Origin of the sequence: Mucilaginibacter sp. dw_454 (genome assembly GCF_018449775.1) — a bacterium.
Lineage (GTDB): Bacteria > Bacteroidota > Bacteroidia > Sphingobacteriales > Sphingobacteriaceae > Mucilaginibacter.
Genome location: NZ_JAAVVB010000005.1, coordinates 288,358 through 346,028 on the forward strand (window position 1 = coordinate 288,358; position 57,671 = coordinate 346,028).

The 57,671-nt window shown below is 45.4% G+C and carries 48 protein-coding genes (2 of these 48 only partly in view); 23 read left to right on the forward strand and 25 right to left on the reverse strand.

What is annotated here, in order from left to right:
• Nucleotides 1-204, reverse strand: the start of a protein-coding gene (locus HB679_RS16320) for a radical SAM protein (RefSeq protein ID WP_214073075.1). The gene continues 1,299 nt to the left of window position 1, outside the view; 204 of the gene's 1,503 nt are visible here — the first part of the coding sequence; the start codon lies at nt 202-204; the stop codon falls past the left edge of the window.
• A gap of 207 nt (nt 205-411) precedes the next feature.
• Here HB679_RS16320 and HB679_RS16325 point away from each other — a divergent pair, with 207 nt between their 5' ends.
• From HB679_RS16325 to HB679_RS16345, 5 genes are read left to right on the forward strand one after another with little or no spacing between them, the layout of a single operon-like run.
• Nucleotides 412-1,197, forward strand: a complete 786-nt coding sequence (locus tag HB679_RS16325) for a class I SAM-dependent methyltransferase (protein ID WP_214073076.1) — start codon at nt 412-414, stop codon at nt 1,195-1,197.
• Entirely contained in the window at nt 1,184-2,308 is a 1,125-nt protein-coding gene (locus HB679_RS16330; protein ID WP_214073077.1) for a hypothetical protein, read from the forward strand. Before HB679_RS16325 ends, HB679_RS16330 begins: the two co-directional genes overlap by 14 nt.
• A gap of 6 nt (nt 2,309-2,314) precedes the next feature.
• A complete protein-coding gene (locus HB679_RS16335; RefSeq protein WP_214073078.1) occupies nt 2,315-3,322 on the forward strand; it encodes a polysaccharide deacetylase family protein in 1,008 nt (335 codons plus the stop codon).
• Nucleotides 3,315-4,262 carry a GNAT family N-acetyltransferase gene (locus HB679_RS16340; protein ID WP_214073079.1) on the forward strand — a complete coding sequence of 316 codons (948 nt, stop codon included), beginning with the start codon at nt 3,315-3,317 and terminating at the stop codon, nt 4,260-4,262. Before HB679_RS16335 ends, HB679_RS16340 begins: the two co-directional genes overlap by 8 nt.
• 12 nt (nt 4,263-4,274) lie before the next feature.
• A complete protein-coding gene (locus HB679_RS16345; protein ID WP_214073080.1) occupies nt 4,275-5,372 on the forward strand; it encodes a glycosyltransferase family 4 protein in 1,098 nt (365 codons plus the stop codon).
• Here the strand turns inward: HB679_RS16345 and HB679_RS16350 are convergent.
• Together HB679_RS16350 and HB679_RS16355 are read right to left on the reverse strand one after the other, a co-directional pair.
• Nucleotides 5,348-6,424, reverse strand: coding sequence for a glycosyltransferase family 4 protein (locus HB679_RS16350; protein WP_214073081.1), 1,077 nt, complete (start codon nt 6,422-6,424; stop codon nt 5,348-5,350). The genes HB679_RS16345 and HB679_RS16350 overlap by 25 nt on opposite strands.
• On the reverse strand, nt 6,417-8,093 hold the full coding sequence (locus HB679_RS16355; RefSeq protein WP_214073082.1) for an ABC transporter ATP-binding protein: 1,677 nt from the start codon (nt 8,091-8,093) through the stop codon (nt 6,417-6,419). Before HB679_RS16355 ends, HB679_RS16350 begins: the two co-directional genes overlap by 8 nt.
• Nucleotides 8,094-8,801: 708 nt before the next feature.
• Between HB679_RS16355 and HB679_RS16360 the strand changes: the two genes are divergently transcribed.
• A complete protein-coding gene (locus tag HB679_RS16360) occupies nt 8,802-10,307 on the forward strand; it encodes a hypothetical protein (protein ID WP_214073083.1) in 1,506 nt (501 codons plus the stop codon).
• Nucleotides 10,304-11,137 (forward strand): alpha/beta hydrolase, encoded by an 834-nt coding sequence (locus tag HB679_RS16365; RefSeq protein ID WP_214073084.1) that lies wholly within the window; start codon nt 10,304-10,306, stop codon nt 11,135-11,137. The genes HB679_RS16360 and HB679_RS16365 overlap by 4 nt, the downstream gene beginning before the upstream one ends.
• Before the next feature lie 806 nt (nt 11,138-11,943).
• Here HB679_RS16365 and HB679_RS16370 read toward each other — a convergent pair.
• The 3 genes from HB679_RS16370 to HB679_RS16380 all read right to left on the reverse strand — a co-directional run bounded on the left by HB679_RS16370 (nt 11,944) and on the right by HB679_RS16380 (nt 15,830).
• Entirely contained in the window at nt 11,944-12,657 is a 714-nt protein-coding gene (locus HB679_RS16370) for a DUF1080 domain-containing protein (RefSeq protein WP_214073085.1), read from the reverse strand.
• Between the two features lie 30 nt (nt 12,658-12,687).
• Nucleotides 12,688-14,004, reverse strand: a complete 1,317-nt coding sequence (locus HB679_RS16375; RefSeq protein WP_214073086.1) for a gluconate:H+ symporter — start codon at nt 14,002-14,004, stop codon at nt 12,688-12,690.
• Nucleotides 14,005-14,114: 110 nt separating this feature from the next.
• Nucleotides 14,115-15,830 carry an IlvD/Edd family dehydratase gene (locus HB679_RS16380; protein ID WP_214073087.1) on the reverse strand — a complete coding sequence of 572 codons (1,716 nt, stop codon included), beginning with the start codon at nt 15,828-15,830 and terminating at the stop codon, nt 14,115-14,117.
• A 476-nt stretch (nt 15,831-16,306) separates the two neighbouring features.
• Here HB679_RS16380 and HB679_RS16385 point away from each other — a divergent pair, with 476 nt between their 5' ends.
• Nucleotides 16,307-18,781: a glycoside hydrolase family 95 protein gene (locus HB679_RS16385; protein WP_214073088.1), complete on the forward strand. Its 2,475-nt coding sequence runs from the start codon at nt 16,307-16,309 to the stop codon at nt 18,779-18,781.
• A gap of 202 nt (nt 18,782-18,983) precedes the next feature.
• Here HB679_RS16385 and HB679_RS16390 read toward each other — a convergent pair whose 3' ends face one another.
• A complete protein-coding gene (locus tag HB679_RS16390; RefSeq protein WP_214073089.1) occupies nt 18,984-20,537 on the reverse strand; it encodes a bifunctional response regulator/alkaline phosphatase family protein in 1,554 nt (517 codons plus the stop codon).
• A 196-nt stretch (nt 20,538-20,733) separates the two neighbouring features.
• Here HB679_RS16390 and HB679_RS16395 point away from each other — a divergent pair, with 196 nt between their 5' ends.
• The 5 genes from HB679_RS16395 to HB679_RS16415 all read left to right on the forward strand — a co-directional run bounded on the left by HB679_RS16395 (nt 20,734) and on the right by HB679_RS16415 (nt 26,158).
• Nucleotides 20,734-21,966, forward strand: a complete 1,233-nt coding sequence (locus HB679_RS16395) for an HD domain-containing protein (RefSeq protein WP_214073090.1) — start codon at nt 20,734-20,736, stop codon at nt 21,964-21,966.
• 113 nt (nt 21,967-22,079) lie between these two features.
• Nucleotides 22,080-23,117: a UDP-3-O-(3-hydroxymyristoyl)glucosamine N-acyltransferase gene (gene lpxD / locus HB679_RS16400; protein WP_214073091.1), complete on the forward strand. Its 1,038-nt coding sequence runs from the start codon at nt 22,080-22,082 to the stop codon at nt 23,115-23,117.
• A gap of 84 nt (nt 23,118-23,201) precedes the next feature.
• Entirely contained in the window at nt 23,202-24,617 is a 1,416-nt protein-coding gene (locus HB679_RS16405; RefSeq protein ID WP_214073092.1) for a bifunctional UDP-3-O-[3-hydroxymyristoyl] N-acetylglucosamine deacetylase/3-hydroxyacyl-ACP dehydratase, read from the forward strand.
• A complete protein-coding gene (gene lpxA, locus HB679_RS16410) occupies nt 24,614-25,399 on the forward strand; it encodes an acyl-ACP--UDP-N-acetylglucosamine O-acyltransferase (RefSeq protein WP_214073093.1) in 786 nt (261 codons plus the stop codon). Before HB679_RS16405 ends, lpxA begins: the two co-directional genes overlap by 4 nt.
• Before the next feature lie 111 nt (nt 25,400-25,510).
• Entirely contained in the window at nt 25,511-26,158 is a 648-nt protein-coding gene (locus HB679_RS16415) for an ABC transporter ATP-binding protein (RefSeq protein ID WP_214073094.1), read from the forward strand.
• Nucleotides 26,159-27,150: 992 nt separating this feature from the next.
• Here HB679_RS16415 and HB679_RS16420 read toward each other — a convergent pair.
• Together HB679_RS16420 and HB679_RS16425 are read right to left on the reverse strand one after the other, a co-directional pair.
• Entirely contained in the window at nt 27,151-28,572 is a 1,422-nt protein-coding gene (locus HB679_RS16420; protein WP_214073095.1) for an oligosaccharide flippase family protein, read from the reverse strand.
• Nucleotides 28,550-29,383, reverse strand: a complete 834-nt coding sequence (locus HB679_RS16425; RefSeq protein WP_214073096.1) for a glycosyltransferase family 2 protein — start codon at nt 29,381-29,383, stop codon at nt 28,550-28,552. The genes HB679_RS16420 and HB679_RS16425 overlap by 23 nt, the downstream gene beginning before the upstream one ends.
• A 1,257-nt stretch (nt 29,384-30,640) precedes the next feature.
• On the opposite strand from HB679_RS16425, the gene HB679_RS16430 reads away from it, so the two are divergent.
• Genes HB679_RS16430 through HB679_RS16445 form a run of 4 tightly spaced genes read left to right on the forward strand, consistent with a single transcriptional unit; the run spans nt 30,641 to nt 33,989 of the window.
• A complete protein-coding gene (locus HB679_RS16430) occupies nt 30,641-31,213 on the forward strand; it encodes a sigma-70 family RNA polymerase sigma factor (RefSeq protein WP_255547637.1) in 573 nt (190 codons plus the stop codon).
• Nucleotides 31,210-32,499 carry a hypothetical protein gene (locus tag HB679_RS16435; RefSeq protein ID WP_214073098.1) on the forward strand — a complete coding sequence of 430 codons (1,290 nt, stop codon included), beginning with the start codon at nt 31,210-31,212 and terminating at the stop codon, nt 32,497-32,499. Before HB679_RS16430 ends, HB679_RS16435 begins: the two co-directional genes overlap by 4 nt.
• 4 nt (nt 32,500-32,503) lie before the next feature.
• Nucleotides 32,504-33,046 carry a YceI family protein gene (locus tag HB679_RS16440; RefSeq protein WP_214073099.1) on the forward strand — a complete coding sequence of 181 codons (543 nt, stop codon included), beginning with the start codon at nt 32,504-32,506 and terminating at the stop codon, nt 33,044-33,046.
• A gap of 22 nt (nt 33,047-33,068) precedes the next feature.
• The gene (locus tag HB679_RS16445) at nt 33,069-33,989 is read left to right on the forward strand and encodes a DUF5777 family beta-barrel protein (RefSeq protein WP_214073100.1); all 921 of its coding nucleotides are present in this window, start codon (nt 33,069-33,071) and stop codon (nt 33,987-33,989) included.
• 155 nt (nt 33,990-34,144) lie between these two features.
• Here HB679_RS16445 and HB679_RS16450 read toward each other — a convergent pair whose 3' ends face one another.
• Nucleotides 34,145-34,699, reverse strand: a complete 555-nt coding sequence (locus HB679_RS16450) for an arylesterase (RefSeq protein ID WP_214073101.1) — start codon at nt 34,697-34,699, stop codon at nt 34,145-34,147.
• 159 nt (nt 34,700-34,858) lie between these two features.
• On the opposite strand from HB679_RS16450, the gene HB679_RS16455 reads away from it, so the two are divergent.
• The 3 genes from HB679_RS16455 to HB679_RS16465 all read left to right on the forward strand — a co-directional run bounded on the left by HB679_RS16455 (nt 34,859) and on the right by HB679_RS16465 (nt 38,391).
• On the forward strand, nt 34,859-35,389 hold the full coding sequence (locus tag HB679_RS16455; protein WP_214073102.1) for an OmpA family protein: 531 nt from the start codon (nt 34,859-34,861) through the stop codon (nt 35,387-35,389).
• 138 nt (nt 35,390-35,527) lie between these two features.
• On the forward strand, nt 35,528-36,001 hold the full coding sequence (locus HB679_RS16460) for a ribonuclease H-like YkuK family protein (RefSeq protein ID WP_214073103.1): 474 nt from the start codon (nt 35,528-35,530) through the stop codon (nt 35,999-36,001).
• A gap of 170 nt (nt 36,002-36,171) precedes the next feature.
• Nucleotides 36,172-38,391: a transferrin receptor-like dimerization domain-containing protein gene (locus HB679_RS16465; RefSeq protein ID WP_214073104.1), complete on the forward strand. Its 2,220-nt coding sequence runs from the start codon at nt 36,172-36,174 to the stop codon at nt 38,389-38,391.
• A gap of 998 nt (nt 38,392-39,389) precedes the next feature.
• On the opposite strand, the gene cysM is transcribed toward HB679_RS16465, so the two are convergent.
• The 15 genes from cysM to HB679_RS16540 all read right to left on the reverse strand — a co-directional run bounded on the left by cysM (nt 39,390) and on the right by HB679_RS16540 (nt 53,725).
• Nucleotides 39,390-40,262 carry a cysteine synthase CysM gene (gene cysM / locus HB679_RS16470; protein ID WP_214073105.1) on the reverse strand — a complete coding sequence of 291 codons (873 nt, stop codon included), beginning with the start codon at nt 40,260-40,262 and terminating at the stop codon, nt 39,390-39,392.
• Nucleotide 40,263: 1 nt separating this feature from the next.
• A complete protein-coding gene (epsC, locus tag HB679_RS16475; protein WP_214073106.1) occupies nt 40,264-41,067 on the reverse strand; it encodes a serine O-acetyltransferase EpsC in 804 nt (267 codons plus the stop codon).
• Between the two features lie 100 nt (nt 41,068-41,167).
• The gene (locus tag HB679_RS16480) at nt 41,168-41,776 is read right to left on the reverse strand and encodes a class I SAM-dependent methyltransferase (protein ID WP_214073107.1); all 609 of its coding nucleotides are present in this window, start codon (nt 41,774-41,776) and stop codon (nt 41,168-41,170) included.
• Nucleotides 41,777-42,091: 315 nt separating this feature from the next.
• Nucleotides 42,092-44,068 (reverse strand): alpha-ketoacid dehydrogenase subunit alpha/beta, encoded by a 1,977-nt coding sequence (locus HB679_RS16485; protein ID WP_214073108.1) that lies wholly within the window; start codon nt 44,066-44,068, stop codon nt 42,092-42,094.
• A gap of 53 nt (nt 44,069-44,121) precedes the next feature.
• Nucleotides 44,122-44,682 carry a dihydrofolate reductase family protein gene (locus tag HB679_RS16490; protein WP_214073109.1) on the reverse strand — a complete coding sequence of 187 codons (561 nt, stop codon included), beginning with the start codon at nt 44,680-44,682 and terminating at the stop codon, nt 44,122-44,124.
• Nucleotides 44,683-44,684: 2 nt separating this feature from the next.
• On the reverse strand, nt 44,685-46,067 hold the full coding sequence (locus HB679_RS16495; protein ID WP_214073110.1) for a LutB/LldF family L-lactate oxidation iron-sulfur protein: 1,383 nt from the start codon (nt 46,065-46,067) through the stop codon (nt 44,685-44,687).
• Between the two features lie 117 nt (nt 46,068-46,184).
• Nucleotides 46,185-46,619, reverse strand: coding sequence for a ribose 5-phosphate isomerase B (gene rpiB / locus HB679_RS16500; RefSeq protein ID WP_214073111.1), 435 nt, complete (start codon nt 46,617-46,619; stop codon nt 46,185-46,187).
• 2 nt (nt 46,620-46,621) lie between these two features.
• Entirely contained in the window at nt 46,622-47,479 is an 858-nt protein-coding gene (gene tatC / locus HB679_RS16505) for a twin-arginine translocase subunit TatC (RefSeq protein WP_214073112.1), read from the reverse strand.
• Between the two features lie 66 nt (nt 47,480-47,545).
• Nucleotides 47,546-48,886 carry an acetyl-CoA carboxylase biotin carboxylase subunit gene (gene accC, locus HB679_RS16510; protein WP_214073113.1) on the reverse strand — a complete coding sequence of 447 codons (1,341 nt, stop codon included), beginning with the start codon at nt 48,884-48,886 and terminating at the stop codon, nt 47,546-47,548.
• Nucleotides 48,887-48,986: 100 nt separating this feature from the next.
• A complete protein-coding gene (gene accB / locus HB679_RS16515) occupies nt 48,987-49,457 on the reverse strand; it encodes an acetyl-CoA carboxylase biotin carboxyl carrier protein (protein WP_214073114.1) in 471 nt (156 codons plus the stop codon).
• A gap of 223 nt (nt 49,458-49,680) precedes the next feature.
• A complete protein-coding gene (locus HB679_RS16520) occupies nt 49,681-50,676 on the reverse strand; it encodes a beta-ketoacyl-ACP synthase III (RefSeq protein ID WP_214073115.1) in 996 nt (331 codons plus the stop codon).
• A 12-nt stretch (nt 50,677-50,688) separates the two neighbouring features.
• Nucleotides 50,689-51,624: a phosphate acyltransferase PlsX gene (gene plsX, locus HB679_RS16525; RefSeq protein WP_214073116.1), complete on the reverse strand. Its 936-nt coding sequence runs from the start codon at nt 51,622-51,624 to the stop codon at nt 50,689-50,691.
• A 15-nt stretch (nt 51,625-51,639) separates the two neighbouring features.
• Nucleotides 51,640-51,828 (reverse strand): 50S ribosomal protein L32, encoded by a 189-nt coding sequence (gene rpmF / locus HB679_RS16530; RefSeq protein WP_214073117.1) that lies wholly within the window; start codon nt 51,826-51,828, stop codon nt 51,640-51,642.
• Nucleotides 51,829-51,843: 15 nt separating this feature from the next.
• Nucleotides 51,844-52,365: a DUF177 domain-containing protein gene (locus HB679_RS16535; RefSeq protein WP_214073118.1), complete on the reverse strand. Its 522-nt coding sequence runs from the start codon at nt 52,363-52,365 to the stop codon at nt 51,844-51,846.
• A 175-nt stretch (nt 52,366-52,540) separates the two neighbouring features.
• The gene (locus HB679_RS16540) at nt 52,541-53,725 is read right to left on the reverse strand and encodes a DUF5009 domain-containing protein (RefSeq protein WP_214073119.1); all 1,185 of its coding nucleotides are present in this window, start codon (nt 53,723-53,725) and stop codon (nt 52,541-52,543) included.
• 188 nt (nt 53,726-53,913) lie between these two features.
• Between HB679_RS16540 and HB679_RS16545 the strand changes: the two genes are divergently transcribed.
• The 3 genes from HB679_RS16545 to HB679_RS16555 all read left to right on the forward strand — a co-directional run.
• Nucleotides 53,914-54,633, forward strand: a complete 720-nt coding sequence (locus tag HB679_RS16545; protein ID WP_214073120.1) for a DUF1080 domain-containing protein — start codon at nt 53,914-53,916, stop codon at nt 54,631-54,633.
• 101 nt (nt 54,634-54,734) lie between these two features.
• Nucleotides 54,735-56,093: a sigma-54 dependent transcriptional regulator gene (locus tag HB679_RS16550; protein WP_214073121.1), complete on the forward strand. Its 1,359-nt coding sequence runs from the start codon at nt 54,735-54,737 to the stop codon at nt 56,091-56,093.
• Nucleotides 56,094-56,282: 189 nt separating this feature from the next.
• Nucleotides 56,283-57,671 carry the 5' portion of a KUP/HAK/KT family potassium transporter gene (locus HB679_RS16555; RefSeq protein ID WP_214073122.1) on the forward strand. It continues 618 nt past the right edge of the window, so 1,389 of the gene's 2,007 nt are visible here — the first part of the coding sequence; the start codon lies at nt 56,283-56,285; its stop codon lies off the right edge, out of view.

Consider the following 57,671-nt stretch of genomic DNA (forward strand, 5'->3'; position numbering starts at 1 on the left):
GGGCATTACGGTAAATCCCAGGTATTTGTATTCGCCTGTATCCACGTATGACATGATCTTTGCTATCGGATCGGCCTCGCAATTACCATCAACAATCACCCAATCATACTTGCCCTCTACAGCAGCAGCAATATTCAGGATAGAGTTAGGTATCCGGTATTTGGCATTAGCGCTTTTGGGGTTAAACAATAATATCTTGTTCATCTTTCGGTCTTGATGGTAAAATAATGGCAGCGGGCCCTGCAACCCACCACCATTAAGAGAAACTAATTCTACAATTACACAATTATCACAAGAGTTACGCCCCTCGTAAAACAAAGGTTGCCCCCTATCCTAAATAAAATGACAGGGCAACCTTTAGCTATAGCAGTTCGTAATTGAAGCTATAGGTCATTAATTAATTTGTCAGTCATGAGTACTTCTATAGCGCCCCCTAAAACCGTAAGCAGCCTGGTATCGGCTTTTAAAAAGTTGATGCATTTAGGTGGCAGCCCGGTACAGGAAAAACCATCTGCCGAAGCTTATGACATCTGGGCCGAGAGCTATGACGTACAGCCCGGCAACCTGATGATTGATATGGATGAAGAGGTATTTGGGGAGCTGCTGGCAGAACTAAACCTCAAAGGCAAACAAGTGGCCGATATTGGCTGCGGCACCGGCAGGCACTGGCCAAAGCTTTTTAAAAGCGAGCCGGCTACGCTAACCGGGTTCGATGTATCGGCAGGGATGCTGCGCCGCCTGGAAGAGAAATTCCCCCAGGCTAAAACCTACCAGATCACCGACAATTTTTTTAAAGATATCGCCGATGCCAGTTATGACGCAATTGTGTCGACATTAACTGTGGCTCACATCGAGAACCTGGAAGAAGCATTAGATGCCTGGTGCCGTATGCTGAAGCCTGATAGCGATATCATTATTACCGATTTTCACCCCAATGCTTTGGCCTTTGGCGGCAAGCGTACTTTCAAGCATAACAGCGACAGCATATCCATTCAAAACTTTGTGCATTACGTTTATGATATTGAGCGGATGCTTGCCAAGCACGGTTTCAGAACGGTTAATAAACTGGAGAAGATCATTGACGAATCTGTAAAGCACTATTACGAGGCCAAGAACGCCTTGCCGGTTTATGAGAAATTTAAGGATGCCCGCATTATCTACGGCATTCATTTAACACGAAGCCATGATTCTGCGTAATGTTACTACGATCACCGGTAAGGGTACCACTGACATCCATCTGAAAAATGGCAAAATGATGCCCTTTGGTGAAGTTACGCCCGTTACCCTGCAGCTTGATCTTGACGGAGCGCTGGCCTTTCCTGGCCTGGTGAACTCGCACGACCATTTAGACTTTAACCTTTTCCCGCAGCTGGGCGATAAGATCTATCATAACTATACCGAGTGGGGCGACTATATCCACGCCAAATATAAAAAGGAGATCAATGCTGTTTTGAAAGTTCCGCTACCCTTACGCGTAAGCTGGGGGATTTTCAAAAACCTGCTGTGCGGGGTAACCACGGTAGTGAATCATGGCGAACACCTGGCTATTAAAGATGCTCCCATTAATGTAGAGCAGGGGCATAGCATTCACTCCGTGCAGTTTGAAAAGTTGTGGAAACTAAAGCTAAACAATCCACTTAAACGCGGACTGCCGGCGGTGATTCATGTAGGCGAAGGTGTTGACGAGCTGGCGCATACCGAAATCGATCAGTTAAATAGCTGGAACTTATTGCGTAAAGAGCTGATTGGCATACATGGTATCGCGATGAGCGAGGAGCAGGCGAAGTATTTTAAAGCGCTGATTTGGTGCCCGGAGTCGAACTATTTTATGTTTAATAAAACTGCTAAGATAGATCAGCTAAAAAAACATACCACCATACTTTTTGGTACCGACTCTACGCTTACCGGTAACTGGAACATCTGGGATCATATCCGCCTGGCGCGTAAAACCAATATGCTAACCGATGCCGAGCTGTACAGCGCCGTGCACCTGGGCGGTACCACCAGTTGGACAACCGATGCCGCCAATCAAGACACTATCGTCATTACCAAAAGAAAGCCGGATACCGATGCCTTTGAATCGTTTTACACCAACGATCCGGCTGATGTATTATTGGTAGTTCATCATGATTGTATTCGTTTATTCGACGCTTCGCTGTTAGCGCAATTAGGTCAAATTGATCTTGGAAAATTCAGTAAGGTTTATATCGGTGGCAGCTGTAAATTTATTGAAGGCGACTTGCCGGGCCTGATGCGGCAGATTAAAACCTATTACCCTGAAGCGGTTTTCCCGGTATCTGCTAATTAATCAATTATGGATACCGTTCAAAAAATCAAGTCAAGGCTAAGCCGCGAGTACAAATTATTTCGCCGCGATGTACGCTATGCCTTGGGTTTGGATGAAAATTTTTACCAAAATGCCCGCGGGAGCCGGATCTTGATCTATCACGGTATCTGCCAAAAAGATCATACCCGTTTTAACCCCATTTTTTTAACTGAGCGGACGTTCGAACAGCATTTAAAACTCTATAAAAAGTATTGCAATGTAGTTTCGTTAGATGATTATTATGCGGGTAAATTCAATCCGGATAAATTCAACATCTGCCTGACTTTTGATGACGGTTTTGCCAATAACCACAAATATGTATTGCCGCTGATTGAGCGCTACCAAATGCCTGCTACCTTTTTTATCACCGGTATTGCCAATGATGGTTACGATATTTTGTGGAACGATTTTCTGGGTATTGTGAGCAAGTTCGGTCCGCAGCAAATTAGTTGCGATGGCGAGCAATATTATAAGGGCCAATATGATCATTATACCTCCATTGTAAACCAGGTTACCCTGCGCGATCAATTGCGTGCCACCGGTTTTGGCCCAAAGGCCGGGATGATGAATGAGCTTTATCCGCTGGCGCCATTTAAAGCCGATCCGGAGCAGACAGATTACTGGCTGCAAATAACACCGGCACAAATTAAGGAACTGGCAGCCTCGCCATATGCTACTATTGGCGCGCACGGTTATTACCATAATGACCTGGCGCGGATAAGCTTGGCGGATGCTCTAAATGAGCTAACAAAGGTTAAACAATATCTTGAAAGCCTGCTTGCAAAGCCCGTTAACAGCATTGCTTTTCCTTATGGCAGTTATAATGCCAATGTGATTAACGCGGCCAAAAAAGCTGGCTACAACCAATTGCTGGCCATGGATTTTAATAACAGCACCGATTCGATGGATGATACGCTGCGCGAGCGCCTTACCGTGAACCCGTTTATATCGCCCATTAACCAACTATATGCTACGATAACTTGCAAATATGATTAGCCCAACCGACACGTTATTAATTGAACGATTAAGCCCCGAAAATCTGGCAGACCTGGCCGCGCTGCATCAGGCGGTTTACCAGCGCAGCCCGGCACCCGACTATTTCCCGAAGAAATATGATACCGCCTATACCGGCGCAAAATACATGGGTTATCTGGCCTATAATGAGGCGCTGCAGCCCGTTGCTTTTTATGGGGTGATACCTACCTTGCTTTGGCACGAAGGTAAAAGTTTGCTGGCCGCACAGTCGGCAGATACCATGACGCATCCTGGTTATCGGGGCTTGGGCTTGTTTGTGCGCTTAGCTAATCACACCTATACCTTATGCAAACTGGAAGGCGTACGTTTGGTATTTGGTTTTCCTAATCAAAACTCATTGCCGGGTTTCCTGAATAAATTGAACTGGCACTGTACCGAAATTATGGAGCACTTTGAAGTGCCGGTAAAGCCAATGTTTTCCCTTGAAAAAATTGCCGGTAAGTTTCCATCGCTGCAACCGGCATATCGCCATTACCAGCAACGGGTTTTGAAACCCTATTTACGGGCGGTACCGGGCATCGCTAATTCTGTGGTGGCCGAGGGTTTTAATGGCGTTTTCAGGGACGATCAATATTTGAAGTATAAAGCTTATTCAGACACACAGGTTATTCAAGTAGATCGATCCTTGTTTTGGATTAAATTGAAGAACGGTTTACACATTGGCGACATCAGCAATGTAGAAACTGATTTTGATACGACATTGAAAAAGTTACAACGTTTGGCAGGCAAACTGGGTGTTTCTGTTATACGCTTTCAAACCAGCCCGGGAACCAATTTGCATCGGTTGTTTGCTGCGCGTTTCGAGCCGCTGCCAACTTATCATATTATATTTAAACCGATTGATGACGGCATAGCTACCGACCGGATCAAATTTACTTTTGCCGATATTGATGTATTTTAAATCAGCCAGCATATGCACTACGTTTCACTAAGTTATGGCTATGACCCAACGTTCAACGCGCCGCTGCCCTGGCTGGAGCGGGTGAGAGCGTACGGTGGCGTACTATCTGCACTGGCTAAGCATGGCAAAGTATCCCACATTGTGCAGATTGATTATGAGGGGGTTTATGCACATGAAGGTGTAGATTATCACTTTGTAAATTATGGCGATGATCTGGCGCTGTTTCCAAACCGGCTGCATCAGTTGGTTAAGAGTTTGAAGCCCGATGTAGTGATAGTACACAGTTTTAATTACCCATTGCAGGTAAAACAATTGCGGCTGGCACTGTCTTTCTCGATGCCCATCATCGTACAAAACCACGCCGAGAAACCGGCTTTTGGTGCCAGAAAAATATTACAGCGCATAGCCGATAAATGGATCGACGCTTACTTCTTTGCCTCCAGGAGCATGGGTTTGGATTGGGTGACCAAAGGCAACTTATCATCGCCAAATAAAATACATGAAGTGATGGAGTTATCCTCTATATTTTATCCTATCGACAGGGCCGAGGCGCGGGCCGAAACAGGCATCGACGCCGAGAAAGCCTATTTATGGGCGGGCCGGTTGGATGAAAATAAGGACCCCATCACCGCCATTAAAGCCTTCCTGAAATTTGCGGAAACTACCCCGGGAGCACGGCTTTACATGCTCTATCATGAGCACGAAATATTATCGCAGGTAGAACAGTTATTAAGCCAGGCGCCAAATGCTGACGCCATCAAACTGGTAGGAAAGATCCCTAATGATGATATGCTATACTGGTTTAACAGTGTCGATTTCTTTATCGCCGCATCTTACTATGAAGGCAGCGGCACGGCAGTCTGCGAGGCGATGTCTTGCGGATGTATCCCGGTAATATCTGATATTCACTCTTTCCGGATGATTACTGATAATGGCAACATTGGTCTGCTGTTTCCGCCGGGTAATGATGAAAAATTATTGGCCGCACTGCATCAAACACAAATGCTCGATGTCGCTATCGAACGTGAAAAAGCTTTAGCTTATTTTAAGTCGACTTTATCCTTCGAGGCTATCGCTCAAAAAATTCATGACATTGCCTCTTCGCTGTGAAGCACGGGCCGATACAGCTCCATTATAGCTTCCGCCATTTGGGTTACACTTTGGATCAATACCGGTTCGTGATCGCGGTTCTCATCCATCAAAATATTTAGCGTGGTTTGCGCCATCTCGTTAACATCGGCCACCACATAATGATGATCGAAAGATTTCTTCATCGGCTTTAAAAAAGAGATGAGATGTGCACCGGCATATAATGATTCCAGCAATACTGTACCAAAACCTTCATAGGCCGATGGATGCAGGAACACTTTAGTGCGCTGCATCATGGCCAACGTTTCGGCGTGTGTTATCTCGCCGGTAAATTCTATGTTATCCTCTAAACCATATTGCCTAACCAGGGCCAGCAGGTTATCAAGCTCGGGGCCTTTGCCGCAAAGCACCGCCCTTACGTTGGGATATCGGGTCTTGACCATTTTAACGGTTTCTACCAACAGGTGATATTGTTTTAGCGGGATCAAAAAGCCGGCGCCTAAAATATCAATATCGCGCTTGGCCGGGGGCGTACCATACATTGCCGGATTAATGCCGCTGGCTACCAAATGCTGCGGCGCAAATCCGTAGTTCTTTTCAAACTCATCAATTAAAAACTGTGACAGCGCGATCAGGTTACTGCCATCGGCGCTGATACGGTGCACAAAGCGATTACCCGCGCGTGCGTCCTGCCCCAGTATCCAGGCGTAGTTTGGCAGCTTATATCTTTCGGAGAACATATGAGCAATAAAAGCGCATTCATCCAGCCAAAAACTCAGCAGGCCAATCACTTCGTTCTCCTTATGGAGTTGTTTTAACTTTTTCCAGGCCCTATACCAGATTACGCGTCGCGGAACGCCGCCTTTACCCTTACCACCCAGGGCAATGATCCTGATACCTTCCCAATAGTACTCGCGCGATTGAAACGGGTACTGGAAAGATAGCACCACGATATTCAAATCAGGATAAGTATCGCGCAGCACGCGCAAAAATATCTGCCTGTCGGGCAGGCAGGTGGTATCAGCTTCGTTTTCGGGGAAACCCGGGGTCAATATAATTAAGGTATTACGCATAAACGGCCGCATTAGGGGTTATCACTTTATCACAAAAATCAAGGCTGCCGGTATTATGGGTTATCAATATCACCATTTTACCCTCGCGGCTTAGTTGTTTAAGCTGGCCTAAGATCTCACGTTCAGACTGCTCATCCATTTCCGAGAACGCCTCGTCCAAAATCAGCAAATCAAAATCATGGTAAAGCGCGCGGGCCAGCATCAGGCGCTGCCGTTGCCCGCCGCTTATATTTTTACCGTGTTCGCGGATAAATTCATTCACACCATCGGTATAGCTGTTCACCAATTCATCTAATCCGCAGAAACTGATCACACCTTGTAGTCTTTGCAAATTATAAGGTTCATCGCTCAGCGTTATGTTTCTGGCCAGTGTATCGTTAATAATAAACGATTGCTGCTTAACGTACGACACCCGGCTTAAAAAGCCCTGCCTTTTGATCCAATTGGTTCGGGCATCATTAAACAAAATATTGCCTTTGTGATGCTTTAAAAAGCCAAGCATCAGTTGGATCAGCGTGGTCTTCCCTTTGCCCGACGCTGCAGATAATCCTACAAAGTCGCCCGACTTGATCTTGAACGTCAGGTTGTTTAAAATATACTGGCTATTGTACCTGAACTTTACATGATCGAAGAAAATTGATTGCAATGGGACTAGCTCATCCACAATCGGGATGTGTTTGTCGGCAGGCTGCAGGTCGGTTATGTTGAAACTATAGGTTTTGATCTGGCTGGTGCTGTTCAGTATTTTGATAATGCCGGGGATAATTTTATAACTGGCCGCCATAAATACACCGATGGTGAGCAAGCTGACTGCCGGTGTTCCTGACGAAAATTTATTGATAGCGATGAGCACAAAAAAGCCCATGATGGCAAATACTTCTACTAGCCGCGAGGTTAAGCCCTGCAGCGTTTGTTGGGTAGCGATGTTGTTGTTGAGCTGTAATTGCTGTTGATGATACCTACCCACAAAAAAATCATCCTTGCGGTACACGTTGCTTTCTATATAACCTTCTAAAGATTCCTTTAAATGCTGGATAACTTTCTGACTTACGGCCCGGCTATTATCGCGAATGGCCCTTAATTTATTGCGGATAAAATTAGCCAGTACCACCACCGGGGGTAGCAACAAAACCAACAGCATAAAAAACAAGTCGGGGTGCCAGAGCAGTACGCCTGCCATAGTAACCAATATTAAAATGGCCTGCGATATGACCTGCTGCACATTGGTGAGGATATAATTGCTAAATTCAATAGGTTGATTGCTGATACGGCGAATGAGTACGGACGAGTCGGTATTAACAAAGCGCAGGTAATCGTCTTTTAAATAAGTTTGGATGTTACGCTTAGATAAGCGCGAAGCAACCCCATAAAAAAAGTCTTGCTGCGCGCCCGAGTTGCGATAGCCCAACCAGTTTTTCAAGCCGAACAGTACCAAAAACACGCCGATAAATAAAAGCGAATTGCGATTCAATAAAGCGGCAGGCAAAAACGACAAAGTTGCCGGTTCCTGACTGCGGATGTAGAAGTTGATCACTACCAACATCATCCCTAAAAAAACAACATCAAGCACACCCATAACCAGGTCGGCTATGATGAGCCACGTCAGTTTTGACTTCTCCCCCGGGTCAAGGATTTTCAGGATGCCGTTTATGATCTGTTTTAAGTTCAAGGCGATGTATTGATTTCTTTAAACATTACGGGCATATTACCCCACACGTTGCCTAAAGCTGGATTTATTAGTGGCCACGCCTTGCGCTGACAAGGCCCTCTTTCTGCCGAAGGCAAAGAGAGAGGGCGGTCGAGCTAAGCAATGACCGGGTGAGTCACCGGCGGTTGCTTAGCCTGTCAGCTTAGGACTCACCCCGACTACGCTCCGCTGGTCGGCCCTCTCTTCCGCAAGCGGGAAAGAGGGCTATAGCGGCCAGTAGCCAATTTTAGCTAATAATCAGCCAACTATACCCTCTTTCTGCCGAAGGCAAAGAGAGGGTGGTCGATCGCAGCAATGACCGGGTGAGTCACCGGCGGTTGCTTAGCCTGTCAGCTTAGGACTCACCCCGACTACGCTCCGCTGGTCGGCCCTCTCTTCCGAAAGCGGGAAAGAGGCTAATAGACTGTACGCCAATTTCCGTTAATAATCAGCCAATAAGCAACAATTTTTTGCTGCCGAGATCGGGTAATTTCATAGAACCATTATAGCGATGGGTTTAAACCTAAGAATGTTCCAACTATTTGAAACACCATTTTGTCATCCTGAACGTAGTGAAGGATCTTATAAAAAAGATAGGTAGCGGTATTATTGGTGACCTGTTAGGCGGATAAGATTCTTCACTACGTTCAGAATGACAATAGTATAAACCTTAAAAAACAAACCAACCTAATGAAAAGATTATTTACGCTAGTTGCTGCGCTTTTATTTTTAATAACGGGCATAGCATCTGCACAATCATTCACCCCGTTTGAAGGGCAAAAAACCAGCTGGCACGGGTTCGACCGTTATGATTATGCTATGGATATGCAAACCCTCGTTATTACACCCATGACCGCCGACCCCAAAGAAGGCGCAGGTATCAATGACGCCTATACGCCCAAAGGCAGCATCCGTTGTATTGTAGTGGCACCAAAAACGGCGGCACCCGGTAACCCATGCACCTGGCGCGGCTTTTACTGGGACCATGAGCCGCAGTCGGAAGTGGAGTTATTGAAGCGCGGCTTTTTTGTGGTGTATTGCAATATAGACCCTGATCAGCATTGGGAGGCCTGGTATGATTTCTTTACTAAACACGGTCTGTCAAAAAAACCTGCATTCAGCGGCATGAGTCGCGGTGGTATTAATGAGTACGCCTGGGCCACCACGCATCCTGATAAAGTATCTTGTTTGTATGCTGATAACCCGGCCATCCGCCCCGAAAGCTTTGCTAAGCTGGATGTGCTGGTGAAATATGACATCCCGGTATTGAGTTTAGTGGGTACCGAGGACTTTTTACTGCCTACCAATACCATGCCTATTGAAGATGCTTACCTGCGCCTTGGCGGCCGTATGACCATGATGATCAAAGAAGGTACACCACATCACCCGCACAGCATCCGCGACCCTAAATTTATTGCCGACTGGGTAGAGCAAAACATCAAATCAACGGTAAGCGATCCGCTTTTTGCAGATACCTCGGCTTATACCAAAACCTATTACTACAGTCTTGAAAATCAGTATCAATATTTAAAGCCTGAGAATACTTATGCTACCGTACGTGGCCCGTGGTTCACACCTGTTTACAGCGTTTATTCTCAAAAAACCGATCATCATTACGGCATCAAAGGCTTTACGGTTATCGCACCGGAGAAACCTGCGCCGGGCAATCCCTGGATTTTTCGCGCAGATAGAACTATTGAGCGCAACGCCGGCGTAGAGCAAGCTCTACTGGCCAAAGGCTATTATATTGTGATCCCGTCGATCCCCGATCAATCAGGCCCTGTTCGTAAAAATTGGGACGAGATCTATAGCACCCTTACCGCCAAAGGTTTTTCAAAACACCCGGTGATGATAGGTACCGGTGCCTATGGCGGCGAGGCTTACGAATGGGCCATTTATAACCCGGATAAAGTATCTTGCATTTATGTAGACAATGTGGCCATGCGCAGCCTGATGGAAAAGACCGCGCCGATTGATACGCTCGCCCCTTTGGCCAAAGCAGGCATTAAAACCCTGCACGTAAGCGGTGCGAACGATCCATGGTTAGCGACAGACACCCGAGTTGCCGAACAACGTTACAAAGCACTTGGCGGCAGCATGACGGTGATCACTATCCCCGGCGAGGGACATTTCCCAAAAACACCGCGCGATCCGGAAAAGATCGTTAACTTTATTATTGCCAACACCAAGCCATGAGTTTAAAAAAATTAAGCGCTTTTATCTGTTTTATGCTGCTTTTATCTGCAGTATTTGCACAAAATAAAAGTATTAACTATGGTCATAATGATAGTGTCGGTAAGTTTTACGATGTGCGCGGCATTAAGATGTATACCGAGGTTTATGGCAGCGGCAGGCCCTTATTATTGATCCACGGCAACGGCGGAAACATGGGTGCGTTTGGAAATACTATCCCTTATTTCGCCAAAAAATACAAGGTAATTGCGGTGGATAGCCGCGCGCACGGCCGCACCAGAGACAACCGTGATTCGTTAAGTTTCGAAATGATGGCTGATGATTTTGACGCGCTGCTTACCGCTATGCATATTGATTCTGCCTATGTGCTGGGTTGGAGCGATGGTGGTATAAACGCCCTGGTTTTAGCTATGCGACATCCCAATAAAGTGATTAAACTGGCATCTACCGGCGCCAATCTCTGGCCGGATTCAACCGGGCTTATCCCATCTTACTGGAAAGACGAACAACGCGATTATGCCAACTGGCAAAAACGCATGCCGCTAAAAACTGCCGGCGATAAAAATACCTACAAAGTATTTATGCTGGATATGCTGCAGCCTAATATCCCGCTCATTGCCCTGCGCGCCATCAAAGCGCCCTCGCTCATTATAGGCGGCGATCATGACCTGATCCCGGTTCATCATACGGTTGATATTTACCGCAATATCCCCAATGCGCAGTTATGGATTGTACCCAACTCGGGGCACCCCACGCTCGTCGAGCATCGGGATGAGTTTAACAGGATTGTGGATGATTTTTTTAGCGGGGTGTTTGTGAAGCATGGGTATTGATGTTTGTGCACGTTATTAAACTGCCTCTCCGCCCGTCATCGTGAGCGAGGAACGAGCGTGACGATCTCCGGATCGCTTGGTTAACTTATCGCTCGTATAGCGCTCAATTGCCGCTAAGGCTGTGTCTTTTGTCTTGATACAAAAGTCACCAAATACTAAGCGTAGCGATCTCATTCACGCCAAAAAATAAACAACAGTGAATAAATCAAGTCATACGCAATGCTTCCCGCTCTCAGCCTTTGCCCTGCAAGCGAGTAAAACCAGGGGACCGATACTTTTGCCGCCTGTTGTCACACATGGCCACCGCTTCAGGCAAAACTATAAGGCCCCTGCAGCCGCACAGTCCACCATCGTTTTACCCGCTTTCACCCGAAGCTCTGCGTCTGACGTTTTGCTTCTATTGTAGATTCTGCAAAATTTGGAGAATCAAAAAAAGGGTGTAAAGGCCTGCCAATCCACCGGGCCGGGAGTCTGGCCTAGCGCGCGGAAGCGATTGGATTGGCTTGATGTTTGGTTACTTTGCATCTAAGGTAACGGCGTAGCCCTCTTGAGTTCCTTTAAAAACAAACAACTCACGAAAAACGTAACTGGCCCCCGCGGCCAAGAGCGGTATACGAGCGATAAGTAATAGAGCGATTGTGAAGCAATCATTGAAACAGAATGAAACAAAAAAATACCTAAAAGTCATTTTTACTGTTTCATTCTGTTTCACTAAAAATCGGTAAATCGCTTATTATGAATCACTTAATGAAGTTCGCTGTTTCACTTGTTTCGTCTGTTGCACACACACGTGAAACAAAACAGCACTACAATACCCTTACCTTAATATTCTTAAACGCAACCGGGCCATGATGGTCCTGCAGTTGGATGCGGCCCTTCTCTACCGTACCAAACACCGGCTCTACTTTACTGAACTTGCTCTTAGCTACCCCTGCCAGGTACTCGTCGCTGCCGCGGGTATACTCTAATACTTTAATGCCGTTTACCCAATGCTGTACGTTCTTGCCTTTGGCCACAATGCGGATGGTATTCCACTGACCAGGAGGGTTAACCTTTTTGTTAGCTTCGATAGGTGGCAGCACGTCATATAATGAACCCAGTAAGTGGTTGGCTTGTTTATTATCCTCGCCTAAAACATCGTCAATGATCTGGAACTCGCAGCCCAGGTTGCCGCCTTTATCATACTTATGGCAAAAGTACTTGATGCCGGTATTGGTGGCCGGGTCTATGTTAAAGTCGGCCGTAAACTCGAAATCGCCGTATTCGTCTGTGGTGTAGATGTCGCCACCGTTGGCGCCTTTCTTCAGGGTCAGGGCACCATCAATAATCTCCCATGCACCGGGTGCAGCGGTAGTGGCAGCGCCATCGGCATTTGTCCAGCCGGTAGCGGTTGTGCCGTCAAACAGCAGTTTCCAGTGTTGGGCCGCTTCCTTTTTGGTTAAGGTATTGTCTTTAGCTTTTTGGGCGAAGGCAACGCACACAGCGACGCCCAGCAGTACGGTTAAAATCAGTTTTTTCATGGTTTGATTGGTATGTCTAAAATTAAGCAATTATCGCACAATTATGTTGAGTATCAGCACACCTATCAAACCTATTACAGAAACCAGCGTCTCCATAAGCGACCACGATAGGAACGTTTGCTTCATGCTCAAGCCAAAGTACTCTTTGGTTACCCAAAACGAGGTGTCATTCACATGCGAGCAGAACAAGCTGCCGGCACCTACTGAAAGCACCATCAGGTTAGGGTCGGCGCCGGATTGATGCATTAGCGGGTAGATGATACCTGCAGCAGTTAAGCCCGCCACGGTGGCCGAACCGAGACATAATCTTAAAATAGCAGCGATGATCCAGCCTAATAATAATGGCGGCAGATTTAGGCCTTGCAGGATGGTTGCGATTTGACCATTCGCGCCGCTGTCTAAGAAGATCTGCTTCAAGATGCCGGCGCTGCCAATAATGAGCAATATCATAGACACCTCGCGGATGGCCTCGGCGTAAACGTTCATCACCTCGGTGAGTTTCATCCCTTGACGAACGCCTAAAGTATAAGTTGCTATCGCGATGGTCTCCATCATGGCAATGTTGGCATCGCCCAAAAAGCCAGCGATATGTTTAATGGTGACGTTACCGCCTGCAAACCTGGTAATGATACTGCTCACGCCGATCAATATAACCGGCAGTAGTGATGATAAGATGCTGTTCCATAATCCCGGTAGTTTGTCATCACGGATGTCCTGTACCGACAGGGCAATCACTGAAGTTGTCTTCATATTGCGCAAGGTCCTCGCAAACAACGGACCCGATATCACGATAGCCGGCACAGCCACAATGATGCCATACACAAACACCTTCACAATATCGGCATGAAACTGGATCTGCAAAGCCATGGGCGATGGGTGGGGTGGCAGGAAGCCGTGCATCACCGACAGGGAGGCCAGCATGGGTATCCCCACATAAACTAACGGCAGCTTATATTTGGTTGCTACCGAAAAGATGATGGGTATCAACAGAAAGAAGCCCACATTATAAAACAGTGGGATACCCACAATAAAGCCCGTCAAACACATAGCCCAGGTAATGTACTTCTCGCCAAAGGCATTGCGCATGGAGGTGGCTATCTTTTGAGCCGCCCCGCTCACACCTACCAGTTTGCCCAACATAGAGCCCAAAGCGATCACGATTACCAACGAACCGAGCATATCGCCCAAGCCTTTGTTTACAGAGGGGACAATATGATCCAGCGGCATACCCAACAACAAAGCTGCCATTAATGATATCACCAGGAAACTCAGGAACGTGTTGAGCTTTGCCCAGGTGATGAGCAGGATGAGTGCGACGATGCAGATGAGGAGGATCAGGATTACCATATCTTATTTTTTGTCATTGCGAGCAAAGCGTGGCAATCGCAAGGAGGAAGGTTTAAACGCGTGCGATTGCTTCGTCGTTCCTCCTCGCAATGACAAGCTTTATATTTTATTTAATGCGAATCTCTCAATACCTCACTCCCCGAACCACCTACCAGGAAATCCAGGTCAGCACCTTTGTCGGCTTGCTGCACGTGGTTCACGTATAAGTTCACATAACCCCGTTCCGACGCCAATGGCGGCGCAACCCATTTACTGCGGCGCAAGGCTAGTTCTTCGTCAGACACTTCCAGATCGATAGAACGATTGGCTACGTCCAGCTTGATCATATCGCCGTTTTGTACCAGTCCCAAATTGCCACCAATGGCCGACTCAGGTGATACATGCAGTATTACGGTACCAAAGGCAGTACCACTCATGCGGCCGTCAGAGATGCGTACCATATCGGTAATGCCTTTAGCCAGGATCTTCTTAGGCAGTGTCATATTGCCAACTTCAGGCATACCCGGGTATCCTACCGGACCGACACATTTTAAAACCATCACGCAGGTTTCGTCGATATCCAGGTTAGGGTCGTCGACACGTGCGTGGTAGTCTTCAATATTCTCAAATACCACGGCGCGGCCACGATGCTGCATCAATTCCGGCGTAGCTGCCGATGGTTTGATTACAGCGCCGTTAAGCGCCAGGTTACCTTTTAGCACCGCAATACCGGCTTGTTCTATCAACGGTTTGGTATATGGGTAAATCACGGCTTCATTATAGATGTTGCCGGTATCTGTTATATTTTCTTTATGCGATTTGCCGGTAACCGTCAATGCGTCCATATCCAGCACGTCGCTCATTTGTTTGATCACCGCCGGCAAGCCGCCGGCATAGTAAAAGTCCTCCATCAAGAACTTGCCAGACGGCATAAGGTTTACCAGCAATGGCATCTTACTGCCCACTTTATCAAAATCCTCGATATTCAAAGGCACACCCATGCGCCCGGCAATAGCCGTTAAGTGGATTACGAAGTTGGATGATCCGCCCACCGCGGCGTTTACTTTAATGGCGTTCTCGAAAGCAGCACGAGTCAGGATTTTGGACATCTTCAAGTCTTCTTTTACCATTTCTACAATACGCCTGCCTGATAGCTGGGCGATGCGCTTTCGCCTCGAATCAACCGCAGGTATCGCGGCAGCGCCACTTAATGACATACCCAATGATTCTACCATACAGGCCATAGTTGATGCGGTACCCATGGTCATGCAATGACCGGGACTGCGTGACATGCAGCTTTCGGCCTCGGTAAATTCGGCATAACTCATTTTACCTGTTTTCAGGTCATCGGTAAAGGTCCACACGTTGGTGCCTGAGCCTATGTCGTGGCCTTTGTATTTGCCGTTTAGCATTGGCCCGCCTTGTACTACTATAGTAGGCAGGTCGACGCTGGCGGCACCCATCAGGGTCGACGGCGTAGTCTTATCGCAGCCGGTAAGCAGCACCACACCATCAATAGGGTTACCGCGAATTGATTCTTCGGTATCCATGCTCGCTAAATTTCTGAATAGCATGGCTGTAGGTTTCAATAAAGTCTCGCCTAACGACATGATCGGGAACTCGACGGGAAAACCACCCGCTTCCAGCACACCCCGGCGTACGCTTTCGGCAATATCGCGCAAATGCGCGTTGCAAGGCGTCAACTCAGACCAGGTGTTACAGATACCTATTACCGGCCGCCCGTCAAACATATCCTCGGGCATGCCCTGGTTTTTCATCCAGCTGCGGTATATAAAACCCATCTTGTCTTGCTTACCAAACCAGTCTGCGCTACGAAATTTAGACATATCTTATTTTACGGTGATGTCGCAGTATATAACGCGACGGTGTTAATTGGTGTTATCAATGCAAAGTAGCAAATCTTTAAATAAAAGCCTTAAAAATTATGATCGGGGGATTTTACGCTGAGAATTGCTGAACGATAAAAATTGCATCAATCATATATGGTATATAAATCATTGATTTTCAATGGTAAATAATAAGTTAAAAATGTGAACAAACTGAACAACAAATCGTGTCAATATAATTTTTACCTTCAAATAACCTAAACCACATCATCGTTCAAAAACAACTACTAATGGTAGGCTGATTAGGGGGTTGGCACTACGTTTATTTAGTTTGAGTTGATTATTTAACCGGAGCAGATCATATCTGCCCCGGTTATTTTTTTTAATGATGATTCATTGCAATCGATTGCAAAAATATCGTCCATAATGATAGCTTTGGATAATATTTAATAGTTTTAATCTATTAACCAATTATCATGAACCTGAGAATAACCCTTTTGGCGCTTACGCTAACGTGCGCGGCTACCCGGCTGTTTGCACAAAAAAACGATTTAAAACTTTGGTACGACAAACCATCAGGACCCATTTGGGAGCGCGCCATGCCTATAGGCAATGGCCGGCTGGCCGGTATGGTTTATGGTAACCCGGAAAGAGAAATTATACAATTGAATGAAGCCACTTTGTGGAGCGGGGGGCCAAGCCGTAATGATGACGACCAGGCCTTATCGGTTTTAAAGGATGTGCAGCGCCTTATTTTTGAGAACAAGCGCAAAGAAGCCGCAGCCCTGGCCAGCAAAAAAATGATGACCAATAAAGATAATGGCATGTGCTACCAGCCGGTGGGCAATCTTTATCTAAACTTTCCCGGTCATGGGCAATATCAAAACTATCATCGCGAATTGGATATTTCAAAAGCCATCACTACCACCACTTATACTGTTGACGGTGTTACTTACAAACGCGAGGCCTTTGCATCTAATGCCAACCAGGTTATCGTTATGCATTTATCTGCCAGCAAGCCGGGCAGTTTAAATTTTTCGGCTGCGATGTGGAGTCCGCAGAAATCGACGGTTGTCACTAAGGGTAAAGATGAATTAATATTATCCGGCATATCGGGCAACCGCGACGGTATAAAAGGGCGGGATAAATTCCAGGCATTAGTAAGAGTTAAATTAGACGGTGGCGAAGTCTCAGCTTCAGACACATCGGTTAATATCAGTAAAGCTACATCGGCAACGCTCTTTATATCGATAGCCACCAGCTTTGTTAATTATAATGATATCAGCGCCGATGAAGCAGCGCGCGCCAATAACTATTTAGATAAGGCCTGGCCCGTACCTTATGCTACCTTATTGAGTAACCACATTGCCGCGTATCAGAAATATTTTAATCGGGTTAAGCTTGATCTGGGCAGTACCGATTCCGTAAAAAACACAACCGATAAACGCATCAATGATTTTGCCACAGGGAACGATCCGCAATTGGTAGAACTGTATTTTCAGTTTGGGCGATATTTGCTAATCTCGTCATCGCAGCCTGGTGGCCAGCCGGCTAACCTGCAAGGTATCTGGAACAAAGAGATGAGCCCGCCCTGGGGTAGTAAGTATACCATCAACATCAATACCGAAATGAATTACTGGCCGGCCGAAGAAACCAACCTGCCCGAGATGCATGAACCGTTGGTGCAAATGGTAAAAGATCTGTCGGTTACCGGGCAGCAAACCGCCAAAACCATGTACGGCGTCGGCGGCTGGATGGCGCACCACAATACCGACCTATGGCGCATTACCGGCCCGGTAGATGCTATTTACTCCGGCTTATGGCCGTCGGGGGGTGCGTGGTTAAGTACCCAGTTGTGGGACCGTTATATGTATAGCGGCGATAAAGAATACCTAAAAACGGTCTACCCTTCTTTACACGGCGCTGCTCAATTTTACCTGGAGTATTTGGTAGAAGAGCCCGAACATCATTGGCTGGTGATGGGGCCTTCTGTTTCGCCCGAAAATAACCCGGAAGCCTACGGCGGTGGTATTGCGATAGACATGGGCGTTACTATGGATAATCAATTAGCGTTCGATACTTTTAATGAGGTGATGTCGGCAGCTAAGATCCTGAATGTCGATCAGGAATTTGCGGCTAAACTTAAAGCCGCCCGCGACAGGCTGCCGCCTATGCAGATAGGCCAATACAGCCAATTACAGGAATGGTTGCATGACCTGGACAGCCCGAAGGATCATAACCGGCACGTATCGCACTTATATGGCTTGTATCCAAGTAACCAGATCTCGCCTTACCGTACACCTGAGTTGTTTGATGCCGCACGTACCTCGCTCATCTATCGTACCGACGTGTCAACCGGCTGGTCTATGGGATGGAAGGTTAATTTATGGGCCAGGTTGCTGGATGGTAATCATGCTTTTAAACTCATTCAAAATCAGCTGACTCCAACCGGTAAAAATCATGGCAGCTCGAATAATGGTGGCGGTACCTATCCTAATATGTTTGATGCGCACCCGCCATTTCAGATAGACGGCAACTTTGGCTGCACAGCAGGTATCAGCGAAATGTTGATGCAAAGTGCCGATGGTGCGCTTAACTTATTACCCGCCCTGCCCGATGCCTGGCCAACCGGCAGCATCAGCGGGTTGCGTGCACGCGGCGGCTTCGAGATCGTAAGCATGAAATGGAAAAATGGTAAACTGAGCGAGGTGAAAATCAAATCGACTTTAGGTGGTAATTGCCGATTGCGTGTGCCAAATAGCGTTAAACTATTAGGCGGTATCATAAAAACTGCAAAAGGCGCAAACAATAACTTCTTCTATCAAAATGCAGAAACTGCCAAACCTATCATATCAGAAAAAGCGCAGCTAAAACCTAAGGGTGAAAAGCCAACCTTATTGTATGATTTTAATACGGTGGCGGGTAAAGAATACACGATTGTGGGATTATAGAGATTTTTAGGATTTACCACAGGAGACGCAAAATATTGCGTCTCTACATAAATTCACGAAACGTAGAGACGCAATATTTTGCGTCTCCCGCTGACAGGTAACCGATTTGTTATCCAATAAAAAAGGCGCTCATGAATCACAAGCGTCTTTAAATAATTTCTAAACTCTTTCCGCCCGATAGCTATCGGGACTCTAAAATCGCCTATTTAGGTCCATAGGTAACTATCGGGATGATCACTTCTTCTAATGAGATACCACCGTGCTGGAATGTCTCATTATAAAAATTCACAAAGTGATTGTAATTGTTCGGGTATACAAAGTAGGTATCCTCTTTAGCAAACACAAAGCTTGAGCTAACATGCAGCTTAGGCAGCATAGCATCATGCGGGTTGCGGATATGGAATACATCTTTTGGATTAAAGTTTAAATTACGGCCCTGTTTGTAGCGCAGGTTGGTGTTGGTATTACGGTCGCCAATGATCTTGCTCGGTTTTTTTACGCGGATGGTGCCGTGGTCGGTAGTAATGATCACGCGTGCTTGTTTACTACCTAAAAACTTGATCAGCTCCAATAAAGGAGAGTGCTCAAACCATGATAGTGTTAATGAGCGGTAAGCGGCATCATCACTTGCCAATTCTCGGATCATCTGCATATCTGTACGGGCATGCGATAGCATATCCACAAAGTTATATACCACTACGTTCAGATCGTTTTTCATTAAATTATTCACCGAATCATTCAATGCACGGCCCTCATCGATATTTAATATTTTATGGTAAGAGTGCTTGCAATCTTTACGATAAACACGGCTGATCTGGTCGGTAATAAAATTAGACTCGAAGAGGTTCTTGCCACCTTCGTCTTCGTCGTTCTGCCACATTTCAGGGTAACGCTTCTCCATTTCTGTCGGCATCAGGCCCGAGAAGATGGCGTTACGCGCATATTGCGTCGCGGTAGGCAAAATGCTATAATAAGTATCCTCTTCCTCCAGTTTCAAATATTGAGAGATAATAGGGTTGATGATCTTAAACTGATCGTAACGCAAATTATCAATCAAAATAAAAAATGTAGGCATATTGCCTTCCAGCTTAGGAAAAACCTTCTTTTTAAATAACTGCGGCGAGCTGGTTGGCGCGTCGTCAGGGTTTTTGATCCAGCTCAGGTAATTTCTTTCCACAAACTTGCAGAACTGGGTGTTGGCCTCTGCTTTTTGTAAAGTTAAAATCTCATGCATACCGGCATCTTCTAACTGCTGCAACTCAAGCTCCCAGTAAATCAGTTTTTTGTATACATCAACCCATTCTACATGGCTTAGGTTATCGTTTAACGTAATACCCAAAGTCCTGAAATCCTGCTGATAAGCCATAGTGGTTTTTTCGGTCACCAGGCGCTTGTTTTCAGTCAGCTTTTTTATGGTCGATAAGATCTGTTTCGGGTGAACCGGTTTGATCAGGTAATCGCCGATTTTAGAGCCGATAGCATCCTCCATCAGGTATTCTTCCTCGTTCTTGGTTATCATTACAATCGGCACATCGTTATTGATATTCTTGATCTGCGCCAGTGTTTCAATACCGGTTAAGCCAGGCATATTCTCGTCTAGAAAAACCAGATCGAAGTAGTTATTTTTAAAAGATTCTACAGCGTCGTTGCCGTTGGTTACAGTAGTTACTTTGTAGCCTTTTTCGTTTAAGAAAAGTATATGGGGTTTTAACAGGTCAATTTCATCATCAGCCCACAATATGTTCGTATCCTGCATAGTATTTTTATAATATTCGGTAAATAAATGTCGTTCAGTAATTCAGGCTGTTAAGCTTAAGATAGACCAAACATAGGCATATAACCCTTAAGCCCGATATTTGTTACACTTTATGGCACAGTATTAACAAAAATTAACAATTGGGTAGTGCAACCTATGTCATAATTTATGACTTTTGCAGCGTATACATTCTACATTGAATAAAAAGAAAATTATAAACGACCCGGTTTACGGATTCATCAGCATCCCTACCGAGTTGGTGTTTGATTTGATTGAACACCCTTACTTTCAGCGTTTACGCTACATTAAACAGCTGGGCATGACCCACCTGGTGTATCCCGGTGCGCTGCATACGCGTTTCCATCATGCCTTGGGTGCCATGCACCTGATGAAGATGACCATAGAAACCCTGCGCGCAAAAGATCATGAGATCACCACTGAGGAAGAAGAAGCCGTAACCATAGCTATTTTATTGCACGATATTGGCCATGGCCCATTCTCGCACGCGCTGGAGCATACTATAGTTAAAGGTGTATCGCACGAGGATATTTCTATCCTGCTGATGAATAAGCTGAATGAAGAATTTGGCGGACAGTTAACTACAGCCATCAGTATATTTAAAGGAACATATCATAAAAAATTTCTGCATGAATTAGTATCCAGTCAGCTGGATATGGACCGGTTGGATTATCTTAATCGTGATAGTTTCTTTACCGGCGTATCAGAAGGTGTGGTAAGTTATGACCGCATCATCAAAATGCTGAATGTGAGAAACGATCATATCGTTATAGAGGAAAAAGGCATCTATTCGGTTGAGAAATTTATCATAGCCCGCAGGCTGATGTACTGGCAGGTATATCTGCATAAAACCGTCATTGCGGCCGAGCAGCTACTGGTCAAGATCCTGGAGCGTGCGCGCCAATTGGTTTTAAATGGCGAAAAGCTTTTTGCCACTCCGTCGCTGGGTCATTTTTTAAGCAGGACACTTACACGCGAGGAATTTATTAAAGACGGCCATCTGGAAATATTTACGCATCTGGATGATACTGATATCTTGTCGGCTGTAAAGGTTTGGGCATCAAGCAATGACTTTGTATTAGCCATGCTGTGCAACAATTTTGTACACCGCAAGTTATTTCAGGTAGAGATAACCAATAAGCCGGCCGACGGTAAAGTAGTTGAAGAGCTGGGTAAAAAGGCGATGGCCAAATATGGCATTACTGCCGATAAGATAGGTTATTTTGTATTTACCGATTCGATAAAAAACAATGCTTACCGGGCTGGTAATGGCAATATAGGTGTGCTGATGAAAGACGGCAGTGTGAATGATATAGCTACCGCCAGCGATTACTCAAACCTGGAAGCCTTAACCAAAACCGTTAAGAAACATATACTTTGTTACAGTAAAGAGTTGGGGTTTAGTGATTAGAGGCTGACGGTTAGCTATTAGTTAATCGCCTTATAAACAGCGCCAAACAACTAATCTCTAATTAACTAAGCTCTAATCACTAATAATAATATTTTAACATTAAATTTGCGCCAATGCAATTTACGGCACAGCAAATAGCTTCATTACTAAACGGAACCGTTGAGGGCGACGAGTCGGCAGCGGTTAGTACATTAGCCAAGATCGAGGAAGCGGGCGCAGGTTCGCTGTCTTTTTTAGCTAATCCAAAGTATGAACAGTATTTATATACCACCAATGCTTCGATTGTTATTGTCAATAACAGCCAGGTACTTTCAGGCGCAGTTAAAGCCACTTTAATACGTGTTGAAGACGCGTATGGTGCTTTCTCGGTACTGTTAGAAGCGTACAATACCATTAAGTTAGATAAAAGCGGCATCGAGCAGCCATCGTTTATTCACCCTACCGCCCAAATTGGCGAGGGTGTTTACATTGGCGCCTTTGCTTACATAGGCCCCGGCGTAAAAGTTGGCGACAAAAGCAAGATCTATCCTAACAGTTATATAGGCGACAATGCTGCCCTGGGTAAAAATGTTACCCTGTTTGCGGGGGTAAAAGTATACTTCGATTGTGTTTTGGGCGATAACGTAACGGTGCACTCGGGCGCGGTGATCGGCAGCGATGGCTTCGGCTTTGCGCCAACAGCCGATGGTAGCTACAAAAAGATAGCCCAGATAGGTAATGTTGTTTTAGAGGATGATGTTGAAGTTGGTTCAAATACAACTATCGATCGGGCCACTATGGGGTCGACCATCATTCGCAAAGGTGCTAAGATCGACAACCTGGTGCAGATAGCCCACAACGTTGAAGTAGGCAGCAATACCGTAATTGCCGGACAGGCGGGCGTATCTGGCAGTACCAAAATAGGCGAGCGTGTAATGGTTGGCGGGCAAGTTGGTATTTCGGGGCATTTAACTATTGCTAACGGAACGCAGCTTTCGGCACAAACCGGCATTAACAGCTCTATTAAAGAAGAAGGCAAAGCCTGGGGTGGCAGCCCTTATATGCCATATAAAGATTATTTGCGTTCTTACTCCAAATTAAAGCAATTGCCAGATTTGGATAAGAAGGTTTACGATCTGGAAAAAATCATCAAAGAATTAAAGAATGGCTAATTAGTCACTCGTTATTAGTTAATTAGATTAACGAACTGTTAACTACTAATGATTACTGACCAATGACCAATGACAAAAGAATAAATGAATATTAAACAAAGAACTATCAAGGCGCCCGTATCTGTTTCCGGTTCGGGTTTGCATACCGGCGAGAAGGTTATCATGACCTTTAACCCGGCGCCCGAAAATCATGGTTATAAATTCAGACGGGTTGACGTAGCCGGCATGCCTATTATTGATGCCGACGTAGATAACGTTACCGACACATCCCGCGGTACTACTATTTCGCAAAACGGCGCCAGTGTAAGCACTATTGAGCATGTTTTGGCGGCCCTGGTTGGTTTAGAGATAGACAACGTGCTGATTGACATGGACGGCCCCGAAACACCGATCATGGATGGCAGCTCGATACAATTTGTTGAAGCATTAAGAGAAGCAGGCTTTTTGGAACAGGAAGCCGATCGTGAATATTACCATATCCCTTATAATATCCATTACTCAGAACCCGATCGTAAGGTGGAAATGGTGGCTATGCCATTGGATGACGATTATCGCTTTACCTGTATGGTTGACTACAACTCGCAGGTTTTGGGTAGCCAGCATGCCAGTATCTCATCAATCACAGAGTTTGTAGATAACATAGCCTCTTGCCGTACCTTCTGCTTCCTGCATGAGTTGGAAATGCTGTTAAAGCATGACCTGATTAAAGGCGGCGACTTAAACAACGCCATTGTTGTGGTTGATAAAAATGTAGACGAAGAAGAGCTGAGCCACCTGGCCAAGCTGTTTAATCGTAAGGATATTAAAGTTGCCCCTGCGGGGATTTTAAATAATATTGAGCTGCGCCATCAAAACGAGCCTGCACGTCATAAATTATTAGATATGATTGGCGATTTGGCTTTAGTTGGTGTACCGCTGCGCGGCCATATCATGGCAGCCAGACCGGGCCATGCGGCCAACGTAGCTTTTGCAAAAAAGATAAAAACGCTGATCAAAAAAGAGCGCAGCCGCAAGCATTTTAAGGTGTACGACCCAACCATGAAGCCGGTTTACGATACCGAGCAGATCATGGCAATATTGCCGCACCGCTATCCAATGCTCATGATCGATAAGATCCTGGAACTGACTAAAAGCCATGTTGTTGGGTTAAAGAATGTAACTATGAACGAAGGTATTTTCCAGGGACATTTCCCGGGCACACCTTTATTCCCGGGCGTATTGCAAATAGAGGCTATGGCGCAAACAGGAGGCATATTGGTATTAAATACCGTGCCCGATCCTGAAAATTATATTACCCTGTTCTTAAAAATTGAAAATGCCCGCTTTAAAGATAAAGTTGTACCGGGCGATACTATTATATTCCACTGTAATTTAATTGCACCTATCCGTCGTGGTATAGCGCAGATGAAAGGTGTGGGTATGGTAGGTGAGCGGATTGTTGTTGAGGCCGAGCTGATGGCACAAATTGTTAAAAAACAAACCAAAACCGAAGAAGCATGATCCAGCCTTTAGCATATATACATCCGCAGGCCAAAATAGCCGATAACGTAACGATTGAACCCTTTGTAACCATACACAAAGACGTTGAGATTGGCGAGGGCACCTGGATAGGCTCGAACTCGGTGATCATGGATGGCGCGCGCATTGGCAAAAACTGCCGTATTTTCCCGGGCGCTGTGGTGTCTGCACCACCGCAGGATTTGAAATACAAAGGCGAACCAAGCACCGTAACCATTGGCGATAATACCGTTATCCGCGAATGCGTAACGCTTAACCGCGGTACCGCTTTAGATAAAAATACCACTACTATCGGCAGCAATTGCTTGCTAATGGCCTACGTACACGTAGCGCATGATTGTGTAATAGGCGACAACGTAATTGTTGCTAACTCGGTGCAATTGGCAGGCCACATTAATGTATATGAGTTTGCCTTTATTGGCGGCGGATCATTAGTGCACCAGTTTGTTGAAATTGGCGCGCATAGCATGATCTCGGGTGGATCGCTGGTTCGTAAAGACGTACCGCCATATACCAAGGCTGGCCGTGAGCCGGTTTCTTATATCGGTATCAATTCGGTAGGCTTACGCCGCCGTGGTTTTTCAAACGAAAAAATTGCTGAGATACAGGAAATTTACCGGGTTATTTTCCTGAAAAAATACAATATCACCAAAGCACTCGACATGATTGATGCCGAGTTTAACCCAACTGTGGAACGCGACGAGATCATCAACTTTGTACAGAACTCGCAACGTGGCATCATGAAGGGGTTTGGGAATAGTTAACACCACACAATGTCATGCTGAATTTATTTCAGCATCCCACTTGCTAAGTATCCGCCTGTCCTGTGGGATGCCGAAACAAGTTCGGCATGACGTAACTTTTTAATAATCACCATGCAAATCACCCTCCAAAACGTTGGCCGCCGTTTTAACCGCGACTGGATATTCAGGGGGATTGATTATACATTTAGCCAAGGCGAAACTTACGCTGTACTTGGATCGAATGGGTCCGGAAAATCAACTTTATTGGCTGTTTTAAATGGCAGCCTCGCACCATCTGTCGGTGAGATTAACTTTACTAACGGCGGTTCTGTGGTAGAAATCGGTGAGGTGTTTAATTACCTGAGCCTTGCTGCCCCATACCTTGAACTGATAGAAGAGTTTTCGTTAAGCGAGATGATTGACTTCCATTTCAAGTTTAAAGCTTATAAGCCCGGGGTAGATAAAGCTGCTATTATAGAATTGCTTAATTTGCCGGGTAATACTAATAAACTCATTAAATATTTTTCGTCGGGTATGAAACAGCGGCTTAAGCTGGCGCTGGCTTTTTGTGCCGATACGCCTATCCTGATGTTGGATGAGCCTACCTCAAACCTTGACGCGCAGGGTGTAGAATGGTATTTGAGTTTAGTACAGCAATTTGCTGTCGGGCGTCTGACGATTATCTGTTCCAACCAGGAGCATGAGTATAGCTTTTGCCAGCATCAGCTAGATATTACAGATTATAAAAAGCCCATTTCCACCACGTCATTGCGAGCGTAGCGTGGCAATCTCTACACGATAGGCGGCCGCTTTGCCGGAGATCGTCACGCTCGTTCCTCGCTCACGATGACGTGACGGGTAGTGAACGGGTGCCTCAAGCTCGCCCATTTCCACCACGTCATTGCGAGCGTAGCGTGGCAATCTCTACACGATAGGTAGCCGCTTTGCCGGAGATCGTCACGCTCGTTCCTCGCTCACGATGACGTGACGGGTAGTGAACGGGTGCCTCAAGCTCGCCCATTTCCACCACGTCATTGCGAGCGTAGCGTGGCAATCTCTACACGATAGGTAGCCGCTTTGCCGGAGATCGTCACGCTCGTTCCTCGCTCACGATGACGTGACGGGTAGTGAACGGGTGCCTCAAGCTCGCCCATTTCCACCACGTCATTGCGAGCGTAGCGTGGCAATCTCTACACGATAGGTAGCCGCTTTGCCGGAGATCGTCACGCTCGTTCCTCGCTCACGATGACGTGACGGGTAGTGAACGGGTGCCTCAAGCTCGCCCATTTCCACCACGTCATTGCGAGCGTAGCGTGGCAATCTCTACACGATAGGCATCCGCTTTGCCGGAGATCGTCACGCTCGTTCCTCGCTCACGATGACGTGACGGGTAGTGAACGGGTGCCTCAAGCTCGCCCATTTCCACCACGTCATTGCGAGCGTAGCGTGGCAATCTCTACACGATAGGCATCCGCTTTGCCGGAGATCGTCACGCTCGTTCCTCGCTCACGATGACGTGACGGGTAGTGAACGGGTGCCTCAAGCTCGCCCATTTCCACCACGTCATTGCGAGCGTAGCGTGGCAATCTCTACACGATAGGCATCCGCTTTGCCGGAGATCGTCACGCTCGTTCCTCGCTCACGATGACGTGACGGGTAGTGAACGGGTGCCTCAAGCTCGCCCATTTCCACCACGTCATTGCGAGCGTAGCGTGGCAATCTCTACACGATAGACATCCGCTTTGCCGGAGATCGTCACGCTCGTTCCTCGCTCACGATGACGTGTATGGTGATAATAAATCTCTCAAGGAATCTTGCTTGATCTGGCCGGTGATGAGCAACAACACGCCGTAACATCCTATCGATACCGGTATCGCCAACCAATTGTAATTCAAGAAAATGTGCGTTAGTCCCCCGGCAACAACTGTGCACGTAGTGCAAATTACTGTAGGCAACCATACCCGGCTCAAATCTGCAACCTCATTTTTGGCTAAGTAGTAAATCACTTGCGCGACACACGCCAGCAGAAAAGCAACCGCAGCGCCTTCATTTTGATAAAGCGGAATCAGTATAACATCCCCGGCAACATTCACGGCCAGCGTCAGGATAAAAGCATGGAGGATCATTTTCAATCTGCCCTGCGCGAAAAACATCGTCCACAAAAAATTCTCCAAATACAAAAGCGGTAAGCATAAAGACAGGAAGAAAACCACATGAGCATTTACCGCTCCGTATTTGCCATGGGTTATCCAATCAACCACCGGGCTCCAGCAAATATTAATGAGCAATACTGACAAACCGGCTATGATGGCTTCTGTACCGATCAGTAATTTCAACCCGCCAATATTCAGATCTCCTCCCTTAACCATTTTAGTAAATCGTGGGATAAGTAATGGCGCAATGGCCGACAGCGGCAGCAAAGCAATCTCAAATACTTTATAAGCAAAACTATATTCAGCCAGCTTAGCAGCCGACAGCATAAAGCCAATAAAGATCCAATCAAACCGCGCGAGTGATGAGGTGATGATCACCACGCCAATTTGCGGCAGGGCCTCTTTTACCAGGCTAAAGTAAGCCGGTTTATTCCATTTCAATTTTATGTCGATGCCTGCCGAGCGTTTAAATAAAATCAGCCCGATCAAAAACTCTAATACATCGCCGGCAATAAAAACGATGACAATGGTGGTCAAATCAAATCGATGTAATACAAAACAAATCAGTAATAGTGCACATCGTACAAAATTAGAGATTACCGACAGCCAGGCCATCAGCTTAAACAATTCCAGTCCGTTAGCGGCTTGCTTGTACGGTGTCGAGAAATAGATCATTAACTTGCCGATACCAATCAGTAATAGCAGCTTATAAACCGCAGGCACATCAGGAAACAATGCATAGCCTATCAGTAGCAATCCGTAAAACAGCAAGCCGGTTATAATGGTGTGGATGATATAAAGGGAAAGGGCAGCTTGCCGGTCGTCATCGGCAGCGATTTTTTTGACGATGAGTTGGTCGATCCCGCAGGAAAGAATATTGAAAGCTGCCAGCAGTATGGCCAGCGCCAGGTTTAATTTGCCAAAGCTATCTTTGCTTAAACCGGTTGAAAGCACATAAAAAATAACCAGCCCGAAAACATTGTTAGCCACCAAAGCCGCAGCATTGGCCGAGAAATTTTTAAGATGGCCGGGTTTCGACATGTGCTATCGATGGTTTATATTCTGCCGCTAATTCGGGTTTTACGCTTTTCGTTTTCTTTAGCTCGTTTTCCAGCCGAAGCAGGTAGTGATATTTTAGCCACTTGTTTTTATAAGTAATGCGTGCAATGTCCAGCCCCTCCTTGCCGTCTAAAAAACCACCGTATAAAACGTAAGCCTTAATAAAGCTAAATATAGGCGATAGATACAGATTTACCACATTTGCCTTTTTGCCTGCGTTCAAATACTTTTCGGCACTCAGCCGTGCATAGTATAGTGCTTTAGCATTACACTCGCCGCGATCTTTGACCGAGTAATGGTGCATGTGGCCATCCAGGCGCTGCATCTGGCTGCCATCGGGTATTAATAAAGTTTCGTGAACGTTTGACTCGGACCATTTAACCCGTGTACGGTTAAACAAGCGGATATGATGATCGCGTCCCCAGGCACCATAACGGATCAGCTTTTTGCCGAAGTATGATTTAAAACGAATATCATAAACCATGGTTGGGTCGTCCAGTTTAAGACTATGGAGGGATAGTACCAGTTCTAAATCGGCAATTTCATCAGCATCAACACTTAAAACCCAATCGTATTTAGCCAGCTCAATACCTTTATTTTTATTAGCGCCATAGCCATCCCAGGGGCGCTGATATAGTCGACACCCCTGATTAATCGCAACGCTGCAGGTTTCGTCTGTGCTGTAATTATCTATGATAATTATATCATCGGTAATCAGTTTTGCAGCTGCAATACACTCTGTTATTGCTTCCGCTTCATTTTTGGTTATAATAACTACCGATAATGGGATCATCCTGATTGTAATTTATACGCGTTTAACACGAGTTGATTGATAGAAACACGAGCCCGGTTAACAAAAGGTTGCCTATACCCGTAAAAATTACAAAGTAGGGGGCGTCTCAATTTTCCATCACGTCATCGTGAGCGAGGTACGAGCGTGACGATCCCGGTATCGCTTTGCTAGCTTGGCGCTCGTATAGCGCTCAATTGCCGCTAAGGCTGTTAGTTTTTCGCGAGTCGTTTATTTTTTTAAGGTACTCAAGAAGGCTACGCCGTTTTGGCTTGATCCAAAAGTAACCAAAAGATCAAGTCAGGACAATCGCTTCCACTACACAGGCCAGACTCCCGGCCGCGCGCCCTGACCGGCCATTACCCGCATTTTTGATTTGCATGTTGTTTAGCAGTATTTATAATGTGTGCAGCATCCGTCAGACGCAGAGCTTCGGGTGAAAGCGGGTAAAACAATGGTGGCCTTGTGCGGCAACAGGCCTCTGCCCAGGTTTTACCCGATTTGCAGGGCAAAGGCCCAGAGCGCAAAGAAGCATTGCGGGTGACTTGATTTTTTGTTACTTTTTCATTAAGGAAAAAGTAATGGGCCTTAGCGGCCAAGAGCGCTATGCGAGCGATAAGTAACCAAGCGATCCGGAGATCGTCACGCTCGTACCTCGCTCACGATGACGTGGTGGGGAGGTGGTTAGTAAACAAACCCGCTCAGTTGAGAGATCGTCACGCTCGTACCTCGCTCACGATGACGTGGTGGTGAGTTGGTTAGTAAGCAAACCCGCTCAGTTGAGAGATCGTCACGCTCGTACCTCGCTCACGATGACGTGGTGGGGAGGTGGTTTAGTAAGCAAACCTGCTCAGTTGAGAGATCGTCACGCTCGTACCTCGCTCACGATGACGTAGTGGGGAGGTGGTTTAGTAAACAGACCTGCTCAGTTGAGAGATCGTCACGCTCGTACCTTGCTCACGATGACGTAATGGGGAGTTGCTTTAGTAAACAAACCTGCTCAGTTAAGAGATCGTCGCATTGGTACCTCGCTCACGATGACGCCTGGGTTAAAACATCGATTTCATTTTAATAAGCTGTCATTCTTGTTTTTTTTAATTAAATTTATTTATCAGGGCAACCTTTCACTTATTATTAACGTGATGCTAGTAATTAACGGATGATACACACCACCGCAACGATTTAATAACCCATATGGGCGAAGAAGAGTTACATCAACTGATAAGAGGCTGTTTAAAACAGGATAGGAAATGTCAGAAAATGCTGTACAAAGCATTCTATGGCTTCTCTATGGCTATCTGTTTGCGCTATGCCGGCGATAGGGATGAGGCTGCGGAGGTGATGAATCAGGGATTTCTGAAGGTTTTTACTAAGATAGAATCGTACGACACATCAAGGCCATTTAAAGCCTGGCTGGGTCGTATTATGACCAATGTGTCAATTGACTATTATCGTGCAAACCTGAAGATGGCTTATACCGAAGATTTGGATCAGGCCGAGCACGTATATGATGCCAGTGTAGCTACAGACAATAATTTAAATTATGCCGATCTGTTGGCAATGGTACAAAGGTTGCCGCAAGGCTATCGCACCGTGTTTAACTTGTTTGCGATAGACGGCTACTCGCACGAGGAAATTGCCGAAATGCTGAACATCAACATCGGTACATCAAAATCAAATCTTTTTAAAGCCAGGCAAAAATTAAAGCAAATGATCCTGGATGCTGATTCATCCAGCAATTATTTAAACGGCGTAAGTTTTACACCGGTGGTGGCCATTAATGCGGCCAGCGTTTCACCGGGTTTTTATAATAACAAAGGTATTAGAGAATGAAAAAGGAAAAGGGCATAGATGATATCTTCAAACATGGCCTCGGAGAGCCGGCAGACGAGCCGTCTTTCAGAGAAAGTGATTGGGATAACCTCGATAACATGCTTGACAAGGAAAGGCGGGGTGGAAGGATTTTTTGGCTGCCTATTTTAGGCAGTGTTGCAGCAGTGTTGCTTGCATTTTTTGGCTGGTGGCTGTTTAAGCCGCAAGCCGGCAACACCGTGCAAAACACACAACAGGTCGCTATTAATAAAACAACAAAAATACAAGCGGCTGCAAACGCAGCACAGCAGCAACAAATAGCGGCCACCGGCCAACCTCGCAAAAGCACAGCACAAAATGTTAAATCTGCTAACACAACAGCTATTGAAAAAACTACTACGCAACAAACTAAAGTACAGCCGCAATATTTAGCAGGCATTAGCCACGCAGATAATGCAAATTCAAATAAACAACCTGTTACAGGTAAAAAGCAACTTTTAAACTTGCCTGATTTGGGCAGTTATAAAAACGTTGCTGATACGGTGAGACCTTACGAAGTTTTAGCAGCAGTTAGCAGCAACGCCGTAATTATTGATACTGCCAGGCCAACTACCCCGGCTTTAGCAGATCAGCCTAAAACGGGGATTAATACTTTAGCGGTGGCCTCACCTAAGCAAATTAAGAAGCCTGTGATGAGCAGCGCCTTCAGGCCGCAATACTCGGTAAGTGTGCTGGCAGCTTCTGAGGTTAATGGCGTGGGTTCATTCCAGTCTACCAGTGCAGGTACCAACATAGGTTTGTTGTTTACGGCGGGAGTTAAGAAGTTTAGCCTGAGCAGCGGCGCCACTTACTCTACCAAACCCTATAGTTTGCCTTTTAGCGATTACCATACCGCTTATCAGTTTAAAAACAATCCCCAATATGTAACTGCAGACTGCCGGGTGTTGGATATTCCGATAAATGTGGGTTATCAGTTGTATAACAAATCAAGTAATAAGATTACGGTAGCTACCGGTATATCGTCATACATTATGCTGCACGAAAGCTATACGTATGATTATGGTAATACATCAACCCTGTATGGGCCATCTTATTACGCGGTTAAAGGGAAAGGTAAATATTTCTTCAGCATCGCCAACTTGCAGGCAAGTTATGAACGAAAAGTCAACTCAAGCATGGGCCTGAGTTTGACACCTTACTTAAAATTACCACTGTCAGACATTGGTTACAGCCAGGTCAGGGTGCAAACCTTCGGTGTCGCAGTAGGGCTTAACTGGAACATAAATTCGCTAACAAAACCTAAGTAAAAACATGAAACATTTGAGTATTATTTTACTCGCCTGGATGAGTTTATTCCAGACGGGACAGGGACTTTATGCGTGTAAAAATGCCGAAATCAGCCTCTTTTCGAGCGCACCAATTGAGGATATTGCAGCTAAAACAAGCTCGGGGCAATCAGTTTATAATGCCGCCACCGGCGATTTGGTTTTCAGCGTAGCGATCAACACGTTTAAGTTCCCCAAATCATTAATGCAGGACCATTTTAACAGCGATTACCTGGAAAGCGACAAATATCCGCATGCCACCTTCAAAGGTAAGGTACAAGAACATCCGGATCTGACAAAAGACGGTACTTATCCTATTAACGTTACCGGCGTGCTGGACGTACACAATGTAAAACAAACCCGTACTATTCCGGGCACGCTTATAGTGAGCAACGGCACCGTTACCATGAAATCAGAGTTCATAGTTAAATGTGCCGATCACCACATAGAGATACCGCGACTGGTATTTCACAACATTGCAGAGAGTATAAAAATGAACGTAACTGCCACGTATACGGCAGCCAAATAAATAACACACAATTATCACAACAATGAAAAAACACATCGTATTAGTAGCCGCACTTGCACTTACATTAGGTGCAAAGGCGCAACAAAAATCGGCAGCTGATTCTTTAATGAGCTCGATGGGCAAAGACGAAAAACCGGTACCGGTAGCCATTTTTAAATCAACCAGGCTGGTGTTATCTCAAACTACCGAGATGGTTAAAAAGAATGCGCTTAACTTCGAGATCATCCACCGTTTTGGCGACATTGCCGGCCATAACGGCGGTGGCGAAACCGCATACGGTATAGATAGGGTTAATGATGTTCTGATAGGCTTTGAATACGGTATTACCGATAATTTAAACGTAGACTATGCCCGTAGCACCATTGGCCAATTAATGCAACTGGAGTTGAAATGGGCTGTAATTCATCAAATGTCTGATGATAGCTCGCCAATAGCGATAACTTTATTGGGCGAGGCGGGTGTTAAACCTTACCAAACCGATATTTACACCACCTTTAGCAGCAGGCAGTCATACCTTGCTCAGGCAGTCATTGCCCGTAAATTTGGCTCGGCGCTTTCCTTGCAAGTATCTCCAACATACGTAAGCGAAAATACCCCGTTGCCACTAGATCCGGCTAATGAGAAATCATTCTTTGCTATGCAAGCAGCTGCCCGCATTAAGGTAAGCAATCATTCTGGTTTCATTGTTGATTATGCGCATCCGTTCTCTAGTTTCAGAAGCAACAACTACAGTTTCCAGGACCCGCTGGGCTTTGGTTACGAGGTTGAAACGGGCGGCCACGTGTTTACACTGAACGTTACCAATGCAAACTCTATATCCGAAATGAATATGCTGACTACTTCTCAGCAACGTTACTCAAGAGGGCAATACCGTATTGGCTTCACCATTTCGCGGATGTTTGATTTTAACGGTAAAGGCAAAAAAGAAAAAGAAGATAAGTAAGCTTTAAAAGAAAATAAAAGCAATTACACAGGCTTTAAAAAAATAAAGCTGTTTAAAACTGTTTGAAAAGGAACTGCCATTGCGAACCAAGCGCAACGTCTTTAAATTTGGAGGTGAGGGACCATTTAGGAATTGCGCCGACGTTCGCAATGGCATTACAATAAACTTTCAATAGTTGGCCAAATATTGTCTGCTATAATTTTATAGCCTTCGGCCGATGGGTGCAGGCCATCCTGTAAATTAAGGTGTCGCCTCCCCGCTACACCCTCCAGGTAAAAAGGCACAAAAGCCGACTGATTCTGTTTGGCTACATCGCCAAAAATGTTACTAAAAGTTTCTGCCCTTGCCCCCGCCAAAAACGTTGGCAATTTCATGCCCATTAAAGCTATTTTTACCTGCGGGTATTTTGCTTTAACACGATCAATGATCTGCTGCAGGTTTTGTTTGGTGGTTGCAGCCGGGATACCGCGTATAGCATCGTTGATTCCTAATTCCAACACAAAAACGTCCACCGGGTGGCTCAGCCAATAATCCAACCTGCTTAAGCCGCCACGGGTAGTATCGCCGCTAAGGCCGGCATTTACGGTTTTGTAGTCCAATCCTGATGCCTCGATCTTTTGTTGAATCAAAGCCGGCAGCGATTCATTGTGCACGCTTACCAGGCCGTATCCGGCTGTCAGGCTATCGCCAAAAAATAATATGTTTTTCATCTAATTGTATAGATTAACCCGCAAAATGTTTATTTGTTGAAAACGTTGCCTTTAGGCTGGAACAATATTGAAATATCTTAGCCCGCAATTACCAGCAAGTGTATTATTTACAATATCCGTTCTTAAAACCCGTTTTAAATTAAACAATCCATTACAATTATGAAATTTGTGAAAGTTTTCTCGTTATCCGTATCCGTATTATCAGCCGTTATTTTGTTAGATGCGTGTAAAGCCAAAAAACCTGTTCAAACTCCGGCCGCCCCGGTTGAAGCACCAGCACCGGCACCTGCGCCCGCTGCTCCTGCGCCTGCACCAGTATCATCAGCCCCTGCGCCAGCTCCTGCTCCGACAGCACCAGACTATAACTTTGCCAACATACAATTTGAATTTAACTCAGGCATTTTAAAAACCGAGTCTTATCCAATTATGGACAAGGCCGCCGCTGCGATGAAGCAAGACCCAAGCGTTAAATTTGTGCTAAGAGGCCATGCATCGGCAGAAGGTACAGACGCACACAATATGGCGCTTTCTATTGAAAGAGCTAACTCGGTTAAAGCTTACCTGGTTAACTCGGGCGTAAGCGGTGATAATTTAATTGTTAAAGGTTTTGGCGATAAAAAACCCATTGCCGATAACAGTACTGAGGAAGGCCGTGTGAGAAACCGCAGGGTAGAGATCAAAAAGCAATAAAGGCTATCTTAGATTTGTTGTTAACCTGTTGATATATAGGAGAGTGTTAACAAATAAATCATCATAAGGTAACGCTTTTATGTTGTGTTGTGCTCTATCTTTAAGATATGCATTAACACATCACTAAAAACGTACTTTATGACATGGAGAAAATTTAGCGGAGAGGTCATCCAATCGCCCATTATTGAAGAAGTTGAACAAGCTATTGAGCGTGAATCCCTGCTGGGTAACAAGCTCAAGGTTTGCATTGGTACCGATTCGCAAGTAAAGGGTGCAGTTACAGATTTTGCCACCGTTATTGTTTTTTTACGCGAGGGCCGCGGCGGATTTATGTTTATCCACCAGGAGCGTACCTCGCAAAAAATGAGTATCAAGGAGCGTATGCTTACCGAGGTGCAAAAGTCGATTGACATTTCCTACAAGCTTTGCGATCTGCTTGATCTGTATGATGTTGATCTGGAGGTACACGCCGATATTAATACTAATCCCATGTTTAAATCAAACCAGGCGCTGCACGAAGCAATGGGTTACATTTTAAGCATGGGCTTTGTATTTAAGGCCAAACCCGAAGCATTTGCCAGCTCTTGCTGCGCTAACAAAATGGTACAGTAACCATTCAACTAACACTCTTTATTCCTCATAAAGAGATTGCCCGGCAGGCCTGATTTTGCCGGAGAAGCCGTTGTCACCCCTATCGCCGCCGTTTTCTTTGTTTTATCGGTTTTGCGCTTATTGTAGAAATTGACTATCTTAATTGCGCACATCAAATCGTATCGCAGTCTATGAAGAAGATATTCGCCTTCGGCTTACTTGTCTTTGTTGGCATTTACGCCAATGCTCAGGAAAAGCCGTTCATTGGTTTTACCCCAACTACGTCGCCTAAAGAGCACCAAACCGAGCAGGAATTTGATCAGTCAATTAGCGCCGAACGGATCAGCGCGACATTGAAAGATTTATCTGCTTACCCACATCATTTGGGTTCGCCGGGCGGAAAGGTAGTTGCCGGAAAGATCTTGCAGAAGTTCAAATCATACGGGTTCGATGCGCATTTGCAGCCATATAAAGTGCTGTTCCCAACGCCTAAAATCAGGTTGCTGGAAATGACAGGCCCCACGAAATATACTGCCGGACTAAAAGAAAGTCCATTAGCCGAAGACCCAACCTCTGGCCAGGATGGTCAATTACCCACCTATAACGCCTGGAGTGCAGATGGCGATGTAACCGGCCAACTGGTGTTTGTAAATTATGGACTGCCCGATGATTACGATATACTGGCCAGTATGGGCATTGACGTAAAAGGTAAGATAGTGATTGCGAAATATGGCAAATCATGGCGCGGCATTAAGCCCAAGGTGGCTTATGAGCACGGTGCTATTGGCTGCATCATCTATTCAGATCCTAAAGACGATGGTTATTATGCAGGCGACGTTTACCCGAAAGGCGCCTATAAAAACGAGACTGGCGTACAGCGTGGCTCGGTGATGGACATGGTGATCTACCCCGGCGATCCGTTGACGCCCGGCATTGGCGCTACTGAAAACGCCAAGCGGCTAGACAGGAAAGATGCGCCAACTATATTGAAAATACCGGTATTACCGATAAGCTATAAAGATGCCCAACCACTATTGGCAGCGCTGGAAGGCCCCGTAGCACCTGCCGATTGGCGGGGTGCACTGCCTTTCACTTATCACATCGGTCCCGGCGCAACTACCGTTCATTTGAAGCTGGAATTTAATTGGGATATGGTGACCGCTTATGATGTCATCGCCAAAATAAAGGGTTCTACCTATCCTGATGAATGGGTGTTGCGCGGCAACCATCACGATGGCTGGGTGAATGGCGCTGATGATCCGCTAAGCGGACAGACCGCCATGCTTGACGAAGCTAAAGCACTCGGCGACCTGCTTAAAACCGGCTGGAAACCCAGACGCAGCATTGTTTATTGTGCCTGGGATGGTGAGGAACCTGGCCTGCTAGGATCGACCGAATATGCAGAAGATTACGAGAAGGAGCTACAACAAAAGGCTGTGGTTTATATCAACTCGGATGATATATCGAGAGGGTTCTATCATGCCGGCGGCTCGCATGCGTTGGAAGGCTTTATGAGTGAGGTAGCAGAAAGTGTGATTGACCCTGAAGTTAAGGTGACCGTGGGCGAAAGAAGTAAAGCACACGAGTTGGTAACAGCCGGGTCGGCAAAAGCGCGTAAAGAGATCTGGGAGCGTAAGGTTGAACCTATCGAGGCCCTGGGGTCGGGTTCAGACTTTTCGTCTTTCCTGCAGCATTTAGGCGTACCCGCGTTGGATATTGGTTACGGTGGCGAAGGGCCGGGCGGCGAGTACCATTCTATTTACGACTCCTTTGCCGACTATAACCGCTTTAAGGACCCTGGCTCTATTTACAGTGCTACTTTGGCCAGAACGGTAGGGCATGTCGTTTTGCGCATGGCTAATGCCGATGTGTTGCCGTTCGATTTCAGAACCCTGTCTGCCACCTTAAATGGTTACGCCAAAGAACTGGTTGAGCTGGCTAATGACATGCGCGAAAACACAGCTATGCAAAACAAGCTGCTTAAAACTATCGATTACATGATAGCTGCCGACCCCACCAAACACCTGGACGCGCCCATTGCTAAATCAGAGGTGCCACCTATCGACTTCTCCGCATTAACTGCATCGTTGGATGCGCTGAAGGCCAGTACCAACAAACTGGCTGATAAAGTGGCAGCGGCTCCGGCATCAGCGACAGATCATAAACTACTAAATGAAACGCTTTACAAGGCCGAGCAGCAATTGCTATCGCCGGCCGGTTTGCCGCGCCGCCCATGGTACAGGCATACCATCTACGCACCGGGTTTCTACACAGGTTATGGCGTAAAGACCATGCCCGGCATCCGCGAAGCGATAGAACAGCGTAACTGGGACGAGGTGAAACAGCAGATTGCCGTTGTTGCTGCCAGCATTAACGCCTTAGCGTCTTACCTGGATAAAGCGGCGATGTGATTGAGGTGTTTTGTTTCACTTGTGTGTTAAACAAATGAAACAAGTGAAACAGATATTTATGGCAAACAATTGATTTATAATATTTTAGAAAATTTTAGTGAAACAGAATGAAACAGTATTTATGACTTTTAAGTCTTTTTTTGTTTCACTTTAAACTTACCATCTTATTGGGCGAAACAACGCAAGCAACCGGATTTGGTTAGCGCATTAATGCCTTTAAAACATTTAAAAAGCAATAATTAGCAACGTTGTTCATTTATTTGTCGCTCTTGGCTGCTAAGGCTGTTAGTTTTTCGTAATGAAAAGTAACCAAAAATCAAGTCACACGCAATGCTTCTTGGCTCAGGGCAATTGCGCTGCAAGCCGATAAAACCTGGGCAGGGGCCTGTTGCCGCCATTTGTCGCACATTGGCAATCGCTTCAGGCAACATTCCCGACAGCCCTGCAGCCGCACCGCCCACCATCGTTTTACCGTCTTCACCTGAAGCTCTGCGTCTGACGGATATTGCACACATTCTAGATTTGTCATCCTGTCCAAATAGCTATCGGGATTGTTTTTGGCCTCACACGTTAAGAACGATCGCTTTTAGCATGCAGAACTCATGTTTTGTGCAGACGTCAGCAAACCAGCTTCGGGTGAAAGCCAACAGAATAAGTTGGCTTGCGGATGGGAAAAGGCCTTTCAACTTTTTGCTGAAGCGATGGCCCTGTGCGAGCGTAGCAGGGCAAAAAGATTGCGGCCTTGTGGTTCTGTTGGCTTTGCCGGGCAAAGGCCCAGCGCGCAGGAAGCCTTTTTGCTGACTTGATTTTTGGTTCTTTGTATCAAGACAAAGAACAAAGCCAACCCGCGGCGATTGAGCGGGACGATGTCCAAAGTGTGAATACTCTACAATCAGAGCTATGAGATATTGCAGGTTACGTGGCAATGAGATCGTCACGCTCGTACCTCGCTCACGATGACGTAGTTGAAAAACAGATGATAATAACTCGGAATTTATTTACCCAAACAAATCACTACTCAAATACCTATCCCCTCTATCGCAGCAAATAAAAACGATAACGCCTTCTTTTAGTTCTTTAGCTAATTGGATAGCAGCAGATAATGCGCCCCCGCTGCTCATGCCGGCAAATACGCCTTCTTCTTTGGCAAAGCGGCGGGCCATGGTTGTGGCATCGGCTTCGGAGATGTCCATTACACGATCGACTCTTGACGGGTCAAATATTTTTGGCAGATAGGCTTCCGGCCAGCGGCGGATGCCGGGTATAGAGGAGCCTTCTGTAGGCTGGCAGCCTATAATCTGGATGTCGGGATTTACTTCTTTTAAATATTTTGAGCAACCCATAATAGTTCCGGTAGTACCCATAGCGCTCACAAAATGTGTGATCTTATGCTCGGTATCGCGCCAAATTTCGGGGCCGGTACTTTTGTAATGAGCCATAGAACAATCAGGATTAGCAAATTGATTTAGCAGAAAATATCCCTGGTTTGCAGCTTTATCTTCTGCATAGTCACGGCAGGCTTCTATACCATCCAATAAAGTTACTTTAGCGCCAAACGCCTCCATCGTGAGTACACGCTCTTTGGTTGAGTTTGAAGGCAGCGCCAGTTCAATTTCCAGTCCGTAAAGGCAGGCAATCATAGCTAACGCAATACCGGTATTGCCACTGGTGGCTTCAATTAACTTGCTTCCGGTTTTGATATCGCCACGCTCTAAAGCGCTTCTAACCATGTTTAATGCGGCTCTGTCCTTCACGCTTCCGCCGGGGTTGTTGCCTTCCAGCTTACCGTATATTTTTACGTTAGGATTTGGATTTAGTCGTTGGATTTCAACCAGCGGCGTATTGCCTATTAACTCAATTAATGTTGCCATTTTAGTCTTCACTCTTTTTTAGAACCTTCACCGTTGCCGAATTAAAAACGCGCGAGTGCGGCTCAACGGTCTTGGTCAGCCAAACGTTACCGCCAATAATACTGTTATGTCCTACCACGGTATCGCCACCCAAAATAGTAGCGCCCGAATAAATTACCACATTATCTTCAACCGTCGGATGGCGTTTCGTATCGGCCATATACTTCGCAACGCTTAACGCACCTAAAGTTACGCCCTGGTATAATTTTACATTTTTACCAATACGGGTGGTTTCGCCAATTACAATGCCGGTGCCATGATCGATGTAAAAATATTCATCTATTTCGGCAGCGGGGTGGATATCAATACCGGTTTTTGAGTGTGCGTATTCGGTTAATATTCTTGGGATCAATGGTACATTATGCTCGTATAAACTATGCGCCAATCGATAAAATGATATCGCAAAAAATCCCGGATAGGTGCGGATCACCTCAAACTCGCTACGCGCGGCCGGGTCGCCGTTAAAAATAGCCTGTATATCGGTATTCAATATCCGGTATAGTTCAGGCAGCGAGTTAAAGAAACTTTGCGCGCAATTTTTACCTTCAGCGCAAGCCTTTGTTGCATTCATGATGTGCAGCAACTCGTCCTGTAGCTTGGCAAACTCATCGTGCAATTGCCCAATAGATAGAAATACTTTTTTAGATTGCTCTGGAAACAACAAACGAATTACCTCCATGGCCCAAGCCGTGATCTCTTTGTTAGAGGGCACGGCTTCAGCCAGTTGCTGTTTGTTCAATATCTGGCGGTAAAATTCGTCGTTCATTATAATACGCCGCTTAGTGGCTATGTGTAATGCAAGTTTATATAAAAAAATGTTGTTTGGATGTAAAAACTATCTTTTTGCCAGGATTTGAATTCCGGGCTTATAATTTTTGTATGCACCAGGTGGTCATACAGCGCAAATTCTGTACGTTGGTAGTTTTGATGGGTTCATAGAGCCTGCCGAATTTCTGGGTATAGTTAAGCAACATCTCCTGGTTAACCAAATACCTTGTCGAGCCATCCGGTAACAGGTAACGGCCATCACCCAGGTTAGTGACTAATTCTTCAATCCCAATATCAGAAGCTAACCTGGCAAAGAAATAGCCCCCCGGTTTTAGTACACGGAAAGCTTCGCTAATCATACCGTTAAAATGTGTTTCATTGCGGGCAAAATGCAACACTGCGCTGCTAATCAGTAAATCAAAACCGTCATCTGCAAAAGGCAGATTATCTGCATGCGCGAGACTGAAATTTTCTGTCGGATTTTGGGGCGATAGTTCTGCAGCCAAACCCTGAACGCCTCTGATAGCGTCTGGGTTTTGATCGACACCAAAAACTTCGTAACCATTTTTCAAAAAGTAGATCAGGTTGCGCCCGGTACCACAGCCAATGTCTAATACTTTTGTGCAATTTTCGTAAGTCCCCTTTAGCAGCTGATCAAACAGGTAGATATCGATATTGCCGTAAGTTTGCTGCGGATTTTTGGGCATGATAATTAGATTTAATGAGTAAGATATAATATACTATTGTCATCCTGAACGTAGTGAAGGATCTGCCGATAAGCTTCGCAATTTACATAGTTTGCAGATGCTTTGACAAGTAAAAAAACGTCATCGTGAGCGAGGTACGAGCGTGACGATCTCTGAACAATTTGCTTAGTATGTCGGCTGGAGATTGCCACACTCGTACCTCGTTCGCAATGACGTGACGGTTAATTGCCTTCATAATATCAATTGTCATTTCACCTTCATAGTTGCGAAATTTGATAACTCAGCACGACAGCCCCGGTGTGTAAAAACCTATAATCAATATGCCAGCAACTGCTGCATTGCTTTTTCAAGACGAGATTTGCCCAGGAATTGATTTTCCAGTCCTTTATCCATGGGTACGGGGGTATCCAGACTTGCGCAGCGCATTACCGGTGCTTCCAGCTCTTTAAAGCATTTCTCGCCAATTGTAGCCGCAACTTCGGCACCAAAACCGCTGGTTAAAGTATCTTCATGCAGCACCAATGCCCGGTGTGTTTTACTTACACTGGCAATGACTGTTGCACTGTCCCAGGGTTGCAGGCTGCGCAAATCAATCAATTCTATAGATTGATCCGGGTGTTTGCTCATATATTCTAAGGCCCAGTGTACAGCATAGCCGTAAGCAATGATGGTAGCCTGAATTCCTTTTTTTACCACGCGGGCTTTACCTATCTCCACATACATTTCGCCATCGGGCACTTCGCCGGTTAAATTGCGGTACAGGTATTTATGCTCGAAATACATTACCGGGTTGGGGTCGGCAATGGATGCCATGAGCAGGCCCTTTGCATCGGCCGGAAAAGCCGGATAAACTACCTTAAGCCCCGGTGTTTTGGTAAACCAGGCCTCAGTGCTTTGCGAGTGGAAAGGCCCGCCCGCGGTGCCGGCACCCGTAGGCATTCTAATCACTACATCAACATTTTGCCCCCAGCGATAATGCGTTTTGGCCAAATTGTTTATGATCTGCGTAAAACCGCTGCTTACAAAATCTGCAAATTGCATCTCTACCACGGCCTTATAGCCATTGAGTGAAAGACCCATTGCCGCACCAATAACGCCCGACTCGCAAAGCGGGGTATTGCGCACACGTTCCGGGCCGAAAAATTCTGAAAAATTCTCGGTCACTTTAAAAACGCCGCCGTATTCTGCTATATCCTGACCCATAATTACCAGGTTGGGGTATTTATCCATAGACAGTAACAGGCCGTCGCGTAGCGCATCAATAAAACGCACCACGTTTGACTTTGATGACAGCTTGAACGCGGGTTTGCCGGCAGGCTTATACACGTCGCCCAGTTCTGTAAATATATTGGGGCGAATATCTTTTTCGGCCATTACCTTGCTAATCACCGGCTCAATTTCTTTTAAAATTTCATCCCGCAAATAAGGGATCCACTCAGGCCGCAGTGCACCTTGCGAGATCAAGTAGTTTTCAAAAACGTGCAATGGGTCCTTGTCCTGCCATTCGGCAATCAAATCCTGTGGTACGTATTTAACACCCGATGCTTCCTCATGGCCGCGTACTCTAAAGGTCATGCACTCCACCAATACAGGCCGGGGCTTTTGGCGTATGCTATGTGCAATCTCGCTGATGACATAATAAACCTCCAATACATTGTTGCCGTTAAGCTGGCGGCCCTCAATACCATAACCGGCGGCTTTATCTACCAGTCTTTTTGTACGATATTGCTCTTTCGTTGGGGTTGATAAGGCGTAGCCATTATTTTCTATCAGGAAGATCACCGGCAGGTTCCAAACCGCAGCTATGTTCAATGCCTCGTGGAAATCGCCTTCGCTGGTGCCGCCTTCACCGGTAAAAACCAACGTCGCTTTTTTGCGGTCGGCCAAAACATCGGCCAGGGCAATACCGTCGGCCAGCGCCATTTGCGGCCCCAGGTGCGATATCATGCCGATAATTTTATGTTCTTGTGTGCCGAAATGAAATGACCTGTCGCGGCCCTTGGTAAAACCCGAAGCCTTGCCCTGCCATTGCCCAAGTAGCCTGTTAAACGGCACATCGCGGGTAGTAAACACGCCAAGATTGCGGTGCATAGGCAAGATATATTCATCGGGCTGCATGGCCAGGGTAGCACCTACAGCAATAGCCTCTTGCCCAATGCCGGAAAACCACTTACCAATGCGCCCCTGCCGCAGCAGGATAAGCATTTTCTCTTCAATAACACGTGGATACAGCAACTTCTTGTAAATTGCTATTAACGCATTATCGTCCAGGCTTTTCCGGTCAAAAATCATATACCCAATCTAATGAATTTTTTGTAAACCCCAATCCGTGGTTTAGGGGGCACCTAATTTAAAGAAGATAATTGCCGATCCAAAATGCTGAAGTCGAATTTGGGCTTAATGGCGTACTTTATTTGAATTAATCCGCTGGAGAAAGTTTCGCTGGCCAGTAGCAGCAGGTCCAGCTTTTCAGCTACATCATGAAACAGTGGTTTGCCGCCGCCTAATACCACGGGATGTACCGAGATAATGAACTCTGTAACCAGTTTATGTTTGATGAATGAAGACAGCAAACTCGAGCCACCAAACAGCCAGATATTTTGACCGGGTTGCCCGCGGATAGCCTCTACACTTTTCAGGAAGTTTTTACTGTCGATAACAATGATCTCCTCGTTGGGGATAATAAAGGGGGTATCGGTGAAGACGTAAAGCTGCTTATCGCCAAAAGGACTGGGCATGCCGTCAATCCTATCATAGCTTTTGCGGCCCATAAATATGGCATCGACACCGGCGAAGAAAGCATCCATGCCATAGTCCTGATCGCTCAAACACCAATCGGTTTCGCCATTGGGGCCTTCAATAAAGCCATCCAGACTTACCGCCAGGTTTAAAATGATCTTACGCATGTTTAGTTTTCGTTTTGATGACGTTCTTTCCACTGCCCGGCAAATGATTTACCGGCAACGTTAGGCATAGCTTTGTGATGCCCCCAGGTTTTCTTGAAGAAGGTTTTGAGAAGTTTATTTTTGGTAGCGCCGCTAAAAAAATCTTCCAACTTACGGCTTAGCATGCCTTTTTTCCAGGCAAACCAGCCCCATTTTTCGGCGGTAGATACGTAGCCCTGATCTACCGCGTCGCGACGATTAAGCAGCAGCATTTTATGTATGTCTATCTTTACCGGGCACACTTCAGTACATTTGCCGCAAAGGCTTGAAGCGTAACTTAGGTGCTTAAAGTCTTCCATCCCCTTTAGGTGCGGCGTAATAATAGAACCTATAGGCCCACTATATGCCGTGTTATAAGCATGGCCGCCAATATTCTTGTAAACCGGGCAACCATTCAAGCAAGCACCACAACGAATGCAGTACAGGCCCTGGCGCTGCTCTTTTTGAGCCAACAGGTTAGTACGGCCATTGTCAAGCAATATCACGTACATTTCTTCGGGGCCGTCGGTTTCATTAGGTTGGCGCGGGCCACTTAAAATGGTGTTGTAAACGGTTAGATTCTGGCCGGTACCGTGGGTGGCCAGCATGGGCCAGTAAAGGTCAAGATCCATCATGGATGGGATGATCTTTTCGATGCCCACCACTGCTATATGTATTTTAGGGAATGACGTACTTAAACGTGCATTACCTTCATTTTCTGAAAGGGCGATGCTGCCGGTATCGGCAATTAAAAAGTTACCACCGGTTATTCCTACTTCGGCAGTTACATATTTTTCGCGCAGCAACTCGCGGGCTTTTTGAGTAATTTGTTCTGGCGTAAAGTCTATAGGGGTTCCAAATTTTTCGTGAAACAGTTTGGCAATGTCTTCTTTAGACAAGTGCATGGCCGGCGTAACAATGTGGTAAGGCTTTTGCCCCAGCAATTGTACAATATATTCGCCCAGATCGGTTTCAATAGATTCGACTCCGTTATGCTCCAGGAACTCGTTCAGCTCAATCTCTTCGGTCACCATTGATTTTGATTTCACAATCATTTTGGCGCCGGCCTTTTGGATGATATTAAGAATCTCTTTGTTGGCTTCGGCTGCATCATTGGCCCAGATCACCTTGCCACCGCGTTTCTGAAAATTGGCTTCAAACTCAGGCAAAACCTTGTCCAGGTTCTCCATCATTTTCCACTTTAAAACATGGCCACGACGCTTGGCGTTTTCCAGGTTAATAATACGCGACAAGCCCCTATCAACCGCGGTATTGTATTTATTGATATTGTTGTTGATAATACGACGATGATCGATATCAAATGATTTTTCCGAGTCGGTCAGAAATTCCTCAGCAATACTTGTCATGCGGCTAATTTAGGTAAATACATTAATAAAAAAGCGGCAGGGGTTATTCCTGCCGCTTTTTTTGAATATTATAAAACGTAGAGACACATACTAGTGTCTCCAACTAGTGTCTGTACCTTATGCGCAGGCTATCTTGTTAACGCGCCTTGCGTGGCGGCCACCTTCAAACGGCGTACTGAAAAATATTTCGACAATTTTCTTAGCCTGCTCCAACGTCACAAAGTTTGACGGGATGCACAATACATTGGCATCCGTATGGCTGCGGGCCGGCTCGGTCACTGCTTCATTATAGCATAAAGCTGCGCGGATACCCTGATGTTTGTTAGCTGCAATGGCTACACCGTTGGCGCTGCCACAAATCAGGATGCCATAATCAAACTCGCCACTTTCAACCCCCAAAGCAACAGGATGCGCAAAGTCGGTATAGTCGCATGATTCTTTGGAGAACGTACCGAAATCCTTTACGTTTTCGCCCAGTATGGTTAACAGGTAATTCTTTAAATCGAAGCCTGCGTGATCTGCACCTATAGCTATTTTTAATCCTTCAATCATGATTATGAGTTCATTAATTCATCGTGAGCTTTTTCACGTCTTTTCTCTACTACCGATGCTACTACAATACCCACTTCATATAAAGCAAACAGCGGTACAGTGGCAATCATCGTCGTCATAAAATCTGGTGACGGCGATATAATAGCACCCACAATCAATAGGATGACAACGGCATAACGACGGGTCCTTTTCATGAAAGTACCGGTCAGAATACCAATAGATGCCAGTATATAAATGAATATCGGCAGCTCAAAAACAATACCCAGGATAAGGGTAATGGTTGCTACCATGGATAGGTATGAGCTTACTGTAAATTCATTTTTAATGGTGCTGCTTACGCTGTAATTAGCCAGGAAAGCAATTGATTCAGGCGCTATGACATAGTAACCAAATAAAATACCGATCAGAAACAAAGCAGAGGCGTAAAGTACGAAACCGCTGGCGGCTTTTCTTTCCTTTTCTAACAGCGCCGGTTTGATGAAACGCCAGATCTCCCACAAAATATAAGGGACACTAAGTATAATACCAATAAGCACCGACGAATTGATCATCAGCATAAACTGGCCTGCAACTTCGGTATTAATGATCTCGGCGTTAAAAGGCTTGGTAATACAAAAGCTATCACCAAGTTTACACATCATGCGATAGGTCCAAAAATCTGGACGGAACGGCCCCATGATGAAGGTCTCGAAAATGAAATTGTATTTCACAAAAGCAAGGATGGTAAACACCACCACAGAAATAGCGGCGCGGATCAGGTGCCATCTTAAAGCCTCCAAATGGTCAAAAAATGACATCTCGGCTTCAAGGCTTTTGCCTTTCTCTTTTATTGCTTTTACTAACTTATTGTCGTCGCTCATTGATGTGGCCGGGGACTAATGTCTCCCGCGTGCTAGTTACGTTTTTATTGGTGTAGACGGTTTTAATTATTCAGAAAACTCAAACGTTTCCATAAACTTGGTAGTAAAGTTACCGGCACGGAAGTTAGGGTCTTTCAATAATTTTAGGTGGAATGGTATCGTAGTTTTAATACCTTCAATAATAAACTCGCCCAATGCGCGCTCCATGGTGCTTAAAGCTTCTTCGCGGGTTTGCGCCACGCAAATTACTTTGGCAATCATTGAGTCGTAATTTGGCGGGATAACATAGCCGCTGTATACGTGCGTATCTATACGTACACCATGGCCACCCGGCGAGTGGAAATTGGTTATTTTACCCGGTGACGGGCGGAAGTTATTAAACGGATCTTCGGCATTAATACGGCACTCAATGGCATGCATGGTTGGCTCGTAATTTTTACCTGAGATGGGAATACCGGCAGCAACTTTAATTTGCTCTTTAATCAGGTCGAAATTGATCACCTCTTCGGTAACCGGGTGCTCTACCTGGATACGGGTATTCATTTCCATGAAGTAGAAGTTGCGGTCCTTATCAACCAAAAACTCTACGGTACCCGCACCTTCATATTTTACAGCTTTGGCGCCTTTGATGGCAGCCTCGCCCATTTTTTTACGTAGCTTCTCGGTCATGAAAGGCGATGGTGCCTCTTCAACCAATTTTTGGTGACGACGCTGAATAGAGCAATCGCGTTCTGACAAGTGGCAAACTTTACCATATTGATCGCCTACTACCTGTATTTCGATGTGACGCGGGTCCTGAACATATTTTTCAAGGTACATGCCATCGTTACCAAAAGCAGCGCCTGATTCTGCACGGGCTGAATCCCAGGCGTTTTCAAACTCTTCATCTTTCCAAACTATACGCATACCGCGGCCACCACCACCGGCAGTAGCTTTAAGGATTACAGGGTAACCAATTTTTTTTGCTATCGCGATACCTTCTTTCACGCTTTCTAACAAACCGTCAGAACCAGGAACAATTGGTACACCCGCTTTTTTCATGGTTTCTTTAGCCGAAGCCTTATCACCCATGGAGTTGATCTGATCGGCAGTAGCGCCTATGAATTTGATGCCGTACTCTGCACAGATGGCCGAGAACTTGGCATTCTCTGACAAGAAACCATAGCCCGGATGGATCGCATCGGCATTGGTTAGCTCGGCAGCTGATATTAAGTTTGGGATATTTAAATAAGAATCTTTACTTGGTGGCGGGCCTATACAAACAGCCTCATCCGCAAAACGTACGTGAAGGCTGTCACGGTCCGCAGTAGAATATACAGCAACCGTTTTAATACCCATTTCTTTACAGGTACGGATTATGCGAAGAGCAATTTCACCACGATTAGCTATTAATATTTTTTTAAACATGTTGTTGATATGCAAATGTGCAAATGTGCAGATATGCAGATGTATTTTTAGATGTGCTTATTATTTGCACATCCGCACACCTGCCTATTGGCACATCATATTAAATAGGTTCTACTAAAAATAATGGCTGGTCATATTCAACCGGCGAAGCGTTATCAACCAGTATTTTAACAATACGGCCGGAAACTTCTGATTCGATCTCGTTGAATAATTTCATGGCTTCAATGATACAAACTACTGTACCGCTTGAAACTTCATCGCCTACGTTTACAAATAATGGTTTATCTGGCGACGCTGAGCGGTAAAAAGTACCAATCATTGGCGATTTGATAGTGATGTAGTGCGATGTGTCGGCTACAGCCGGAGCTGCCGGTGCGGCAGGAGCAGCAGCCAAAGCCGGAGCAGCAGGTGCGGCGGCAACAGGTGCAGCAACCGGTACAGTTGCATGAACAACAGTTGGTTCCTGGTTAGTTTTAATAGTGATCTTAAAATCTTTTTGCTCTAACGATACTTCGTTTACGCCCGATTTGGAAACAAAGCGAATAAGATCTTGTATTTGTTTAATATCCATTGTTGCAGATTATAGGGTTTTTGGATAATGTGTATTAATCTAAGTTAGTTATAATGTTATAATGTGCAAATATGCGATTCGATGTGCAAATATGCAGATATGCAAATGTGCAGATGAATCTATAATTTAAGTTATTGATAATTAACAACTCGTATGGTATAATGTTCTTGAAAAAAGCATTTGCACATCTGCATATCCACGCATCTGCACATCTGTCTCTCATCTATGAATTATAGCCCCATTTAATGTACATAGCGCCCCAGGTAAAGCCACCACCAAAGGCAGCCAGTATCAGGTTGTCGCCTTTTTTAAATTTGCTTTCCCATTCCCACAAACATAAAGGTATAGTTGCATTGGTAGTATTACCGTAACGCTCAATGTTAACAATCACTTTGTCTTCGCTAACACCACAACGGTTAGCCGTGGCATCAATGATACGTTTGTTGGCCTGGTGTGGTACTAACCACGCTATATCTTCAGATGTCAGGTTATTGCGCTCCATTACTTCGGCAGCAACATCGGCCATACTGGTAACCGCAAATTTAAATACTGTTTTGCCTTCCTGGTAAGCATAATGCTCGCGGGCATCAATAGTTGCATGAGTTGCAGGTTTAACAGAACCACCGGCTTTCATATGCAGGAACGGAATGCCCGAACCATCGCTTTTCAAAACCGAATCTAACACGCCATAACCATCTGTACTTGGCTCTAACAAGGCACAACCTGCGCCGTCGCCAAAGATGATACAGGTAGCACGGTCCTGGTAGTCTACTATTGATGACATTTTATCGGCGCCAACAACCAGTACTTTTTTATGCATACCTGTTTCAATAAACTGTGCGCCGGTAGCTAAACCAAACACAAAGCCAGAGCAGGCAGCCTGCATATCAAACCCCCAGGCATTAACCGCACCAATTTTGTGTGCAAAAAGGTTAGCCGTAGCCGGGAAAGGCATATCAGGGGTAGTGGTACAAAAAATGATCAGGTCAATTTCTTCTGCGCCGATGCCGCGTTTTTCAAGCAGGCCCAAAACAGCAGGTACAGCCAGATCTGAGGTGCCCAGGCCTTCGCCTTTTAGTATTCTGCGTTCTTTGATACCGGTACGGCTGGTTATCCACTCGTCATTGGTATCAACCATGGTAGATAATTCCTGGTTGGTGAGTACATAGTCTGGCACGTAGCCATTAACAGCCGTAATAGCTGCAGTAATTTTACTCATAGTTATAATTTTTTATTGAAAGGCCTTGGCTATTTTAGCAACCAATTCGCTCTCAACCATATCTTTTGATAAAAGTACCATATTTTTAATGGCTTCGGGACTAGAAATTCCGTGGCCAACCACAACCGGGGCATTTAAACCTAAAATAGGGCTGCCACCGTATTGCTCATAATTAAACCTGTCAAAAAATTCGTCCTTCAAGCCCTTTTTGCGGGTGATGACGTAGAATGATTCGGCAAGTTTTAATATAATGTTCCCGGTAAAACCATCGCATACAAAAACATCGGCCATGTCACCAAACAGGTCACGTCCTTCGGCATTACCAATAAAGTTAAACTGGGATGTTTCTTTCATTAAAGGATAAGTGGCTTGGCAAAGCAGGTTTCCTTTTTCTTCTTCTTCGCCAATATTCATCAGCGCTACGCGGGGATTTTCTATACCGTAAACGTTTTGTGCCATCAGGCTGCCAAGCGCACCAAATTGTACTAATACTTCTGGTTTGCAATCGGCATTAGCGCCAACATCAAGCAATATGCTGATGCCGCCCTTTACCCTGGGTACAATGGTGGTAATAGCCGGGCGAAGAATGCCCGGAATAGTTTTAACACTAAACATGGAGCCAACCAGCATGGCACCGGTGTTGCCTGCCGATGAAAAGGCATCAATCTGCCCTTCTTTCAACAACCTAAAACCTACGCTGATACTTGAGTCTGCTTTTTGAACAACCGCTTTGGTGGGGTGCTCGCCCATGCCAATAACTTCGGTAGTATGCACATACTCGAAGTTATCCGGATTAAAGTTATTTTCGCGAAGAATGCTTATAGCTGCGTCTTTGTCGCCTATAAGCACCAGTGTATGGCCCGATAAAACCTTGTATGCTTCGATAGCCCCTAAAACGGTCGCTTTGGGGGCGTAATCTCCGCCCATAATATCTAAGCCAATCTTCATATTAGAAAATTAGTGTTAAGCTACTGCTTTTTCGATCAGTAATTTACCGTTGTAGTAAACATTACCGTCTACAGTGTATGCTCTGTGTGGCAAGTGCACGGCGCCGGTTACTTTGCAAGTAGTTAACGTTGGAGCGACAGCGTTGTCATGAGTTCTACGCTTATCTCTTCTTGATTTGGATATTTTACGTTTTGGATGTGGCATAACTTATAGTTATTATTATTTAATTTTTTTTAGCACGTCCCAGCGTGGGTCCGTGTTATCATTCTGTTCATTACCTGTCGATAGATTATTCAATTTATCGATCATCTCTTTATCACAATACTGGGTGTTACCCGCATCGCCACAGCCCGCAATAAGTGGTGCTGCAACATTAATATATTCGTAGATCAACCCGGCAAGCATCAGCTCATGCTCATTTTTGCTTAGGGTGATGATCTCGTCATCCTCTGTTATGTCCTCGTCGCCAAACTTGGCTATCTGCTGTTCGCGTACATCCACAGGTTGCGGATATTGCGCCAGGCAGGTATCGCAAGTAGCTTCAATAGTACCGGTGATATGAAAATCCAGGAGTAACATAGTTTCCTGTTTTTCCAATTCAACCTGGCATTTCAAGTCGGCTTTCTTTACCAGCGAGTAGTCAAACTCGTCAAAAAAATCATCCTTTACATCAAACTCAAAGTGATGCTTTCCCAGCGCTAAACCGGTAAAAGGAATCGAATAATTTCTTAGCGATTTCAATGAGCAACAATTAGCCTGCAAATGTAGGGAAAAATTGTAATACAGAAAAAGGTTTTTTTAAATTGGATTTACCCCCTTTAAAGCCCCCTCTAAATCTCCCCCGGTAGGGGAGACTTTTGTAGGTAATACTTTTTTAAGCCCTCCCTACCGGGGAGGGTTTGGGAGGGGCTGATGCTTATATCTTCAACTTTATATTCACTTTCTCCAATAAACCGGTAAGCCATACCATTGCAAAAGCAAATACAATACACTTTATTAACCCGCCCGTGCCCTGGCTTATATAGCCCGGATATTGAAGATTCGTCATCTCAAACAGCGGATAAAACAAGCCCGGCACAATATAACAGGTAAAAGCATTGCTACCGGCCGGCTCAATAATCTTGAACCATTTGTACTTGTTTTTAAAATCGACAATAAAAATAAAGAGTGCATATACCACCAAACTTATTGCGGTACAGATCAATACCCATGAAGGTGTATCGCGAACCTTAGAGATGCCACCACTAAAGTAACGCACGATGAAGCCCAGGTTAAACAGAATTACAGCCATGAGCAACATACCTATCCAAAGTAAGCGCAGCTCGCCCCGTTCGCGCAGGCGCATATATAATACTGCCACAAAAACGCCCGCCATGGTAAATGCCTGCATGGCGCCGTTACCAGATAGCCAGATGTACTGCCGCAGCGGATCAAGGAATGAAAGCATGCCGAAATGGAAATCGATATTAAAAAACATGAAGAAGATCCATGCGGCCGCCTGAATCCACAGGTATCCTTTAGAGTAATAATAAATGAGCGCGCATACCAGGTACGACCAGCCTATTAAACCCAAAATCTCCCACCAGGTAAAGTGCAGCCAATGATGCACAGGGTCCTTGCTTCGGTAAAGTATGGATAGTACAATGAGCAACGCACAACCAAAACCCTGCAGCAGGTATTTTTTTAGTTTGGATGTGTCTTTACTGTAATCGAGAAAGATAAAGAAGAAACTGAACACCATTAAACTTTCCCAAACCGGCCGGGGTAAGAGGGCATAAGCTTCGCTATAGCTGTCGACGTTAGAGAAAAAGAAGCCCATAAAGATCAGCGCGAACGACCGCATGACGATACGCAGTGGGGCATGATAGTCGCCACGTTTAATGCGGTTCTGAAAAGCAAAAGGTATTGAGAGGCCTACTATGAACAAAAACGCAGGGAAGATGGTGTCGGCTAATCCTAAGGCATCGGCATTCATTTTAGCATGATGTATCCATTGAGGGGTGTTAGGTACATCATCAAGATCATTCACAAAAATCATTAAAAACATGGTTACGGCCCGAAACACATCAATGGACCTAACCCGGCTCGGCTCACTATTCATCACGATATTTAATAGCCGCAACCTATAAAATGTTTGAGACTATGATGTTAAATTTTGTTAAAAAATACCTTAACGTTAGCATAGGGGGCATTTATTTGATTGTAACTCATTATTTACCTGACATTTTTTCAAAAAGTATAGCACCTTTAAAAATTATTGTAGATTTACCCTAACCATTAAAATTAAATATGAAAAAAATACTATTGGGTCTTGCTGCTTGCCTTGCCTTATCAAGCGCAGTAAAAGCACAAGACAACACCCTAACTAAAAAAGAAATTAAACAAGGCTGGAAATTGCTGTTTGACGGTACCGACCTTAAAGGCTGGCACTCATTTAAAAGAGATACCGCCGCTGCAAACTGGAAAGCAGTAAACGGCGAGATAAATTATGATCGTGACCATAACAATGCCGGCGACGATTTATTGACCGATGGCGTTTATGAAAACTATGAACTGCAACTACAGTGGAAAATAAGCCCGGGTGGTAATAGCGGTATTATTTTCGACGTGCAGGAAGCTCCGCAATATAGCGCAACCTATCAAACCGGTGCAGAAATGCAGGTTTTAGATAATGTTGGCGCTGACGACAACAAAAAACAAAATCACTTAGCAGGTTGCTTGTATGACATGATTGGTGATGCAACTGTATCACATCCGGTTACCCCAGGTGAGTGGAATCAGGTTAGATTGATCCAAAACAAAGGTCATTTAACTTTCTATTTAAATGGCACTAAGACTGTCGATGTGCAAATTGGCAGCCCTGAGTGGACAGCTGCTATCGCGCAAAGCAAATTCAAAGACAAATATTTTGCAGATTTCCTGAAAATTCAGAAAGGCCATATCGCTATCCAAAAACACCCGGGAGCAAGCGGTTGGAAAAACATGAAAATATTAGAGCTTAAAGACTAATTACGTCTTAGTTTAAAATACAGACCCGTTAATGCCTGGCGTTAACGGGTTTTTTGTTGTTTTATAATCACAATTAAATTATCCAGCTTTGTAGGCGATATATGAGCACAACGGCAACAGGCAAACTTTTAATTATTGATGACGAGGAACGCCTGCGCCAACTACTGGCCCGTGTTTTACAACTGGAGGGCTATACCATATTACAGGCCCCAACTGCAAAAGAAGGTTTGCGCCAATTAGATAATGCTGCGGTTGATGTTGTAATATGTGATGTTAAACTCCCCGATGCCAACGGCATTGAGTTGACCAAAACCATCAAAACCGCTCATCCTGCAGTAGAGATTATCATGCTTACAGCCTATGGCACCATCAACGATGGTGTAACCGCCATGAAAAACGGTGCTTTTGATTATATTACCAAAGGCGACGATAACGACAAGATCATACCCCTGGTGAGCAAGGCCATGGATAAAGCTACCTTGCAGCGCAGGGTATTTGAGCTGGAAAACAAGTTGAGTAAAAAATTTGGTTTTGAGCGCATTATTGGCACATCGCCCAGCATTACCAACGCCATTAAATTAGCGCAGCGCGTAGCCGCTACCGATACTACGGTTTTATTATTAGGCGAAACCGGCACGGGTAAAGAAATTTTTGCCGAAGCAATACACCATACCAGCCTGCGTAACACCAAGCCCTTTGTTGCTATAAATTGCAGCGCCTTTAGTAAAGATTTATTAGAGAGCGAATTGTTTGGCCATAAAGCCGGTGCATTTACCGGAGCCATCAAAGACAAAAAAGGGTTATTTGAAGAAGCTAACGGCGGCACTATTTTTTTAGATGAGATAGGCGAAATGGACGCCGACCTGCAGGCCAAATTACTGCGCGTATTGGAGTCGCAGCAATTTATTAAGATTGGCGATACCAAAACCACCCAGGTAAACGTGCGCATACTGGCAGCTACCAACCGCGATTTACAGGCAGAGATCACTGAAGGGCGCTTCCGGTCTGATCTGTTTTATCGCTTATCTGTCTTTCAGGTTGTACTGCCATCACTGCGCGACCGTCGCAATGATATAGGGTTATTAGCTACCAGCTTTGTTAAATTGTTCTCGGTTAAGGTGGGTAAGCAGGTTAACGGCTTTAGTACAGAGTTTTTAAAGAAGCTGGAAGCCTACAACTGGCCCGGTAATATCCGCGAATTGAAAAATGTCATTGAGCGCGCCGTAATTTTAAGCGATGACAAAGAGCTCGACACCGGTTTATTACCTTACGAGTTTGAGAAAGTACCCGCAGCTAACATCAACCCAAATTCAACTTTCGACCTCTCTATTATGGAGCAGCAGCATATTAAACGTGTGCTGGCCCATACCCAGGGCAACCGCGCTGAAGCCGCCCGGCTTTTAAACATTGGTGTTGCTACTTTGTACCGCAAGCTCAAGGAATATGGACTCGAATCATAGCGTTTACCCTTTCCATTTTGATAAAACCATATCAAAATGATATGGTAGTTACATAGTTGTGTTACCTGTACACCAATTTAACATATTCATTAATAAGTATTTAGGTTAATATTTATAGGTGTGGCACTTATTTGGCAAAAGAGGATGCATGTTTAATCACCCGATTTCTTCATCCCCTTTTTAATTATAATGAACTCTCATCTAAAAACCGTTACGGCTGCCGGCTTACTCATTACACTTGGAATTATTTTTGGCGACATAGGCACCTCGCCGCTGTATGTTTTTCAATCGCTTTTAATTGAAGGCGGCACAGCTAATCAATCGCTGGTGCTGGGTTCATTGTCCTGCATATTCTGGACGCTTACGCTGCAAACTACCTTTAAATATATTTTCATCACCCTGCAAGCCGACAATAACGGCGAGGGCGGCATCTTCTCTTTATACGCATTAGTGCGCCGTTATGGTAAATGGCTGGCTATCCCAGCCATCATTGGTGCAGGCACGTTGTTAGCCGACGGTATTATTACACCACCGGTATCCGTTGCCTCGGCTATAGAAGGGTTAAGCAACGTGCCTGCCCTGGCATCCTCGTTTATACCGGGTTGCTGGTTAATTATGGGTATTGTTACCGGCATCATTCTGCTGCTTTTCTTCTTTCAGCAGTTTGGCACCAAGGTGGTGGGTACTGCATTTGGGCCGGTTATGCTGATATGGTTTTTAACCATTGGCATCTTCGGTTTTTTGCAGGTGATGCATAACCCGGGCATATTTAAGGCTGTCAATCCGTATTATGGCGCCCGTTTATTGATGGATCATCCCAAAGGTTTCTGGCTGCTGGGTGCCGTATTTTTGTGTACTACCGGCGCCGAGGCATTATATTCTGATCTTGGACATTGCGGTCGCAAGAACATCCAGGTGAGCTGGTTATTTGTTAAAACTGCCCTGTTGCTAAATTATTTTGGACAGGCTGCCTGGGTTTTAAAACAACCGGTTAATACCAATTTTAGTTTGTTAAACCCGTTTTATCAGATAGTGCCGCACCCTGAAGTTTTGATGATACCTTGCGTAGCACTGGCTACGCTGGCTACGATTATTGCCAGCCAGGCGTTAATCAGCGGATCGTTTACCTTGATTAGCGAGGCTGTAAGTATGAACTTCTGGCCGCGTATCACTATTAAATATCCCTCAAACATCCGCGGGCAAATCTATATCCCCAGCATTAACTGGATACTATGTTTCGGCTGTATCGCGGTGACGCTTTATTTCCGTACCGTCGAGCATATGACTGCTGCCTACGGTTTCTCTATCACCATAGCTATGCTCATGACCACTATTTTAATGTACTATTTTATGCGGTATGTTAAACATTGGCCGGTATGGTTAGTGACTATCATTTTGTGCGTATTCTTAACTGTCGAGTTTAGTTTCTTCATTGTAAACGCAGTTAAAATTCTGAAACGTTTATTCTTCCTGGTATTTGAATTTGGGTTGATATTTACCATGTACGTTTGGTACAAAGCCCGCAAGATCAATAATCGCTTCCTGAATTTTGTAGATCTTAAATCCCATATTCCGTTG

Coding starts and splice junctions, on each gene's coding strand:
- HB679_RS16325 (WP_214073076.1), top strand. CDS start 412: ATGAGTACTTCTATAGCGCCCCCTAAAACCGTAAGCAGCCTGGTATCG.
- HB679_RS16330 (WP_214073077.1), top strand. CDS start 1,184: ATGATTCTGCGTAATGTTACTACGATCACCGGTAAGGGTACCACTGAC.
- HB679_RS16335 (WP_214073078.1), top strand. CDS start 2,315: ATGGATACCGTTCAAAAAATCAAGTCAAGGCTAAGCCGCGAGTACAAA.
- HB679_RS16340 (WP_214073079.1), top strand. CDS start 3,315: ATGATTAGCCCAACCGACACGTTATTAATTGAACGATTAAGCCCCGAA.
- HB679_RS16345 (WP_214073080.1), top strand. CDS start 4,275: ATGCACTACGTTTCACTAAGTTATGGCTATGACCCAACGTTCAACGCG.
- HB679_RS16350 (WP_214073081.1), bottom strand. CDS start 6,424: ATGCGTAATACCTTAATTATATTGACCCCGGGTTTCCCCGAAAACGAA.
- HB679_RS16360 (WP_214073083.1), top strand. CDS start 8,802: ATGAAAAGATTATTTACGCTAGTTGCTGCGCTTTTATTTTTAATAACG.
- HB679_RS16365 (WP_214073084.1), top strand. CDS start 10,304: ATGAGTTTAAAAAAATTAAGCGCTTTTATCTGTTTTATGCTGCTTTTA.
- HB679_RS16370 (WP_214073085.1), bottom strand. CDS start 12,657: ATGAAAAAACTGATTTTAACCGTACTGCTGGGCGTCGCTGTGTGCGTT.
- HB679_RS16375 (WP_214073086.1), bottom strand. CDS start 14,004: ATGGTAATCCTGATCCTCCTCATCTGCATCGTCGCACTCATCCTGCTC.
- HB679_RS16380 (WP_214073087.1), bottom strand. CDS start 15,830: ATGTCTAAATTTCGTAGCGCAGACTGGTTTGGTAAGCAAGACAAGATG.
- HB679_RS16385 (WP_214073088.1), top strand. CDS start 16,307: ATGAACCTGAGAATAACCCTTTTGGCGCTTACGCTAACGTGCGCGGCT.
- HB679_RS16390 (WP_214073089.1), bottom strand. CDS start 20,537: ATGCAGGATACGAACATATTGTGGGCTGATGATGAAATTGACCTGTTA.
- lpxD (WP_214073091.1), top strand. CDS start 22,080: ATGCAATTTACGGCACAGCAAATAGCTTCATTACTAAACGGAACCGTT.
- HB679_RS16405 (WP_214073092.1), top strand. CDS start 23,202: ATGAATATTAAACAAAGAACTATCAAGGCGCCCGTATCTGTTTCCGGT.
- lpxA (WP_214073093.1), top strand. CDS start 24,614: ATGATCCAGCCTTTAGCATATATACATCCGCAGGCCAAAATAGCCGAT.
- HB679_RS16415 (WP_214073094.1), top strand. CDS start 25,511: ATGCAAATCACCCTCCAAAACGTTGGCCGCCGTTTTAACCGCGACTGG.
- HB679_RS16420 (WP_214073095.1), bottom strand. CDS start 28,572: ATGTCGAAACCCGGCCATCTTAAAAATTTCTCGGCCAATGCTGCGGCT.
- HB679_RS16425 (WP_214073096.1), bottom strand. CDS start 29,383: ATGATCCCATTATCGGTAGTTATTATAACCAAAAATGAAGCGGAAGCA.
- HB679_RS16430 (WP_255547637.1), top strand. CDS start 30,641: ATGCTGTACAAAGCATTCTATGGCTTCTCTATGGCTATCTGTTTGCGC.
- HB679_RS16435 (WP_214073098.1), top strand. CDS start 31,210: ATGAAAAAGGAAAAGGGCATAGATGATATCTTCAAACATGGCCTCGGA.
- HB679_RS16440 (WP_214073099.1), top strand. CDS start 32,504: ATGAAACATTTGAGTATTATTTTACTCGCCTGGATGAGTTTATTCCAG.
- HB679_RS16445 (WP_214073100.1), top strand. CDS start 33,069: ATGAAAAAACACATCGTATTAGTAGCCGCACTTGCACTTACATTAGGT.
- HB679_RS16450 (WP_214073101.1), bottom strand. CDS start 34,699: ATGAAAAACATATTATTTTTTGGCGATAGCCTGACAGCCGGATACGGC.
- HB679_RS16455 (WP_214073102.1), top strand. CDS start 34,859: ATGAAATTTGTGAAAGTTTTCTCGTTATCCGTATCCGTATTATCAGCC.
- HB679_RS16460 (WP_214073103.1), top strand. CDS start 35,528: ATGACATGGAGAAAATTTAGCGGAGAGGTCATCCAATCGCCCATTATT.
- HB679_RS16465 (WP_214073104.1), top strand. CDS start 36,172: ATGAAGAAGATATTCGCCTTCGGCTTACTTGTCTTTGTTGGCATTTAC.
- cysM (WP_214073105.1), bottom strand. CDS start 40,262: ATGGCAACATTAATTGAGTTAATAGGCAATACGCCGCTGGTTGAAATC.
- epsC (WP_214073106.1), bottom strand. CDS start 41,067: ATGAACGACGAATTTTACCGCCAGATATTGAACAAACAGCAACTGGCT.
- HB679_RS16480 (WP_214073107.1), bottom strand. CDS start 41,776: ATGCCCAAAAATCCGCAGCAAACTTACGGCAATATCGATATCTACCTG.
- HB679_RS16485 (WP_214073108.1), bottom strand. CDS start 44,068: ATGATTTTTGACCGGAAAAGCCTGGACGATAATGCGTTAATAGCAATT.
- HB679_RS16490 (WP_214073109.1), bottom strand. CDS start 44,682: ATGCGTAAGATCATTTTAAACCTGGCGGTAAGTCTGGATGGCTTTATT.
- HB679_RS16495 (WP_214073110.1), bottom strand. CDS start 46,067: ATGACAAGTATTGCTGAGGAATTTCTGACCGACTCGGAAAAATCATTT.
- rpiB (WP_214073111.1), bottom strand. CDS start 46,619: ATGATTGAAGGATTAAAAATAGCTATAGGTGCAGATCACGCAGGCTTC.
- tatC (WP_214073112.1), bottom strand. CDS start 47,479: ATGAGCGACGACAATAAGTTAGTAAAAGCAATAAAAGAGAAAGGCAAA.
- accC (WP_214073113.1), bottom strand. CDS start 48,886: ATGTTTAAAAAAATATTAATAGCTAATCGTGGTGAAATTGCTCTTCGC.
- accB (WP_214073114.1), bottom strand. CDS start 49,457: ATGGATATTAAACAAATACAAGATCTTATTCGCTTTGTTTCCAAATCG.
- HB679_RS16520 (WP_214073115.1), bottom strand. CDS start 50,676: ATGAGTAAAATTACTGCAGCTATTACGGCTGTTAATGGCTACGTGCCA.
- plsX (WP_214073116.1), bottom strand. CDS start 51,624: ATGAAGATTGGCTTAGATATTATGGGCGGAGATTACGCCCCCAAAGCG.
- rpmF (WP_214073117.1), bottom strand. CDS start 51,828: ATGCCACATCCAAAACGTAAAATATCCAAATCAAGAAGAGATAAGCGT.
- HB679_RS16540 (WP_214073119.1), bottom strand. CDS start 53,725: ATGAATAGTGAGCCGAGCCGGGTTAGGTCCATTGATGTGTTTCGGGCC.
- HB679_RS16545 (WP_214073120.1), top strand. CDS start 53,914: ATGAAAAAAATACTATTGGGTCTTGCTGCTTGCCTTGCCTTATCAAGC.
- HB679_RS16550 (WP_214073121.1), top strand. CDS start 54,735: ATGAGCACAACGGCAACAGGCAAACTTTTAATTATTGATGACGAGGAA.